Below are 56,711 nucleotides of genomic sequence, written 5' to 3'. Positions count from 1 at the left end.
TCTTCCGCATCTCTCCAGTTTTCACGATCCTTCTTAGAAAGACCCCAAGGATTTCCCTGGCGCTCGATATTCATAATCGCACGCTGGCCGTCTTGATCCATTTTTCCTTCTGTTAATACGAGATAGCGGCGCAGGTCGATAATTTTGTCCACGTGTTCATTCATAACCGGGCAGGCGTCTTCACAGTTACGGCACGTTGTACATGCCCACAGTTCTTCTTCTGTGATGACATCGCCAATTAGATTCTTGTGCTGGACTTCATCCAAAGCTGCGGCTGCTTCCCCAGCGCCTTGAGCGCGCGTCATTTGAGCTAGTGTATTTCCTTGTGTTTCTGAAAAAGCATACGCTGGAACCCACGGTGCTTGACCCGTAACAGCAGCTCCTTTTTCCGTCAGGTGATCTCTCAATTTAATAATGAGATCCATCGGAGAGAGCATTTTTCCAGATCCTGAGGCCGGGCAGACATTCGTACATCGTCCACATTCTACACAGGCATAAAAATCGATCATCTGCAGCTGGTTGAAGTCTTCAATTTTTCCAACACCGAAGGAAACATCTTCTTCATCAGCATCTTCATCGATTTCAAAATCGATCTTTTTCAGCTTACCAGGCGGGTCCTGGCGGCTTAAGAATGTGTTTACTGGTGCAGCGATTAAGTGTGCGTGTTTCGACTGCGGTACGTAAACCAGGAATGTTAAAAGAATTAACAGGTGAATCCACCACATAATAAAGAATACGGTCGCGGCCGCTACAGGCGGCACCCAACCGAAAGCGCTTGCAAAAGTGGACGCAATCGGCTCTGTCCAAGTCCCTTCATGACCGTGCCAGATCATGCTCATGCCGTTACCGATAAGAACGGATGCCATCAGTCCGCCGATGAATAATAGAACTAAACCGGATTTAAACCCTCTTTTTAAGCGGACAAGTTTTTCAATATAGCGTCTGTGAAATGCCCACACAACAGCCACGATAATCATGAATGTCACTAACTCCTGAAAAAACGTAAATCCAGGATAAAATGGACCAAGCGGCAGGTGCGAATCAGGAGCGAGTCCCTTCCAAATAAAGTCAATGGCTCCAAACTGCACGAGAATAAACCCATAGAAAAACATAACGTGAATAATACCAGACTTCTTGTCCTTCAAAAGCTTCTTCTGGCCAAACACATTGACCCATACTCGTTTGAGGCGATCCTTGATTTCGCCGTCAAACTCAAATTTGCGTCCCATTTTGATGTAAGCTATTCGAGTACGCACGACACGTACGAATAAGTATAAACCGTAAATGGTGACCGCAAGGAATAAAATCCAATTGGCGATTAACAACGGACTCATCTGTTCTCCCCCTCTGATGTTCATTATCGAACTAATTTTCTGAATACTATAGCTTAATAATAAGTTATGAATGAGCATTCAGTCAACTGATTTCCGAAATTTTTCATGTACACAAAGTGCTTTTATTGGGAACACTACCCATAACAGCTCAACAAGGAGGCCCAGCCTGTGATTCTTTCTTTTATCCTCATCGCCCTTATAGTTATCATCTTACTATTATTTCTAGATTTTAAGATGGGCAGAAAAGACCATTTAGCAAGACAGCGCGCTTTTTGCTTTGAAAAAACACCAGGTGATTACCTATTTTATATAAATGGCGCCCCTTTCTTTGAAGCGCTCATGCAGGATATTCAGGATGCAAAGGAATATGTAGATATCCTCTTTTTTATCGTTTCAGCCGATGAAACCGGCTATCATTTTTTGGACCTGTTGAAAAAGAAAGCACGGGAAGGTGTTCGCGTGCGTCTGCTCGTCGATCGAATCGGCAGTATGAAAATCAATAAAAAAATACGCCGGGAACTTCAGGTAGCCGGCGTTCAGTTTAAGTTTGCAGAAGTCCCCCGCTTCCCTTATTTCTTTTATAAAGTAAACCGGCGCAACCACCGGAAAATCACCATTATTGATCACAAAATCGCCTACATTGGCAGCTACAATATCGGGAATGTGTATTTAGGCGGCAACGCAGACTTCTATGACTGGCGAGACTATCATTTCCGCATGGTGGGTCCTGTTGTGGCCAACCTTCAGAAAGTATTTTCCGACGATTGGGGAGAAACTGCTTCAAATGAAGAGATTCCCTCCTGTTGGGAAAACGCTAAACACGAAATAAAAGTTACCGCGACAGATGGCAATCAGCTTGAGCGGCACCTGCTTGACATCATTGGGCTGGCGAAAAAAGAACTCCTAATCGGCAGTCCTTATTTTGTACCGACAAAAAAAGTAATGGACGCCTTAAAGGCAGCCATTGACCGAGGGGTTCATCTGCATATCATGATCCCGTTCAAACCTGACCATCCGCTCGTCCGGGAAGCCGGACTGCCCTTTTTATATAAACTTTACCGCCTCGGCGCCACCGTCAGCTTATTTGATGCCGGCTTTTACCACGCGAAAATCATTGTTGTCGACCGAGCCTTTGCCGATGTCGGTACTGCCAACTTCGATCAGCGCAGCATGTTTTTAAACAAAGAAGTCAACGTATATTTCTATGACAAGCCATTTATTGAAGAACTAAGCGCAGCATTTATGATTGATGCTGCAGATTCTCTTACGATGGATGAAAAATGGATTAGGAAAAAGGCTTTTACAATCCGGCTCAAAGAGCAGATCGCCAAACCCTTCCTCCCGCTTTTTTAACGGATGACCGACGAAATCATCGGCCCTACCCATAAGAAGAACCTAAAACCTAAATATACTCCAACGATCCCGGCCACCCCTGCGAGCGCAGGCGGGGCTGGGATCGGTAATTTAATCGCAGCAAATAGAAAACCAACTATAAAGCCTGCCAGTAAAGCTAATATTACTTCTTTCATGACCTATACCTCCTTCTAAACTTACTATACCCATTCCCTCAGTTTCTTTTAACTTTCACATTTGTTTCTTATAAAGTGAGGGGAAATCGACTCGCTTTTTCGCGGACGAGAACGCCCGAGTCTCCTCGCAAAAACCGCGCTCCAGGTTATCGGATCGCCCGTTTTTCCACAGTAGTCTCGCCAATTCCTCTCTCACTGCTGATTAACTGAAACTATTCCAGAAGATTTCCAACAGTAAAAAAAAGCCGTCCCAACGATTATATGTTGAGACGGCTTTATTTCATTCTGTTTTACATTTGTTCCGGCGCGGAAACCCCAATTAATAACAGAGCATTCTGCAATGTCGTACGGACGGCTTTCATCAGTGCAATCCGTGCAGACGTCCGTTCTGGATGATCGGCCTCCAGTACTTTTTCTGCGTTGTAGAAGCTGTGCAGATTTGATGCAAGATCAAACGCATACTGCGTCACGCGGTGAGGCGTGCGCTTCTCAGCTGCATCAGCCACTACTTGCGGGAACTCTCCTAAGCGCTTCAGGAGATCTTCTTCTTTTTCTGAAGTGAGGTGGCTTCCGTCAAACTCACCGGCAGCCAGTCCTTTTTCAATAGCCTGACTAAGCATTGTACATATACGGGCGTGAGCATACTGCACGTAGTACACTGGGTTTTCATTTGATTCAGAACGAGCCAGGTCCATATCAAAATCAAGATGAGAATCACAGGAACGCATGGAGAAGAAATAACGCATCGCGTCGATTCCGACCTCTTCCATCAGTTCACGAAGCGTGACAGCTTTACCAGTACGCTTACTCATTTTCACCTTTTCCCCGTCCTGGAACAAGTTCACCATCTGGATGATTTCAACTTCAAGTGTATCTTCATTGTAGCCAAGCGCCTGAATCGCCGCTTTCATCCGAGGAATATAGCCGTGGTGATCTGCTCCCCAGATGTTGATCAGTGTATCAAACCCGCGGTCCAGCTTGTTCTTATGGTAAGCGATATCGGGCGTCAAATACGTGTACGTACCATCATTCTTAATCAGCACGCGGTCTTTGTCATCTCCGAATTTCGTCGTTTCAAACCATGTCGCATCATCTTTTTCGTACACATAGTTTTTCTCTTCAAGAACTTTGAGCGCATCTTTGATTTGGTCACCTTTATAAAGAGAAGTTTCAGAGAACCACTCATCAAACGGAACACGGAATTCTTCCAGGTCATACTTAATGCGGTCAAGCAAAAATTTCAAACCGTAAGCAAGGAAAAATTCAATACGTTCCTCTTCCGGAGTGTCGGCCCACTTGTCTCCATCCTCATCAACGAGCTTTTGTCCAAGGTCAATAATGTCCTGTCCCTGGTAACCGTCTTCCGGCATGTTCCAGTCTTTGCCAAGCGCCTGCATATAGCGTGCCTGAACGGAAAGCGCCAGATTGTTCATCTGGTTTCCAGCATCATTGATATAATACTCACGAGACACGTTGTATCCAGCCGCGTCCAGCACGTTACACAAGGAATCACCAACCGCTGCTCCCCGCGCGTGGCCTAAGTGAAGCGTACCAGTCGGGTTGGCTGACACAAACTCAACCTGGATTTTATGGCCTTGTCCGGTATCGGTACGGCCATAATTTTCTCCTGCTTCAAGAATCGCAGGCACGAGATCCGTTAAGTATTGGTTGTTCATTTTAAAATTAATAAAACCAGGACCAGCGATTTCGATTTTTTCAATCGATGCCTTCGAGCGGTCAAACGCCTCAATAAGCTCAGCAGCAATCTGACGCGGATTTTTCTTCGCTACACGAGCCAGCTGCATCGCCATATTTGTTGCATAGTCTCCGTGCGCTTTATCCTTTGGCTGCTCCAGCACAACATCCGGCATCTCTTCATCTGTCGCCAAGCCGGCCTGTTTCACGGCCCGGACGATTTCACCTTTTAGCTTCTGTTCCGTCTGCTCGACAATATTCATTCGCTTTCCTCCTCAAAAAGTAACGTCAACCGATGACGCTGTGTCACCTCATGGTTCAGCGTCATTTGATAACTAATAAACAGCCGTCCCCGATTCGCTTCATTCAGTGATCGGTACTCAATCTGGTCTGTGAACGTCCGCATATGAAAATCACCATACGTATGGTGGTATAAATTCTCAGTCTCCAGCTGTTTTTGAAACACCTGGCGCATGTCAACTCCGCCCGTCCGTTTAATACTCACGTGACCCGGCTTCACCGTCACCATCGTCTGGATCGGCTCGCCCTCATCTGGATGCTCCGTAAATTTAAGAACCTCCGTATCCCCGCGCGAGAAATACTGCCCGGACTCAGACATCGTCATCTCTTCTTTGCGATCCGCCTCGCGAATTTCCGTCACGAGCTTTACCCGTATATCTTTACCACTCATTTCATCACACCTCACGTACATCCTTAACCTTTACATTATAAGAACTCATCTACAAAAACTCAAGGTTTATTCTAATAAGCTTGACGCATATTGATGAACCGCGTCCAATTCTGTCAAATAAGCCGGCAGCGAAATGGCCAAATATGCAATGATCACAGCCGCACTTAAGCCCACAAACCATTTATAAGGAAGAACCTCTTTAAATGGGCGATACTCCTTAAATACAGAAAACAAAATCAGCGGGAAAAACAGTGCTAAGACGAGCAGATCCTGCTTCCAGTGGGAATGCACATTACTTACAGCGACCTGAAACAGCAAAGCATCCGCCATGTTCTCAGTGAAATCAACGGTCGTCTGCTCAGATCCTGTCAGTCCCTGCTTAATCGTCATTTCCGGATGGTTCAGTTCATAGCTGTAGCCGGAAGGATTCCAGCTGTAGTTAAACGTTAATACGAGCAGTATAGCCATAATGATGGCATAACCTGCCGTAAACGCGATAATTTTTTTATTCATATAGAAAGCGACTCCTTTAATTCTGTTTGATCGTGTCGTGGAACGGCGGGGGCACTCACTGGCAAGTTTTTCTAAAATACACGCCATTCAACCGGTATCTCCATCGATTTCAAATTTGCACGCCGCAGCCATAAAAAGAATCCGCTGCATTTTTTCAACAACGGATTCATTCTATCATTTATTTAACAAACCCCAAAAGCATTTCACGTACAAATTTACTTGCTGCGATGGCTGTCTGCTCAGTCGGGTCATAGGCCGGCGCTACTTCAACAAGGTCACAGCCGACCACATTCACTTCTGATCGGGCGATTTCGTGGATCGCGCCGAGCAGCTCCTTGGAAGAAATTCCGCCTGCTTCTGCGGTTCCGGTCCCCGGTGCATAAGCCGGGTCGAGCACATCGATATCGATGGTGACGTAGACATTTTCACCCGTAAGTCCTGGCAGCACTTTCTTCAGCGGTTCCAGTACTTCGTAGCGGTACATGTGCATACCGCTTTCTTTTGCGTATTGAAATTCTTCGCGCATGCCGGAGCGGATGCCGAATGAGTAGACATTCTCTGGACCCAGCAGCCCGCACGCTTTGCGGATTGGAGTCGAGTGGGAAAGGACTTCTCCCTCGTACTCCTCCCTTAAGTCGGCATGGGCATCGATATGGATAATCTTCAGATTCGGCAGCGTTTCGTGAACCGCCCTAATGACCGGCCAGCTGACGAGGTGCTCTCCGCCGAGCCCGATCGGAAACTTTCCTTTTTTCAAAAGTTCTTTCATATAGTCTTCGATAATATCCAGGCTTTTCCCCGCGTTTCCAAACGGAAACATGAGATCGCCGGCGTCATGGTAAGCGACTTCTTCAAGATGCCTGTCTAAGTAAGGGCTGTATTCTTCAATGCCTATTGAAGCTTCGCGGATACGGTTTGGGCCGAACCGGGAGCCCGGGCGGAAACTGACCGTGTAGTCCATTGGCATCCCGTAGATGACAGCCTGCGCCTCTTCTTCTGTGGATCGGCTCATGATGAAGACCTTGCCGGAATACGACTCATCGAAATAGTGGGACATTGGGTTGCCCTCCTTTTCTTTAAGGTACCAGGTACCGATTATTCTTTATTGGTTACAGAACGCTTTTTAGTCTAATCAGTATACCCATTTGCTCGGTTATTCTGTCAGATCCCGTACAAACTTCGGCAAAGCAAACGCTGCCTGATGGATTTCGCTCGTATAGTATTTCGTATCCATTTCCGTAAAGCGCTCAGCGGGCACTTGTTTTGGATCATAGATTTTGCTTCCCATCGTAAACGTCCAAAGGCCGCTCGGATACGTTGGAATGTTCGCTGTATACACTTTTGTGATCGGGAAGGTTTCTTTAATGTCGCTGTACGCCTGGCGAATCAAATCAGCTTTAAACCAAGGGTTGTCCGTCTGCGCAACGAAAATCCCGTCTTCTTTCAAGGCCTTCGAAATTCCTTCATAAAATCCTTTTGTAAAAAGGTTCACGGCTGGTCCGACAGGCTCTGTGGAGTCGACCATAATGACATCATACTCGCGTTCGCTTTTCGCAATGTGCATAAAGCCGTCATCCACCTGTACGTCAACACGCGGATCATCCAGTGTTCCCGCAATGGAAGGAAGATACTGCTTGGAGTATTCGATAACTTTACCATCAATTTCAACAAGCACAGCTTTTTCAACGCTTTCGTGCTTAAGGACTTCGCGGATAACACCGCCGTCTCCCCCGCCGACTACGAGCACTTTCTTTGGACTGGGATGGGTATTTAACGGGACATGCGCGATCATTTCATGGTAAACGAATTCATCTTTTTCGGTCGTCATGACCATATCATCAAGGACAAGCATGTTGCCCCATTCTTCTGTTTCCAGCATTTCTAATTCTTGAAAATCTGTTCTCTCTTTATGCAAAGACCGATTAACTTTCGCTGTAATGCCGAAATTTTCGGTTTGTTTTTCAGTAAACCATGTAGCCATAGGGTGACTCTCCTTTCTCTTTTCACCAAACAAACAAATTATAGTGGAATTTGCGGAAAAAGCAAGACAATGTTTATTTTACCTATGATTTTCCCATAATAATAGCAATTATAACAGTCAGGAGAATAGGAGAATGCTATTATTTATTCGTTTTACGTGGAAATGGCTGAGTCGAAGCTTTAAAGCGGCGTTCGCCTGTGCTGTGCTTGGTGTGATTGGCCTACTAGCGGTGCTGGTATACGCGATTATGCTCGGGCCTCCGTCACTGAACAATGCACAGAATACAACTTTTTATAAAGCTGATGGTGAAGTTATGGAGGATTCCCGCGCCGGTGAGGACCGTTACTGGATAAGCCTTGAGGAGATGCCGGATAAGGTGGTTGATGCGACTCTGGCGATTGAAGATCATCGGTTTTACAATCATTTTGGCTTCGATTTAAAACGGATGGCCTCCGCTGCCTTGACCGACCTTAAAGCGATGAGCATGGTCGAAGGGGCTAGCACAATTACGCAGCAGTATGCCCGCAACCTTTATTTATCACATGAAAAGACGTGGACCCGGAAAATTAAAGAAGCAATGTATGCATTGCGGCTTGAGCTTTTTTATGAAAAAGATGAAATACTCGAAGGCTACTTAAACACGATTTATTATGGCCATGGAGCGTATGGGATCGAGTCGGCGAGCCGTTATTATTTCAATAAAAATGCCGATGACCTGACGCTGGCGGAAGCGACCATGCTTGCAGGGATTCCTAAGGGTCCGACTTATTATTCACCGCTTTCGAATGAAGAAAACGCAGAAACCCGACAGGAACGGATTTTAACGAGAATGGATGATTTGCAGTTCATCACAAGCGAAGAAAAACAGGAAGCCGTCACAGCTTCACTGAGTTACTATGACCACTCAAAAAGTGATGACAAGTCGATCGCTCCTTATTTCCAGGAGGAAGTGATCCGCGAAGCCGCCCGCTTACTGGATTTGAAAAAAGAAGAAGTGGAATCAGGCGGTTTTCACATTTATACAACATTAGTCGAGAACCATCAGGAAGCTTTGGAAAATGCGGTTGAAGAAGAAATGCAGCAAAACGAAGAAATCCAGACAGCCGCTGTAGTCATGGACAGCTCGACAGGTGCCGTCACTGCGATGGTCGGTGGAAGAGATTACACAGCAGGCACATACAACCGCGCCACTCACGCAAAACGGATGGTCGGATCGACAATTAAGCCATTTTTATACTACGCCGCTTTGAAAAATGATTACACACCTCTGACGATGCAGGAAAGCAAGCCGACATCGTTTAAACTGGACAATGGCGATGTATATTCTCCTAGTAATTACAACAATTATTATGCCGATGATAAAATTACAATGGCGCAGGCGCTCGCTTTGTCCGACAATATTTACGCCGTGAAAACAAACATGGAACTTGGCCCTGAAAAGCTTGTCAAGACACTCCGGGATTTTGGCATTAAAGGAGATCTGCCGGAAGTACCGTCGCTCGCTTTAGGGACAGCTTCCATTCCGCTTTACGATATGGTTGACAGTTATGCACGGCTCGTGAGCGGTTCGGCGAAGGTGAAGAAGCATACGATTACAAAAATCACCGATCAGCATGATAATGTTGTCTACGAATTAAAAGACAAGAAGAAGAAAAAGAAAGATAAGAAAATCGATAGAAATACAGCTTTTACGGTGACTCACATGATGACCGGAATGTTCGATCCGTCTCTCAATGGATACATGAGCGTTACCGGTGCAAGCATTGCTGATCAGCTGACACGCACGTATGGAGGAAAGTCAGGAACAACAGAGAATGACAGCTGGATGATCGGCTTCAGCCCGCAGTATGTGATGGGCGTATGGAGCGGATATGATGACAACCGGAAAATGACAAAAGCACGTGATCATCAGTATTCAAAAGAGATTTGGGCCAGCTCGATGGAAGGGATTCATGAAGAGGTGCCGGTTACGGCCTTCACCCCTCCTTCTTCCGACTTAAAAGGAGTGTACATCAATCCGGAATCAGGGAAACTCTCAAGCCCTGCCTGTCCAGAGGAACGTCTCGTCTATATGGATAAAGACGAGGTACCTGAGGAAACGTGTGAAGGAACAGAACCGGAAGATTCCGATATTAAAGAAATTGAAAAAGAACTCCAGAACGATCCATGGTACAAAGATGTGGTGGACTGGTTCTCATAAGCGGTACCAGGTACACAGAGAAAAAAGAAAAAAAGACAGAGAAAACGACCGGTAAATACCGGTCGTTTTCTCTGTCCTAGCATACATGTATAACCCATGTGTTCCTTAATATTATTATTCGAGCTGCTTCTTCGTCAAGGTACCGCTTCCCGAAAGTTCGTGAACATTTTGTGAACATCTTGTGAAGAGTTATACAATCGTGATGTCAGACACCTCATCCAAGCGAAAAATTCGTTCTTCTTTTGAGTCAAAAAGAACTGTCTCTACTTTTCGCTCCCGTTTGTTTACATCGGTAATTTTCAGACGCCAGACGTCATAGTCAAATCCGTTATGGACGCGAAGATCGACAGTCAGACGGTCGTGCAGGGCACGCTGCAGGACGAAATCAATCTCGGCTGCTTTTTGCTCGTCAAGTATCCCTTTTTCAACGCGCTCATCCTCTTTCCAAACTTTTTTAATCATTTCGACATGCTCAGGCAGCATGAGCGATGTCCACTTAATGGTTCCTCTGTCTCGGCTTTGCATAACCAACCCCCTACTACGAACGTTTGTTCTTATTATAGCACGTACGTTCGCCGTTTACACGAGTTATTTAATGGAAAACAAGGAAAAACGTCTCCTCTAAAATAAAGAAGAGACGTCCTGGTTTACTGCAAACTGTCTTTTAACGATTGGTCCGTGTTTTCCCATAATTCCGCTTTGAACTCTTGTAAATATTCACCGAGAATTTTTTTCGATTTTTCATCCATATGATCGACGACAAATTTTCCTTTTAACGACTTATCCATATGGTTTACGTGTTCTGGGAGCAGCTTATAGCCGCGGCGGATTTCACGGTCGACGACAATCTCACTTCCGGCCACGCCATAGTAGCAAGGTTTGCTGTCACGATAATCAACAGTTACCCAGACAATCCAGTACAGCTTTCCATTAGGTACTTCCGAACGGTCTGTTAAAAAGCGGATCCTTTTCTCAACAGCGCTTCTTGCGTGCAGGGCGCCCATGTCGACAAAAGCTTTTTCCTCATTAGGATCGACAATAACAGGAGTCATATTTTCAAGACTGATTGAACCGACACCATATCCCCCATGTCCATCGGTAGAGTCATCTTTTATAATCGTAAACTGATTTTTCTTTTTATCCTGTTTTTGATCTTTATCTTTAAACTGGTCAAATTCTTTCATAAGGTAAATGTCCTCCTTGTAATGAAACTGTTGCCATCATTTTAACATAGGAAAAGCGATGTGTTCAGACTGGCGGTTTCTCTCGATCTCGAAATTTTTTCGCGAAAAAAGCAGGAATTTCAATGAAAATATCGAACCCCTTTAGGTGTAGAGAGATCTATTTATAGGTATAAAGGGGAGAACGTGATGCCGATCATAACGGTACAAATGCTGGAAGGGCGCACCGATGAACAGAAAAAAGCGTTAGTTGAGCGAGTGACAAACGCTGTAACAGAAACGACGTGCGCTCGACGGGAAGCGGTAACTGTAGTGATTGAAGAAATGAAAAAACAAAACTACGGAGTTGCCGGAAAACGCCTCATAGATTAGGGCAGGGCTCTTAAGCGGAATTTACCGCTTAAGAGTTTTTTCATTATCCTTGCACAAATCCAAGCTCATTCCCATCCGGATCGCAAATCGTAAACTTCCTGCTCCCATAAGGCGTGTCCATAATTTCTTCAATGACTTCCACTTTCCCTTTCAGACGTTCCCACAGACTCTCTACATCAGGGAGGTAAAAGTTAAATCTCCCAGGAGTTGAGGCTTCTCCTTCCATCAGCCCAAATATCGCTCCTCCCTCGCTTTCAAAATGAACGTAATTTGGGTTCTCCGGCGGCCATCTGGCTTCAATCGTAAACCCGAGATTCTCCTCGTACCATTTCACAGCTTGCGTTAAATCCGTGACATTTATACGAACGTGCTCCAGCCTTGTTTTCATACCATTTCCCCCTTAATCAAACGTTTGTTTAACCCTTTCGTTTTACAGCTTTCCCTATAAAAGTAAACTCTTCTCGTTCAGGTATGTCATGCGTTGAAGAACTTTCTATCTGAAAGCTCTGCTTTTGAAACCAAACTTCCTTGCCCTTTGTTTCACCGGCACCCCTACCCTCCTGAGCTGTACTTCTTTAATACCCTGGATCATCCACTGCATAGCAATAATTAGAATCATAAATGCAGCCAGCGGCGGGATAATGTACCACCAGCGGCCAGTCATCAAGGCATCTTTAGAAGCGCCGATCAGGCCGGACCATTCATATGTCGTTGACTGAGGCGGATATAAAGTCCATTAACAGAATTTCTGTTTGTTTAAAAAACCAAACGAAAACAGCTGTAGACAGAAAGCCAGCAGCAAGTCAGGAAAGGCCTCTAATAAGCCAAGAACCTTTTTGAGCGGGCGCTTTATCATAACAAGCAGCAAGAAAGTTCCAAATGCCAGCAGTAAAGCTGCGATAACCGCTATAGCCATTGCCCCGACAAAGATCGTCATCGAATATAGGTAAAGATCCCATAAATAAGGAATTAATGGCTCTGTCTGACGGAGTGTTTCATACACCCACTGTGAGGGATCTGCCAGACTCTCGATTAGGAGTTTTCCCTCGCTGATAAAAGCTTTCAGATTAAAAAAAGCCCCTCCGCTAAACAATGCCGGAGCAAGACTGATAATAAAAATGCCCGCCGCCCCTAATATGTAATACACGAAAAACCTGACTATTTTCATAGGACGCCCCCTCGGCTCACACGAATCAAAAAAAGATACACTGAATCGTCAGTGTATCTTTCTTACTTTTTATATTAATGAAAGCTGCGAAGGTTTTCGATAAATTTCCATGCCATTTCAATGTCTTCTTCCGTGTAGTTTTGTTTGCTTTTAACGGAAAAGACTTTCTCCGCCACTTCGTCTTTTGGCAGATGTTCGAAAAACAGCATTGTTGAAACAAGCTCGAGAAACCGGGAGCTTTCTCCGTTCATCGCATCTATATGTTTGGTAAGCGGCGGCAGAGAGGTTTCATAATGCTCCATAAACTTGCGCCCGGAATCTGTTATCTCATAGCGGTACTGATAGTAACTCTTTTTTTCTTCCTTAGTTTCCTGGATAAACCCTAGATTACACATTTCCTCAATACGAAGCGTTAATTCTTCTGAATACGGTCCATAAAAATGGAATTGATAACGTTCTTCAAAGGGAACTTCACACTTTTTCAGTATGTAAATCATTTTCTGTAATCTTTTTCTTCCAACAATCGGTTCAGAGCTAGAGAAGAACTGCATAAGTTTTGCATGATTCTCCAACATCATTCCCCACTCCCCTGTCCATACAATATTTCCATAATCCTTTTCTTCGTCTTACTGCGGCTGGATATCGCTTCCAGCATATCCTGGGGCACATACAGCTTATGATCGGTTCGTTTTTTTCCAGAGATGGATTCAACGATTTCCGATAAACGGGACAATTCCTTCAGTTCGTCATTCGGCTTAAGAAGATGAATCGGCAGCCGTTCCTCTTCTTCACCGGGGCGATAGAAATCATAAGGCAAATCCGAGCTCGAATCAACCACTAAATAATAATCCGGGTTAATCCCTGCTTTATTGAAAAGCTTATAAAGCTCCATCCATTCGGCCATCTGCTGATTTGGATTAAACTCAATATATTTAAATAGACGGCGGTTCACAAAGCGATCGCACAAGTCGGATAGAATTTCGTCCTCTTCTTCCATCCACATTTGGAAATAATAAAGCGCAATCGACTCATCAAGCGCTAAATACTCCTTTAGTGACGGAGCACCTTTAAAGAACGATAAGAAATGGGTCGGCACAAGTTTAAACTCGTACCCATCGTCATATAGCTCTTTGGCGCGGTGAAGAATTTTGGACAAAATAACTTCTGCACTTCGGGTAACCGGGTGAAAATAAACCTGCCAGTACATTTGATACCGGCTCATAATATAATCCTCGACCGCGTGCATGCCACTTTCCTTCACGACGACCTGGTCTTCCATCGGACGCATAACGCGTAAGATACGCTCCATATCAAAATGGCCGTAGCTTACCCCGGTAAAATACGCATCACGCTGCAGATAATCCATCCGATCCGCATCAATCTGGCTGGAAATCAAACTGACGACCAGTTTGTTGTTGTACGTCTTATTAATAACATCCGCTACTTTTTTCGGGAAATCCTTGCTGACTCTGCTCAATACTTCATTGATCTTCGTATCGCCAAGTAAAATCGACTGGGTAAAATCTTCATGATCTAACTTATACACCTTCTCAAACGAATGAGAAAACGGCCCATGTCCCAGATCATGCAGAAGCGCTGCAGATAAGCAAAGCAGGCGCTCATCCGGATCCCAATTCGGCCGGTCTTCAAAATTCCTGATGATTCGGCGCACGATTTCATACACACCTAAAGAATGATTGAAACGGCTGTGCTCCGCACCGTGGAACGTTAAGTAGCTCGTCCCAAGCTGCCGAATCCGGCGAAGGCGCTGAAATTCCGGCGTCCCAATCAAATCCCAAATCACACGGTCTCGCACATGAATGTAGCGGTGAACCGGATCCTTAAATACTTTTTCTTCACTTAGTTGTTCATCACGATAAGCCATCTTCTGACCCTTTCCTCACGACATTTTCCCTTATTATATACCTTATTGCATGGTAAGAAAACATTTCCTTTGGTACCTGGTACCAGGTACCCAGAGAAAAAAGAAAAAAACTTTTCGGTACCAGGTACTGCATTCTCCCCCGCCGGTACCTGGTACCACCTCTGATACTTCTGTTATAATGGTTCTGGCTATTATAAAGGAGAACGATTTTTTATGGAGAATATTCATTATTTACTGCACCCATCAATCTACCGTTTCATCGACCAAAGCAGCATGGGGCCTACGTTTTCAGCGCTCCAGTCATTTGCCGTTGATGACGCGTTAGCTATATCCGTCGGCGAACAGGATTCCCCGACCGCGGCCCGGCTTTGGGTGCATCACGATACAATCGTGCTTGGAATCCCGGACGCACGTCTCCCTCACATTTCAGAAGCCATCGATTATTTAAAACAGGAAGGATACCAGGTTGTCGTCCGTAATTCAGGCGGGCTCGCCGTTGTTTTAGATGAAGGCGTGCTCAACCTATCTCTTATTTTTCCCGACTCTAAAAAGGTTAACATCCATGAAGGCTATGAAGCTATGGTTGATTTTATCCAGCACCTGTTCAGTGACCTGACTGACGAGATTGAAGCTTACGAAATTACCCGTTCTTACTGCCCGGGCACCTATGATTTAAGCATTGGTGGTAAAAAGTTTGCCGGAATCTCACAGCGACGAGTTAAAAATGGGTCGGCGGTTCAAATATATTTAGACGTGACAGGAAGCGGAGCCACGCGTGCTAATCTGCTTAAGAACTTTTACAAGATCGGCATCAATGGAGAGTCGACCCGCTTTCAATACCCGGACATAGACCCAGGAGTGATGGATTCTCTGAATGAATTATTAGGAGCTGATTTAACGGTCGAAGATGTACGAAACCGTATCCTTTTCCAGCTGAATGACTGGTGCGATAAGATTGTTACCGATTCGTTACAAGGGGAAGAGATCGAAAATTTCACTAAACGATTTGAACAGATGATCGTCCGCAATAAAAAAGCACTGGAGCAGATAGAAGAATGAGCTCCGGTGCTTTTCTTTTAGTTTTTGGTCGGTTTCCATGCAGACAGGTCTTTAAACTTAACACCATCAAATGCAAAAGGTAAATCAAGCGGCATTTTTTTCTCAACAGAGACTGTTTCTATTGTTTCGAGATCCTCTGACATGCGATTATCTGAAATAGCGCCTATGTTGTGCTTAATCGCATGCAGGGAAACATGAGCAGGAATTGGTGCGATGATTTCTTTAACAGGCGGATGCCACCCCGCAATCAGAGCCTTATGATAGGATTCCCCATCCATTTCATTTTCAATAACAAACTTAGAATAGGAAATCGTCTGAGTTACTCGCTCCCCGCCTTAGGACCAATCCTTGTCGACCGCCCGATATAGCCACTCTTCATATCCTCACATAGAATCATATCTTCCTCTTCCTTGTTTTTAGTCGGCCATTCGATATGTTCATAGAGGTCTCGCTCTTCGAATCTTTGAATGTAACGGACTGGAGTTTAGTTCTTCCCGGATCTCACGATAAATAAGAGCATGACCCCCATGATCAGGCTGATTACACCATGAAACGACTTCACCTCGGGTTCGCCGGCCACAAAAGCCCATAGCATGACACCGATAACCAGGCCGGTAACCGCGGCTAATACGTAGTTCAGCCCTTTCAGGGTGTTGAGGTGACTTAAATGTTAGTGGTTCTTCTTCCATAAACTGCGCTCCTGTTACTCAAGATTAACTGACACTTTTGTTCATATCGGCTGTCATTTTCTTTAGATAACGTCCGATAAAAAACCAAAAAATAAAATAGACGGCTATAAATATCGCTGTGCCGATTAGAAGAGCTCCCCATGTAAACGGCACCCAGCCTGTAAAAGCAGCAATCGTATAAAACACGGCAACGGACAATATAAAGTGGAGTGCCGTTTGTTTGAGCAGGCTCCAGTCTTCTTTTTCAAAGATTAAGGAAGCGATACTGAAATAAACGCCCATTAGTATACTGCCAAGCATATTCTTCCAAATTAGGGCCACACCAGACTGGACATCATTGACCAGCATGATCGTTAATGCGGCAAATGTAAAAATAGCAGCAAACCCACACCCAATCAATATTCTTTCTACGATATGAAAACTCATTTAGTTTCCTCCTCCGGTTAATTGTTCTTTTAAACTTCGAACATATCGGCGAGAGACATATTCTTTGTTTCCAGAAGTAAAGTAAACGCACAGGTTTCCATTAAACGATAACTCAAACTTCTGAATATGATTGATGCTTCCAATCACAGACTTTGAAAACCGCCCAAATTGATAAGACTTTAAATACTCTTCTACTTCATACAGCTTCATCTTAAGCTCTACACTTCGTTTCCCCATCACGGCAAAAACTTTTCCACTTTCTGAATATACATACTCAATGTCTTCAGGATGGAGTAACACAGACTGCGCGCCTTCCATGCCAATCAAACGTTTACGCTGAGATCCATTGATCATTTGTACAAGCTGCTCAAGCTCCTCACTCCACTCTTTAGCATGAATGGTAACTGATGTCTGATCATAATTCCCATCTAAGTCAATTTTTACATTCACCACTATCACCTCGCTTACTTTACCCTAATTCCATTGTAAGCAATATTTTCCTTCTTTTATCTGAAATTCTATCAGCGGCTTATTCTGGCTGATAAGCGGTTAAATATGTACAGTGAAATTCCGGTTCGTAGAAAATCTCAAAAAAATCCGGCCAAATCTATTCAGCTCCCTGCACAAAAAACCCGGAGGCCAACACCTCCGGGTTTCATCTGCAAATACTTTTTATAAAGATTGTACTGCTGTAATAATCGCCAGCTTGTAAACATCATCAGCGTTACAGCCGCGTGATAAGTCGTTGACCGGCTGGTTTAAGCCTTGCAGGATCGGGCCGACAGCGTCAAAGTTGCCTAAACGCTGGGCAATTTTATAGCCGATGTTTCCAGCTTCAAGGCTAGGGAAAATAAACGTATTGGCTTCGCCTTTAAGTGGAGAATCTGGTGCTTTCTTCTCAGCTACGGATGGAACAAACGCAGCGTCAAACTGGAATTCTCCGTCGATCAATAGATCAGAGTTTTGCTGCTTCGCAAGTTCAACGGCTTCGTTTACTTTTTCCGTTTCAGGAGATTTAGCAGACCCTTTTGTGGAAAAGCTTAACATCGCTACTTTCGGATCGATGTCAAACAGTGCTGCCGTATCGGCACTGGCTAGCGCGATCTCCGCTAAGTCCTGGCTGTCTGGTGAAATATTGATCGCACAGTCAGCAAAAACGTACTTTTCTTCATCGCGGACCATGATAAATACGCCGGATGTTTTCTTAATCCCAGGCTTTGTCTTAATAATCTGCAGCGCCGGGCGCACCGTATCAGCTGTGGAGTGCGCAGCTCCGCTGACAAGACCATCCGCTTTGTTCATATACACGAGCATTGTTCCGAAGTAGTTGCCGTCCTGAAGAATTTCGCGGGCCTGCTCTTCCGTCGCTTTTCCTTTACGGCGTTCTACGAAGCTTGCTACCATTTCGGCGAAAGCTTCATAATTTGCCGGATCAAGAATTTCAGAAGTGGACACATCGACACCAACTTCTGCAGCCTTCTGTGTTATTTCTTCTTTGTTTCCGACTAGTACAGGGCTCACAAAACCTTCTGCACCCAGCTTACTGACAGCTGTTAGAATCCGTTCGTCCATTGCCTCTGGGAATACAATTTTCTTACTATTCCCACTCATTTTATCTTTTAGAGTATCAAATAGGTTACTCATTAATGAACCCTCCATTTCTGTTCTGTACTATATAATAAGACGTTTTGTGTTTAATGAAAAGTGTTTCGATAGGAAAATTTCGGGGGAAGCGATTACATCTTCACTTTACCCTATTTTTTCGTTCACAATACTTTCAAATTAGCAGAAATGATTAATAAACGTCAGTTATGTTATATTAAAAAAGGATGAAATTATACTAGAACATTTATTATAAAGGAGCGATCACACCATGCCAGAAGCGGTAGTAACAATGGATGGATGGTATTGCCTGCACGATTTCCGTTCCATCGACTGGACAGCGTGGAAGCGCGCGAGCAGTGAAGAGCGCGACCAGGCGATCAGTGAATTTCAGCAGCTTATCGGAAAATGGGAAGATACTGAGAGAAGCAAGCAAGGAAGCCATGCATTATACACAATTGTCGGGCAGAAAGCAGATTTTCTGTTGATGATTTTACGTCCGACAATGGAAGAATTAAATGAAATCGAAACAGCTTTCAATAAATCCAAACTGGCCGAATTCTCTTCAAAAGACTATTCCTACGTTTCCGTCGTAGAGCTTTCCAACTACATGGGCAGCGCGGACGAGAATGATCCAGAAATCCAAGGACGTCTCAAGCCGATTCTGCCTAAATGGAATCACATCTGCTTCTATCCGATGGACAAGCGCCGTCAGGGGAATGACAACTGGTACGTGCTTGAGAAAGATGAACGTGCCAAGCTTATGTACGAACACGGCATGACCGGCCGCCAGTATGCCGGTAAAATCCGCCAGATCATCACAGGCTCTATCGGCTTTGATGACTGGGAATGGGGTGTGACGCTGTTTGCTCATGACGTTCTTCAATTCAAAAAGCTCGTTTACGAAATGCGTTTTGATACAGTCACTTCCCGCTATGGCGACTTTGGATCTTTCTATGTCGGCAACATCTTAAAAACGGATGAAGTACCAAAATTCTTACACGTTTAATATCGAAAAAAAGCTGGCGAGACTATATCTCGCCAGCTTTTTTATACATTCCCCTGCCCTCTCATTATCAAATACCTCTTCACTTTTCAATGATTACCGGAAGCTTTTCCCTCAACGAAAGGTGGCTGGGAACCACCGAATCCTCCCAGCACCTTCTTCTGAGCAGGGCGAAAAGGCCGAAGAGGATCGGCGTCCACCCATGAAAAGCGAGCTGTTCCCTCCGCTCCTTTCTCCAGTCTCCGCATACCGAAACTCACTTTTTCAACACAATACCTTTAACAAGCCAATTATTTAAACGGCTTTCTTTTGAATACTCAGGCTTCCACCTATATAAAAGAGGATGAAACCTACTCCTACCGCAACGAGCAGTGACTCAACCGGAACTGAGAAAAAGCCTTCTTCCTCCGCCTGCATCATCACAAACGGCTGGACCCATGGATACCATGGACGGAAGGTATCTGAGTTAGCAACAAGCATATTCGGCAGTGTTAAGATAACGTTTAATGTAAAAGGGGCAGCAAAACTCGACCACATCGCTGAAAACCACAGCGTAAGAGCAATCAGCGGCATTGCCGCGATAAGTCCTCCTAGTAAACATTTAAGAAGAATCTCTGTTGGCACACTGCCTCCCACACCTTGGAAATAACCAGCAGCTATATATACAATCGAAAACATCAGCTGATTGAGGGCTACCAGCCCAAAGACGATGATAAACTTAGCCAGGTAAATCTCCTGTCTCGCAACCGGCATACTGAACAAGCGTCTCCATCCCCCGCTCTGATGTTCATAGCGGCAGACAAATCCTGAGAAAACACTGATCATTAAAGGAAGAATTAACAGGGAATGTGCTGCACTCATCATCGCTAGAAGAAGAGCCCACCCTGCTTGACCTTCGACAGGAATCTCTACGAAATAACCAACAATTGCCGCCATAATTGGGCTAATGAAAAGCAGGCTAAATACTTTCGTTTTTCTTATCTTTAGTATTTCAGAAGCTAGTAACGAACGCAGCATCACGCAATATCCCTCCTTTTAAAATCGATGACACCGGCTGCGAGAATAACCAGTCCCACGAGTAAACCTAGACCTACATACGGCAGAGGATCTTTTTCTGGAAAAAGCAGCGGCCACTTCCAGAACAGCCAGTCAGGAGCATTGTAGGAATATGTGGAAAACACCGCCCCGAAAATCCCGATCGCTAAAGGACCCGCTTGGTTTTTCTGCACAATTGATATCCATAGCTGCAGGGCTAATACTGGCAGTCCCGCAAAAAACGGATAAAAACTGTTTTTTAATACGGCACCGACTTCAAATTCCCAGCCAAATCCAAGGCCGACCCCTAGAGCAATCGTTCCGATAAACAGAAGAATGGAAGACACAGAAATCATTCCGCTTGTGATAATAAATTTGGATACAAAGACATCCCGTCTTTTTACAGGAAGGGCAAGGAGCTGCTTCCACGCGGTTTCTTTATGTTCAATTGAAGCGATCTGTGAGGCTAAAATTGTCATCCCAAGCAGCAGGGCCGGGGCGACGAACATATTCACACTTTGAATAAGTGTAGCCCAGTGATCAGAGCTTTGCGATGTAATCCATTCATAGCGAAGGCCGTAGTTGACGACCTGAAGACCAATCACTCCAAACGGTCCTAGAAAAACTAGAAACCAGAACCATTTTCTTTTTACTTTTAATAAATCAGCTTGCAGAAGATGAACCATAAGTCTCCTCCTCTTCTGCTTTCGTTAAGTCTAAGAAAATATCTTCAAGCGACTGGCGCTGTTCCTCCACCCGGTAAACCGGAAACTTTTCTTTAACAAGAGCAGCGACCAAGCTGGAAACTTCCTCATCACTGCCTGCGTCTGCAAAGATATAGTCCTCTTCAAAATCGACCACATATCCATAGGAAAAAAGCTTTCTTTTGGCAGCTTCTCCATTGCCGACTCTTAAGCGGACCAGCGGTTTGGCTTTATTTTTAAGACGTATAATTGAATCCTGATAAATCAGCTGCCCCTTTGAAATTATCCCTACCTGTGTCGCCATCTGCTCCACTTCGCTTAATAAGTGGCTTGAAATCATGATCGTCATGCCATATTTTTCAGGCAGTGATTTAATCAGCTCCCTGATTTCATGAATGCCGGATGGATCAAGCCCGTTCGTCGGTTCGTCCAAAATGAGAAGTTCCGGCTCTCCAAGCAGCGCAGACGCTATGCCAAGACGCTGTTTCATCCCCAGAGAGTATTCTTTTACCGGCCGTTTTGCATCTTTTGTTAAACGGACAATGGCTAGTACTTGATCAATCCGTGGTTTAGGAACCTGCAGGATCTTTCGTAAAGCTTCTAAATTCTCTCTTCCGCTTAAATGCTCATAATAGGAAGGCGACTCTACAAGCGAGCCTATTTTTTTAAGAATTTCAATTTTATTGGTTTTTAAATCTTTCCCGAAGATTGAAATACTCCCGGCACTTGGCTTCATTAATCCGAGGAGCATGCGGATCGTCGTTGTTTTCCCGGCTCCGTTAGGACCTAAAAAACCGTAAATGTCTCCCTTTTTTATCGTAAGCTCCACCCTGTCGACTACGTTTGTTTTTTTAAAAGTTTTTACTAATCCGTTCGTTTGAATGATTGTTTCACTCATGATTATCACCTCACTTTTCATAGTAGCCGCCGCAATTTAAATATCGGGAAAGGTTTTGTTTAAATTTTGTTTAAATTTGGCAAAAAAAGATGCCTAGTTTTAAACTCTAGACATCCTGTCGTGAAATCGTAATACGGGTTCCTTTTTCACTTGAGTTAATTTTTAATTGAAGATTCATTTCTTTAACCATTAATTCGACGATCGAAAGGCCGATCCCGGCCCCTTCTTCCACTTTCTCCCCTTTCATCCCCGGTCCGCGATCTTCAAGAAACAGCTCATTCTCTTTAACTGTAATCCGGACGTATTTCCCTTCAGAAGCATAGCGGATAAGGTTCTGCATTAAATTATCAAAAATCCGCTCCATCCAATTAGGATCAATATGCCAATAAACCGTGCCGTCCGTTACGAATTCAATGTCTATCCCTCTCTGCTCCAATGTCGGATACCAGTGAGCGGCGATTTCCTTCATCATTCTGTTCATTTCCACATGGCTCGGATGATAAGGATACTTTTTACCAGTTAAAAGTGTTAAGGAAAGCAGGTTATCAATTAAATGACTGAGGTAATCGATTTTTTGATAAACAGATGTGAGTTTTTCCTGAGCTTCCCTGCTCGAAACTTCTCCGCTTATATCAGACAGTGAGGCTCGGATTGTCGTTAACGGTGTCCGTAAGTCATGAGAAAGGTTGGCAATTAAGTCACGGCGAATGTTTTCTTCCTGCTGCTCTCGCTTCTTTCCTTCTTCCAGCTGCTTAATCATCCGGTTAAAGCTGGTTTCCAGCTGGCCAATTTCATCATCATTTGAAATTTTTACAGGTAATGGAATGCCACTTTCACCCTGATCCTCCATGGCATCCTTCAGCTTCAATAAGCGTTTATGGACTTTTCTAAAGAAGAGCCACGATAATGTAAAAAATCCGATCATAATAATAGAGATAGCTATAAAAAAAGCAATGCTGTACCAGTTATCCAGCCGCTGCACAGGCGGACCGATGTAGAGACGATCAATTTGTGTGACCATAAATCCCTGATCATTCTCACCTTCTCCGATAAAAGCAACTACCGTAAAAGGGTCTGAGTCAAAATTATATTTCATAAACTCAATGGTATATGAAGAGCTCCACTGGTCAGGAAGATCCCCCTCATAACGAATGATATCTTCCGTTTTGCCCTCACTGTTAACCCAGAACATGCCGGACTCCGGAAATTCTTCGGACAGCTTCTCGATTCTCTGGCTTATTTCTTCAGAATCGGCATCTTCGAGACTGCGCGCTTCCTCATGCCACCTTTCTTCATACTGTTCGGCATTACCATAGGGCAGATCTTCTTCTAATAATATCCCAGGGAAATAGACAACCAGTGAGGTGAGCGGCAAGGCAATCGGCAGTGCCAGCACGGCGAGTAAAACGATAAATAAATACTTAACCTGAAGCGACTGTAACCACTTTTTCATCCCTTCACCCGATAGCCTATCCCACGGATGGTTTCGATAATTTTTGGGCAGGATGGATCTTTTTCAATCTTTTCACGCAAATGCCGGATGTGAACCATGAGGGATTTATCCCCTTCCCGGTACGGCTCCCCCCACACGCCTTCGTATATTTGTTCCTTCGTTAAAATCTGGTTTAAATGTCTGAGGAAAAATTTAAAGATATGAAACTGTTTTCCCGTCAGTAATATTTCTTCATCAATTTCGTTATTTTTAATAACCTGCTGATCGAGGTACACGGTTAAATGCCCGATCGAAAGTGTCTGATCAATGGTCCTTTCAAATTTCCGCAGCTGTATTTCAATCCGTTTGATCAGTTCTTCGGGATGAAACGGCTTCGTCATATAATCATCTGCAAATTCTAATCCCTCTAGTTTGTCATCAATCGCTGTTCTTGCTGACAGCATAATGACAGGCAGCTGCGGATTATTTCTTTTTAAACGGCGTCCTAAAGAAAAGCCGTCCAATCCCGGAAGCATTACGTCTAAAATGGCCACATCGTATGCATTTAATTCTTCCGGCAGCTCAAGCCCGGTTTGGAACCAGTCGACATCAAAAGAATGCTCCTTCAGTTTTCTTTCGACCCAATCTCCGATCTCAAGGTCATCCTCTATGTATAAGACTCTCATATTCTAAAGGCCTCCTTAGGTACTTTACTAGTATCTTACAACAACCCTCCTAAACACGTCTCACCTTTCTCGCTTTTTTATACATATCCTCCCCAGACCCGTACATATAGTGTTAGAGAGTCAGTTTACCGGGAAGCGAGGTGACAGCGTGGCTGTCGTTCCCTACAACCAGCAAGATGTAAATCTGCTTGCCAGATTAATAAGAGCTGAAGCCGAAGGAGATGGGAAGCTGGGAATGTTGATGGTGGGGAACACCGGAATTAACCGTGTTCGCGCAGAATGCCTGGATTTTAAAGATATCCGCAGCATTCAAAGGATGGTGTTCCAAAGTCCAGGGGGATTTGAAGCCACCCAAAAAGGCTACTTCTATCAGAGAGCCAGGGAGAAGGATAAGCAGCTGGCCAGGAGAGTCATTAACGGAGAAAGGTTCCACCCCGCAACAAATACCTTGTGGTTCTTTATGCCGCAAGGAGCCTGTCCAGCAACCTGGTACGGCCAGAGTAACGTCGGCCGGTATAAATCACACTGTTTCTTTGCTCCTACACGAGCAGACTGTCCAACCATTTACTAATTACGTTAAGGAGTGATCAGATTGGCAAATAATCAGCAGCAGGGATCCCAAAGTGCGCAAGGATCAAATGGCATGAACGGAACGAACGGCATGCAGGGAATGCCAGGGATGCAGGGAATGAACGGCATGAACGGCATGCAGGGAATGCCCTATTACCCTGGCACCTACAGCGGCGGGGCGCAGGGATTGCAGGGGATGAACGGAGGAAACGGAACGAGCATGCAAGGAGTCCAGGGCATGCAGGTTCCTTATATGTCCAACGGCGGCGGGATGAACGGCGGAATGCTTCCTACCGAACAATCCTATATCGAAAATATCTTAAGGCTTAACCGCGGCAAAGAAGGAACGGTCTATATGACTTTTGAAAATAATGACGAGTGGAATGCTAAAGTATTTCGCGGGATCATTGAAGCTGCAGGCCGCGACCATATCATCTTAAGCGATCCGCAAAACGGCAAAAGATATATCCTTCTTATGATTTACCTTGACTACATTACGTTCGATGAGGAAATCAATTACAGTTATCCGTTCAATGGCAGTCCCATGGCCCAGTATCCTCCACGACGCTAAATTTATGAACTATAGGAAAGGGGTGAGCGAATGCGACATCCCTATGCACCTTTCATCCAATTACAGCTGGCCGCTATACTCGTCGCCGTCATACTCGCGTTTGTCGCGTTATTTCACTTGGAGCATGAGTGGATCATACTCCTTATGTTTTACGTACTTACCATCAGTCTGCTTATAGAAAGCTTTGTTGAATATAAAAAAGAGCAGCTGACTTCGAGTATCAGTCAGCTGCTGCGCGCGATTATCTTATTTATTTTTACAACAATCCTCTATTTTTAAATGTATCGAACGACTGCAATGCCAAGCAAAATCCAGCCGATCAAGAAAAATAAGCCTCCTACAGGCGTAATCATAGCAAATGTCTTAATTCCTGTCGGCGCATAGATATACAGACTTCCGGAAAATAAAATAATTCCAACTAAGAAGAACCATCCCGCTCCTGTCATTAGGCCGGTCTGGATTTTGCTCATTAATAAGCCTGTTACAAACAGAGCCATCGTGTGGAACATTTGATAGTCGACCGCTTTTTCCCACTGGCTCAATCCTTTAGCCGAAACTTTCCCTTCTAACCCATGAGCGCCAAACGCTCCTAAAGCCACAGATAAAAAACCATTAAGCACACTTAACAGCAAAAATACTTTCATCATGTCTATTCCCCCCTTAAAAGTCAAAAATGGACGAGCCGTTCGCTCCATCATGCCCTTTCGGTTTCTCCTCTTGAGCGGAAGGTTTTTGAACCGGGGCATCACTCCCCATCATTCGCCGGATCTCTTCCACCGTCGGCTCCTGAACCGAGCTCTCTTTTAATGTTGAAGCTGATGGTCCAGACGGCGAAGTCTCCTGTTCCAGCACCAGGTCCGCCAATAATCGAACCGCACGCACATGCTCCCTGAACTTATGATCATCTCCATGGTTCAGCATTGCTTCCTGTATCTCACTAGACATCTTTTTTAGAATCGTTTGATTTGATATTGCCATAAGCTAATGACTCCTTTTGTAATGTTATCAAACATCCGCATCTATCATAACATGCGCCAGCTACCGGTGTCTTTTGCCATTATCAATAAGAAAGCCTTTATTTTAGACATCCTTATCTAAAATAAAGGCTTTCTTCTATCATTAATCACTGCCTGGAATAAGCAAATCATCTTGCAAAATGGTCAGTAAAGATTTAGGCGTTACTTCTTGCCCAGGCTGCATGTCTACTTGCTTAATGGTGCCGCTCACGCCAATAGAAACCTCGACCACTTCCTTATCTGCTGTTTCAATCAGAAACAATGGTTCCCATTCATAAACATAGGCATCCTCACCAACCAAAACATCTTTAATGGAGCCATAGCAAGGACTGTACACCTCTTCAAGCACTTCTTTCATGGTTTCTCTCCTTTTCCTTTAACTAAGCAATAATTAAATGTCCTTCCCCGACATTTAATCTACTCTATTCAATAAATGCCCAAGCCATGCATTTAAAAAGTATGACTTTAGGAGATTTTTTCATTCGCGATTCTAATACGAAACGACATTAAAAATCAAGAGTAAATAAACACCAATTCCGAAAAGGGGAGCCTGCTCGTTTTTTCTCAGAAGTCGCGCAGTTTCTCTTACTTTTTTCTGGTAATATGAGGCTGTTTATGTATAGAAAAAAACCGAATGTCAACCGAGGCCACTGAAAAAGTCCTTTCTAATCTTAAAGTTTGTTGTTCCGAACCGCTTGTCGGTGGATGCTTGCCGCGGGCACGGCCTCAGCTAACTTGGTCAAGAAGATCACTTGACCAAGTTAGCTGAGGCTCGCGCTGTTCCCGCAGGCGTCACCACCGATCGCTCATCGTGAAATCAACAGAGGTCACTCTTTTTTCTTGTTGTCTAGGAAATTTCCAAGCTGTGGATGTATATGTTTAAAAGTGCGACATCCAGCTCCAGCGCCCAGACACTCGCGTCATAAGCCATCCGCCCTGCGGAAGGGAAGGCCACCTTCCTCCGGCCGTTTTGCTTATGCGTTTCGTGTCTACCAGGGCGCTTTAAGCCTTTGTTCTACAATGAAAGTAATACATAAAAGTGAGGGATTCGATGTTAGACCGTCAACATTCAAGGTGCGATGGCGATTTTCAAAGCTAATGTGAAACGAATCGTTAAACTTATGAAGGATTATAGGCCACAAATCTCTTAAAATTAGAAGAAAAGCGGTCTGTGTGGAAATTAAATTCCACACAGACCGCTTTTTAATATTCTACCTTTCATAGATCTTCAGTTTTTCAGTGGTCTCATGTCAATCATTCGGGTTTTTAAAGAATATCTTAGATAATGCCAAGCGAGTTTAAGCAGACAAGAATAATACCGATTGGTGCAAAATATCTCACAATGAAATACCATACGTTTCCAACAGCAGAACCAGTAAAGTCTGTTGCTTCAAGCGCCTGCTGTTTTGTAAAGTACCAGCCTACAAATAAAATCATCGCCAGACCGCCAAGCGGCAGGAAGATATAGGAGGCTACATAGTCCATCGAATCAAGGATATTTCTTTCCCCGATTGGCGTGACGCCTGCCCAGATACCAAACCCTAACGATACCACAATTCCAAGCACAAACATGATGGATCCCATCAGAATAGTTGTAAAGCGGCGAGACCAGTTAAAGACACGCATAAAGTAAGCCGTCGGAACTTCTAAAATGGATACAGAAGAAGATAGAGCGGCTAAGATCAGCGCGAAGAAGAAGACCACTCCAACGATGCCGCCAAGCGGAATTTGTTCAAAGATCGTCGGCAATGTGATAAATACCAACGGCGGCCCAGAAGCAGGATCTATTCCAAAAGCAAACACGGCCGGGAAAATAACGAGCCCTGACACTACAGCAAAAAAGGTATCCATGATGCCGATACCAAGTGTGGCACCAGGAAGCTTGTGCTCCTTAGACAGGTAGCTTCCATACGTTAACATGGCTCCCATTCCGATACTTAATGAGAAAAAGGCCTGCCCTAAAGCTGCGATATAAATGGATGGATCACTGAAAGCTGACCAGTCTGGCGAGAATAAGAATCTCAGTCCCTCGGCTGCTCCATCAAAAGATATACTATAGAAAGCTAAAACAATTAATATAATGGCTAGTAATGGCATAAAGATTTTATTAGCAGATTCTATACCTTTTTTAACACCGCTGACTACGATAAAGATCGTAAGTCCCATAAATAGTGCGGTCCAAAATAATGGGTACCAGGAATTTGATATGAATTCTCCAAATGCTCCTCCATAGCCTGCTTCTGGCTGTGCAGCAAAGCTTCCAGTTACGTACTGAATGAAATAGTAGATGGCCCATCCGGCCACTACGCTATAGAAGCCGAGGATTAAAAACGCACTTAATACTCCGAAGAATCCGGTCAAGAACCATGGCGTCCCTGGTGCTAATTTTTTAAAGGATCCTACGACATCGCTCTGCGCTTTTCGGCCGATACTTACTTCAGAAAGTAACAGCGGGATACCAATCAGCAGAACACAAAGTAAATATAGAATTAAAAAAGCGCCTCCTCCATTGTTTCCAGCTACAAAAGAGAAACGCCATATGTTGCCCAGCCCGACAGCTGATCCCATGGCTGCAAGCATAAACCCTAACCTGGATCCCCAGTTCTCTCTACTCATTAATTAGTCATCTCCCCTCACTCTATTCTAAATATTTCTCAGCATACCATACTTTATTCATAGAGACGATACGAAATTCTGCATTTCATCTATTTTACAGCTTCATATCCAAGTTAGAGGAAGAATCCGCTGGTTTTCGCCTGATTACAGACTTTTTCGACTGATATTGCAGACAACCTGTTCCTGTTGCAGAAGCGACAACAGGAGACGGCATTTAATCCCGTAAGCCCGGCAACCTCTTTGAAAATTTGGATTCCATGTTGTAACGAAGTGTTTGCACGTAAAGTAATTCACTTTTGGCATAGGCGATTCCTCCTACGTCTAGTATGATAGAATCATAGCACAGGAAAATCTGTAACTCTAGGATGTGGAAAACATGAAACAATGGTTAGGAGCTTACAGCGCTCATCCATTTGAAACGTTTGGTTACAGCCACCTGGTCATGCTCGTTATGTTTGCCTTAGGCACCGTATTTTTACTTCATTATTCTAAATATCTTAAGCGCGGCACCCGCACTCATACGATTATAAAATGGCTGCTTTTCAATCTGTTGTTTATCTGCGAGCTGAGTTACCAGGCCTGGGCATTGGCTCACGGATTTTTCTTCAGCGCTCTCTATTTACCGCTTCACTTATGCGGCATTGCTTCGATTATCGGCATGATCGGCTTACTGACATATCACCCAAAACTGATTCAAGTAAACTTTTTCATCGGTATCGTACCCGCTGCATTAGCCTTAATCACGCCTGATCTTCCTTATGATTATGAACATTTTCGTTTCTGGAAATTTTTTATTCAGCATATGGCAATTGTTTGGACGAGTCTCTTCCTTCTTCTCTCGATAAAAGTTCCAATCAGTCTAAAAGTGACATTGGAAGCTTACATTTATCTCGTTGGCTATGCCGTTCTTATGGGCTTTTTTAATAACTGGATGGGCACGAATTATTTATATCTCTCCTATCCTCCGATAGAAGGCACATTATTAAACTATTTAGGTTCCGGGTTTGCCTACCTCTTTAATTTAGGGTTGACCGCCCTTAGCTTTTTCTTTCTATTATTAGTATTCTATAAAGGTATCTACTTGTTGAAAAGGAAGTGACCAGATGGAGATTCGAAGAACAACCGACTTTCGCGGGTTTACAGAAATCCTAAGCCGCTGCTATCCGGTGATGGGTTTAACCACAGAAGAAGATAAACAAAATGCAGCAGAACACAGGGAAAAGATGGAGAAATACGAGAACGTTTCCCATTACGGGGTTTACGAAAACGAACAGCTTCTCGGGGGCTTTATTCATTATGCTTTTCCAATGAATGTGTATGGGCAGACGATCCCTTCATCAGGTATCGGCACTTTAGCTGTCGACCTTCCATATAAGAAACGAGGCATCGCTAAACATATAATCACCCACGTGATTAAAGAAGCGAACGAACAAGGATTCCCCCTTGTCCAGCTTTATCCGTTCCGGCCTGACTTTTACCGGAAAATGGGGTTCGGTTCAGGGCCCCAGCTGCACGTGTATCGTTTTTCACCAGAACAGGCGCCTTACCAGGAAGGCATTGACTCAGTCGTTCCACTGAATTCTTCTCATGTCGAGGAGATTAAGAAAGTCTATCATGACTGGGCGCAGGACACCCACGGAGCCAGTGACAAGCAGGATTACGAGTTTCGATACATTTCAGCAGAGCATACCCATACCATTGGCTACCGAGAAAACGGTCATTTAAAAGGATACCTCGTCTATGAAATGAAACACGAGACAGATTTTCACCAAGAGCTGAAAGTGATCGACTGGTTTACGTTAACAAACGAGGCCTTCCATGCTTTTATGAACTTTTTTCACCTGCAGAAAGATCAAGTCGATGTCGTCACCTTTCCTTCCTTTGATGAGGACTTCGGATTCTTTTTAAAAGACCCGCGCTATCAGTCTGACAGAATGATCCACCGCCTCTATCATAAGACTCAGGAAAGCGGCACGGGGCTTATGTACCGGATCAGCGACCTGCGCTTATTTATGAACTATATCTATGATCATTCGTTTGGCCAGGCGAAGGTCCCCATCCACTTTAAAGTAAACGATTCTCTTTTAAATGAGCAGCAGTCTTACTGGTATTCCTTTAGAAATGGACAAGCTTCCGAAACGGCCAGCGATACGGCGGGTGCGGTCACTTTATCTATTGATATCGCCGAGCTGTCTTCCCTTCTGATGGGATGTATTTCTCTTGAGAAGCTTCTTGATTATAAAAAGGCAGAGTTAACCGGACATGAGCAAGGGATAAAGCAGGCGATTAAGTTATTTACCTCCCCTGAAAAACCAGCCAGCTGGTCCTTTTTCTAACCCGCTGCTTGAAAATAGGAACGCAGGTCCGCTCACTCATTGTCTTCACGACAGCTACTACCTCGCAGGGAAAATCGAGGTGCGGTCCAATGAGACTCTTAACCGGTGGCACCCGGAAGTTTATATTTTGATTCTGCCGGCTTTTGGGATATTTTCTGACGTCATTTTTATCTTCTCAAGGCAGCAACAGTTGCAGATTAAAAAAGATCACCCTTTACAGGTGATCTCCGTTGCTGCTCTGCTGGTTCTCAAGACGTTCCAGTCTCGCTTCAAGCCTCTCATATTCTTCGCGAGTCACAAACCCCAGATTCTTAAGCCGGGTCTGCATCCGGGACTGGGCCAGTTCGCTCCAGTCACTGTTTTTCTGCTCACCTTTTTCGACCCAAGTGTTCAGCATTTCTCTCGCTTCTGTTGGTGAAACCTCACCTTTACTCACCATTTCATTTAAGACTTTTTCAAACTTCTCTTTACCCCTGATTGCTGCTCCCAGTCCTAAATAAAATCCTTTTCGTAATATACTGCTCATTTACATTTCCTCCTTTGTTATCTTCTAATTTTTTTAATCATCGTATAATGGCGGATGCCGATCATTAACAGGGTGCCAAATCCAATAACCGCTATTGTCCAGGCAAAAGGCAGATAATCCGACCATCCGGTTATGTTGAGATAAAGAATCCCTCCTGTACCAGCTACAATCATCATAAAGGAGATCAGGGAATAGAAAAGATAAAACTGGTGAAAGAGTGTCTGCTGATGGGTTTCCGTTTTCCATTCTCTTTCTTTATCACCGTCGACTAAATACTCAATTAGTGCCCGCGGGAGAGACATTAATGGTTTCACTGTATCCTTTGCTACCTGTTTGTAAAGGGAGAAGTTTGACGCTTCGCCTGTCATCCATTTTTTAATCACAGGCCGTCCCCACTCTACTAAATCCACTTGCGGATAAACAGACGTTAGAACACCGACGATAATTGAAGTCGCTCTTCCTAAAAAAGCGTAGTCCGCCGGCAGCTGAATTGGCTGTTCTTTCACGAACTGCTGCACATCACTTAAGATGTCATTCATGAGATGGGCATCCAGCTTATCGAAATCCCCATCCAAATACATATCCGTCGTCTGTTTAATCAGCTTTTTCACTTGCTCTGTATCGGCGTTTGGAAGGAGAAAATCCATCTCCCAAAGGGCATCGATGACGCGGTCATAATCGTCCAAAATAAAACCCTGGACCATGAGGCGAATAGAGTTGGCATCGCGCTGTTTTATTTCTCCCACCATCCCGAAATCGAGGAGAACAACGGTTCCATCCGCTTTCAGCATAAGGTTTCCGGGGTGCGGATCTGAGTGAAACATCCCGGCAAACAGAAACTGCTCCACACACAAATCAAACAGCAGCTTGGCTACCGCTCTGCGATCAATCTGATGGCGTTTTATAAAGGTAAGATCCGTAATCTTCGCCCCTTCAATCCATTCCATCACCAATATCCGCTTCGTTGACCATTCGCTATAGTATTCCGGGATATACACTTTCTCAAAGTCCCTGAATCTTCTTCTGAAATGATTGCCATTCTCCAGCTCCATGGTAAAATCCAGCTCGTTTGTAATAACTGCAACTACTTCACGATAAAGGGCTGGTAAATCCGCCTTCTTACCATATCTAGTAAACTTCGATAAAATAAAGAACACAATTCTCAGTGCCTTAAAGTCCATTTGAAAGATTTCCCGCACGCGGTGCCGCTGGACTTTTACAGCAACCGAAGTCCCATCAAGCAGCTCCGCCCGGTACACTTCTCCTATAGACGCTGACGCTACCGGTTTTTCGTCAATATGGCGGAACACTTCCTCAAGAGACGTATTCCAGTCCTCTTCCATCGTCCGTTTTGAATATTTAAAAGGGACGGGCTCGACCCGGTCAACCAGCCCTTCCAGCTCAAGAATAAACGCCCGGGGAAGCAAATCGCCCCGAGAGCTTAAAAACTGCCCGAATTTAATCAGCAGCCCGCCAAGCTTAATAGCTTTCCTGCGGTATTCTTCTGCCTGCTTAACCAGCAGCCTTTCCCATTTTCGCTTCGTTTCCTGGTCCCAGATCCTGTGCGTATTTTTAAACCAGAAGATTTGGATGAGAAATTTCAGGGACATCCAGACGATCACTGTTACTCGATAAATGGATATGTATTTCGCCCGCTGATTCATCTCTCTCCCCCTCTCTATTGGCTTACATTTTTTATACAATTTCCTTAACCCTTCTCCCTTAAACCTTTTCAGCGGAACCCCTGAAATTTTGTCGAATTTTCTGGTAAAAACAGTTATTTACACCTATTAAAGGTACAAAAGTATGACGAACTAAAGGACCTTTTCAGTGAAAAATCCTTCCATTTTACTATTCAAAATATTTTGAATATTTAGCCTGTACACATTATAATAGATATTGCGGGTCTCGAAATAATTTCCACTAGGAGGGTTTCATGCACATGAAGAAAAAGATGACAGCATTGCTTTCAGTCAGTGCATTAACATTGTCTCTGTTTGCTCCTTCAGCAGCTACAAACGTTAGTGCAGAATCTGAATATAAAAATTGGAACACCGAACGTTATGGCGACCGTATCGATATTGATGGTCTGCTTAAAAAACAATCTGAGCAGCCTGGGTTTAAGCAAGAGGCTAACCAAAAGGTAAAAGAGAATGCTGCGGAAACTGATTTTAATGAGGATGCAGCGGGAGACGATTCAAGCAGCTCCGACAGTAATTTTACATATGATGGAGGAACAAAATCATTCCTCGACCGTGATCTTGCTTTTAAAGAATTTACGCTTCGCAGTGTTGGTGAACACGTTGAGGTTTGGGTTGCGAACGACCTCGCTTTCCCTGAAGATGATGAACGCCCTGCTCACAAGATTACTCAGGAACAAGTCGATAAAATGGCTGCTGAGTTTGACAGCAATATGTACCCTGTCGCTACAGACTTCTTCGGCACTCCTGACAGTCTGGATGGCAGTAACTCGCTATTAGAAGAGCTTGGCTATGTGCCTGAAGGTTATTATGAAGGTGAGGGCGATAAAGTCCTTCTTATGGTAGATAACGTCAAAGACGATAACTACTATGATCCGGAATATCCATTCTTCGTTGCCGGTTTCTTCTGGCAGACTCTTGAAAATTATACTGACCGTAACATGATTACCATCGATTCCAGAGATTGGGATACACGCTTAGAAAGCACCTTCTTTGGAACAACCATTCATGAATTACAGCACTTAATCCACTCTGATAATGACAGTGATGAAACTTCCTGGCTGAACGAAGGAATGTCTACATTCTCTGAGTTCCTAGGCGGTTATGGCCTGGACAGCGGATCGATCAACTTCCTGCTTGACCACCCGGAAAACTCTTTGACAAGCTGGGATGAGCACCAGGGTGCCGAAACAGGTCCTGAAACGATTGCTGATTACGGTTTAGTTCAGCTGTTCACTCTTTATAACTACGAAAGATTTGGACCAGAATTTATCCGTTCTGTAGCCTTAAGTGAACTAAACAGTATTGAAAGCTTTGAAAAAGCCTACGAAGAATTTGGTCTTGATGTTACTTTTAACGAAGTCTATCAGGATTTCAGCTCTGCTTTAGTGTTAGATGATGAAGAATACAAAGGCGGAATCCACGGTTTTGAGAATATTGACCTTCGCGACCTGCCTGTAAACGGTCAAGATGAGCCACGCGGTATGACAGTAAACTTTGAGGAAGCAAAACAGTATGAAAAAGATGGTGTCCCTGCCTGGGGTACGGACTTTAAAGAATTCAATATTGAACCCGGCCAAAAAGTAACAGACTTCAGCTTTAATGGTATTGACTTCATGCCGATCCAGTGGGAAACAACTGAAGATCCTTTAGGAAGCGGCGAAGAAGTCCTATGGGGAGGCAAAAGTGATGAGGCTGATAACAAGCTGATTTTTGAAGCCGATCTTACAAGTGCAGATAACCCTACTCTTCAATTTGAACACTATTTAGATATTGAAGAGCAGTGGGACTTTGGAGTTGTACAGGTTTCTACTGATAATGGCGAAACGTGGACTTCTCTTGAAAACGAAAACACTCGTTCCGATGTAGTGGATCAAGGATATCCGAAAATCAAAGAAAATGTCCCTGGATTTACGGGTCATACTGATGAATATGTAGATGAAACGTTTGACCTTAGCGAATATGCAGGAGAAGAAGTTCTTGTTTCTTTCCGCTACCTGACTGACTGGGGTTATACTGATTCTGGCTGGTTCATTAAAGATATCTCTATTCCGGAAGCAGGCATCTCTTACGATGGCAGCAATGACATCCAGGAAGATTTCGTCAACGAAAATGAACTAAAAGAAAACTACGTGAACTATGGTGTGACTTTCATTAAAGAAAATGAAGATGGGGATCACCAGGTGATCGAAGTGGATCCATTCAATATTACCGAAGAGGATGCTCTTGATATTCAAAAAGCATTCCGCCCAGGTAAGACGTATATGACGACTTACTATGCGGCTCCACAGGATGAACTAAATCCTGTACCATTTGAGTACGAAATTGAGTACAAAGAAAAAGGGCCCAATAAAGAATAAATAAGCTAAATAATTACCCATAAGCCAACCAGCTTCCCGCACTGGTTGGCTTTTCTAATGATTTCCTTTACTCCCCTCCCTGCTTATGGCATGCTTTTAGCAAAAGGAAGAAAGGTGAGATTGTAATGATGCAAATTCAAGAGCTTGAGGTCAAACAGCTCCATACGATCGCTGAATGGTTACATAAAATGAACGAACAGGATCACCATTACGTTGCCTGGCTGGCTTCAGATCCTAATGAGATCTTCGAACAGATATGGACACTCACCCAGTTCCATGAGGCTTTAGCTTATGTCGCTTGGGAAGGAGAAGAAGTCATCGGGTTTCTCGGCATTCTCCCTTTTTTCGAGCAAAAGCTGTGCCGGCTGCTTGGACCTTTTTCTACGAGAAATGGAGATGAAGTGATTGAGCGCTTATGGGATAAAGCTTCCCTTACGATGCAGCTCCATTTTGAAGTCGTTAAAGTTGCCTGCTTTGAAGCCAATAAAGAGCTTCTTGCTTTTACAAAACGACATGATTTTGAGAAGTACAATACAGAAAAAACACTGGCTCTCCATTCCGCCAATTATTCTCCCTCTCAGGAAAAGAATACGAGCATCGATGAAATACAGGAATATGACTACTCTAACCTCAGCCAGCTCCATCCATCAGCAGCTTACTATACAATGAACGAAATGATCGAACTGTCTCAAAAAGAAAGAAATAAGCTGTGGGGATATAAAGAGGAAGGTTCTTTAGCCGGGTATCTGTACTTTGAAAGCGTAACACCAGAGGAAGGGGAAATCTGTTTCGTTAACGTTGACCCTTCGGCGCGCAGCAAAGGAGTCGGCACTTCCCTTCTTGAACACGCCCTGCAGTATGCGTTTTACGTTTTCAACTTAAAGGTTGTAACAATTTCGGTGCGCGTCAATAACGAACGTGCTGAACACCTTTACCGCCAGCTGGGCTTTGAAGAAATTCATACAGTGCATGCCTTCCAAAAAGAGCTGAATACCAAACCCGGATTATTTCATTAAATAAGCAGAGCTCATGAAATAAAAAGGAGGCTGTAAATGAAAAAAGATATCGAGCGAGTCGTACAAGCATTAGGTGATTCATCCGCTGTTAAAAATGTTCATCAGGTCAGCGGCGGAGATATTAACCAGGCCTTTTATGTAAAAACAGAAGAACAGGAATATTTTATAAAAGGAAATCAAAATGTCCCTTCTCACTTTTTTAAAGCAGAAGCGGAAGGACTGAAGTTAATTAAAGAAACCAGAACTGCCGCCGTTCCCGAAGTTTATTACTATGATGAGCCGAAGCAAGGGGAAGCAGCAATGCTTGCTATGAAATGGGTGGAAGGCGAAGACCGTCCACATACCGCCGAAGTTCTTGGAAGAAAATTAGCTGAAATGCATAACCATAAAGCGGACCGCTACGGTTTTGGACTCCCTACTTTTGTGGGGACAATGGATCAGCCAAATGAATGGAGAAACACCTGGCTTGAATATTATCGGGACTGCCGGTTAAAAGAACAGCTGGAGATCGGATTAGATAAAGGAAACCTGCCTCTTTCCCGGCAGAAAAATTTAGAATGGCTGATAGAGCATTTAGACGTCTGGATACCAGCATCACCTTCCCCCTCTCTTCTTCATGGAGATTTATGGGGCGGAAATTTCATTGCCGGACCTAAAGGGGAGCCGTATCTTATAGATCCGTCTGTTTTATATGGAGACCCTTGCTTTGAGCTTGCCTTCACAGAGCTGTTCGGTGGTTTTTCTCAAGATTTTTATACAGCTTATAAAGAGGTTTCTCCCCTTCCATCGGATTACGAAGATATCCGTCCGTTATATCAGCTTTTTTATTTGTTGGTCCATTTGAACATGTTTGGAGAAAGTTATGGTCCATCTGTAGATCAAATTTTGAAAAGGTTTACAAAATGATAGAGGATTTTCTAAACTCTTAGCGAATAATGCAAAAGGCAATATTTTCTATTGGCATTTCACCTAAATCGTATTAAAATAAAAAACGCTGTATATTTATTCTTTACATTATTAAGACGGGAGAGCACTATTATGAAAGCAAGTGATTTTAAAGCTTCTTCACATTTGAAGTTTATTATACCTTCTTTAATCGGGATCCTTCTTTTTATGGTCCCTTTCTATAATCCAAGTTCTGAAAGTGTCACGATTTTAATCGCAATATTAGCGACATGGGTCCAGGATACTTTGGTTAATTACTTGTCACTGATTATGATGCTGATTATTTCGCTTACAGCTATCATTACGGTAATTGTCAAAATAATCGGCCCTGAAAAACTAAATAAGACACCCTTCTTTAAGTCTTTATTTAACGTACCGATGATTTGGGTCATTACCCGGGTCTTAGGAATGATTTTTGCCATCATGGTTTATTTCCAGATCGGACCGGAAGCGGTCATCTCAGAGAACACAGGCGGTCTGCTGTTAGACAGCCTTCTGCACGTCCTTTTTGCTGTATTCTTATTTGCTGGATTATTCCTGCCGCTTCTGCTGAACTTCGGTTTACTGGAAATGTTTGGCGTGCTGTTAACGAAAGTCATGCGTCCTTTATTTAAGCTTCCAGGCCGTTCTTCTATCGATGCATTAGCTTCATGGCTTGGTGATGGAACCATTGGTGTTCTGCTAACGAGTAAACAGTACGAAGAGGGATATTACACAAAACGTGAAGCGGCAGTTATTGGGACAACCTTCTCAATTGTTTCCATTACGTTTAGTTTAGTCGTTATTTCTGAGGTCGGCCTTGCGCATATGTTTATTCCATTTTATATTACTGTTGCTATCGCCGGGTTTGTGGCTGCCCTTATCATGCCGCGGATTCCGCCGCTTTCAAGAAAAGCTGATACGTATGTAACCGAAGAAGCCGATGATATTGAAGAAACAATTCCTCAAGAACATAACGCTTTTTCTTACGCATATGCACAAGCCGTAGAAAGAGGAAGTAAAGCCAGCGGGCCTAAGAAGTTCTTCAAAGAAGGCGGTCAGAACATTCTAGATATGTGGATGGGTGTGGCACCGATCGTTATGGCACTTGGTACGATAGCTCTTGTGATTGCCGAGTATACGCCGGTGTTCAGCTGGCTGGGCTATCCTTTTATTCCTATCCTGGAGCTGCTTCAGATTCCTCACGCCCAGGCAGCTTCGGAAACAATTTTAGTTGGTTTCGCGGACATGTTCCTGCCGGCGATTATCGGATCTGGTATTGAAAGTGAAATGACGCGATTTGTGATTGCCAGCTTATCGGTTACCCAGTTAATTTACATGTCAGAGGTCGGTGGACTGCTGCTTGGTTCTAAGGTGCCTGTCAGTATGAAAGATCTCTTTATTATCTTCCTGCTGCGTACCATTATCACGCTGCCTATCATTGCGCTGATTGCCCATATTATTTTCTAAGGTTATCCATGATTAGCGGTCTAAGCTTGTAGAGAAACCATGAGTTTTTCTACAAGCTTTTTTGTGTCAACTTCGAAAGAGAAGACCTTAACTTTAGGGGTCTCGGCGCAGGCGTCCCAGGTATTCTCTACCTCCGCCTTAGGAAAACTACTATCTCGCCCTATACTTTGGAAAACACAAAAAAGGCTGTCAGAACTTAATCGACAGCCTGGCATTTCTTAATTAAAGGCTCTATTATGCTTTTTCTAGATGTTCTTTAAAGACCTGGGCAATTTCATAGGTGGAGCGGTGATTTTGACCGGTAATAAATTGGCCGTCTACGACCACATAACTCTCTTCCGGTCCTTTCGCTTGAAAGTGTGCGCCCGATTCCTTCAGTTCATTTTCTAGCAGAAACGGTACAGCTTCCTCCATTTCAACGGCTTTTTCTTCTTTATTAGAAAAACCTGTCATTTTAACACCGTTAATGAAAGTTTGGCCGTCTTCTCCTTTAGTGCCGACAAATGCAGCAGGTCCGTGGCAAATCGAACCAATCAGCTTTTTGTTTTTCGAGAAATGAGCAATTAATGATTCGATTTCTTTATTGTTTGGAAAGTCAACGACTGCTCCATGTCCTCCGCAAAAGAAGATCGCATCATAATATTCAGGATTAACTTCAGAAAGCTTTTTCGTATCGTTTATCGGCTCCATCACTCCGTCCCAGACGCGAGGAAGTTCATTGGTATAGCTATTTGGGTCAATCGGAATTTTTCCGCCTTTTATGCTCGCTGCTGTAATTTCAAAACCGGAGTCTCTCCATTCAGTAGAAGGCTCGACAAACTCTGAAAGCCATAGACCTGTTTCACGGTCGTTCAATTTTTCTGCATTGGTAACCACCATAAGTATTTTTTTCATAAAAAATACCTCCCTTCTTTTTGGTATTTTTCCACAAGAGAAAATTTTTAACCGTGAAGGGAGGCTGGTTTGTCCGAATTATTCATTTTTTAGTTCATTCTGTATGAATCGTTGTTGATCTGAGCCCACTGTTTTCTTAACAGCTGTGCCCTTCCTTCGATGAAAGGCTGGGTGAGGGTTCGAATCGTACTCGTTGATAACAGGTAAACGATAACACCTGACAGCACGAGGTAAAGGGCTATATCAATAACGTTATTGACTTGTACCCATTCCATCTGTCTAAACAGCTGAACGATAAATCCGTGCAACAGATAGACATATAGCGTCTGACCCCCCAATGCGGTAAAGCTGTAATGCTTGTTTGGAACCCAGGAAAGCAGGCTCATACTCATGAGGGCAGCTATTACATAAACTCCAAATCGATATACACCGCCGATTTCCGGGGCGCCCAGTGTTTCATATGATTTAGATCCAAGCAGCCAGCCTGAATCAAATTCCGGAGCAAGCGCGATAAACACCGCAACTGCTGCCATGATTCCCACACTCGCTGTACGTACAGCAGGTCTTCTCCAGCTTTTCACTTGTTCTTTCGTCAGCCAGTAGCCGATTAAAAAGAACGGGAAGAAGACAAAAGTCCTGGATAAGCTGAAGTCATGCCCAATATCGGTCACATACCCTACAGACACACCGATCACTATAGACAGCGTAATTCCAACCATTGGAGGAATTCTCTTAAATACGGCTAACAGGATATGCCAGCAGAATAGACTGAATAAGAACCATAGAGACCAGTGCGGCGTAAATGGTGCGTTCAGCCATTCATTTTTTCCGATAAACAGGAAGAAGACTGTATAGATCGTCTGAAAGATAAGATAAGGCAGAATAAGTTTCTTCGCCAGTTTAAATATATAATTTTTATTGCCTGAACCTTTCGCAAAGAAACCGGCTAGAAAGATAAACGCAGGCATATGAAAGGTATAAATCCACGTATATAAGGTGTACATTCCGCTGGATTCGTTGGTAGTCGGCTGAATCATATGGCCGAAGACCACGAGAAAAATCAGCAATATTTTCGCATTATCAAAGATAGCATCACGCTTCATTAGTTTTCACCCTCTAATTTTCTATACTACATATTTACACAGTTCTATCTAGTTTAAAACCTATTCTATACCATTTTAACACAAATGAAACGGTTAGAGACTACTTTTTATAGTGTTTTAATCAAACCGTAACGAATCTGTTAAACTGTAACATAAAAGTCTTGATTAACAGGAATTTACGATCAGGACTCCTTTCACAAAAAAACAAGCGGGCCTGCCCGCCCGCTTGTCGTAAAAGCTCATTCAAAATCGACAGCCCACGTTCCTTTTCTAAAAATCGGTTCGAACTGGCCGTCTTTTGTTTCACCATCAATATCAAGTTCAGCGGACCCCATCATGAAGTCTTCGTGGACGATACTGTCATTGACCCCATGCTGATCCATCTGTTCCTTGCTCATCCTTGAGCCGCCTTTTACATTGGTTGGATAAGCCTTTCCTAATGCTAAGTGGCAGGAGGCATTTTCATCATACAGCGTGTTGAAAAAAATGTTCCCAGACGCAGATACGGGAGATTCATTAGGCACGAGTGCAACCTCTCCTAAACGTTTCGCTCCATCATCGGATTCCAGCAAGTGTTTCAGCGTTTCCTCACCGGATTCTGCTGAGTAGTCGACAACTTTACCATTTTCGAATGTCAGTGAAAAGTTCTCGATTAAATTGCCTCCGTAGCTCAGCGGTTTCGTGCTGCTTACGGTTCCCTGAACTCCGTATTTATGCGGCATTGTAAATACTTCTTCTGTCGGCATATTCGGATTAAACTCTATACCATTCTCTGAAGTGGTCGATCCTCCATGCCAAATATGGTCTTCTACCAGGCTTATTGTTAATTCAGTACCCGGACCTGTATAATGCAGGCGCTTATATTGCTTAAGATTTAAAAACTCTCTGGCTTTTCTCAAGGTTTCGTTATGTTTTTCCCACGCTTTCACCGGATCATCCTGATCTACTCTAGTAATATGGAAGATCTGCTCCCAAAGTTTATTTTGAGCATTCTCTGCGGAATCATCCGGGAAAACTTTCTTCGCCCAGGACTCTTGAGGATAAGCGACAATCGACCATGTCACCTTATCATTCATAATATATTCGCGGTAGTTGGTCAAGGCTTCTCCGCTTGCTTTATTCGCTTTGGAGATGCGCTCTGGCTTCACCCCTTTTAATAAATCCGGGTTAGGTCCGTATACCGTAAGCAAAGAGTATCCGTCTTTGACCATGCCCTCCAGCGCATCTACCTTCCATTTAGGAAAATTCTCAAGCACACTTAAAGGAGCATTTTTCATTTTCATATAGCTGACGATTTCATCGCTCCACTCTACGTGGACGTTTTTCGCTCCCATTCCATAGGCTTTTGCTGTAAGAATCCGCACTAAATCTGCTGCTTCTACAGGAGCGTTAATGAGCAGACCTTGATCTCTTTGTAAATTTACTCCTTTTTTAAGTGCCAGTGCTGCATACTTTTCTAATTGATTTTGGTGTGTTGTCATTTTATATTCCTCCTGTTCAATCTATTATTTTTTCAAAGCGTTCAATCGCTTTCTTTCTCATCGTTTTATGGTCTACTATTGGTTCTGGGTAATCCTGACCTATGATGCAGTTGGCTTTCTGCTGAGCTTCACCTGGCATGAGATGAGGCTCATGGATGTACTTCTTTTCAACATCCTTTAACTCAGCAACCCATTCTTTAATAAAACGGCCATGCGGATCAAAGCGTTCCGACTGCCTCGTTGGATTAAAGACGCGGAAATAAGGGACAGGGTCTGTGCCTGTTGAAGCTGCCCACTGCCAGCCCCCAATATTGGAGGCCGGCTCGTAATCGACAAGGCGTTCTTTAAAATATCTCTCACCGATCCGCCAATCCATAAGCAAATCCTTCGTTAGGAAGGAAGCTGCAGCCATGCGCAGCCGATTGTGCATCCATTCCGTTTCATTAAGCTGGCGCATTGCCGCATCAATCAATGGGTAACCCGTCTGCCCCTTTTTCCATCGTTCTAAGTACTCTTCATCCATATTCCAGGAGATTCCCCGGTATTTCCCTACCATTTCTTCATCTTCTGCCTGCGGATAAAAATGATAATTCATATTATAAAAATCACGCCAGGCCAGCTCTTTTATATAAGTTTCTATACCTTTCTGTCCTTTTCTTCCATCCGTTTCTTCCAGAAGCTTTTGATAAATCGTACGTGCAGAAATGGACCCTGTTCTTAAGTAGCGTGACATTAAACTGGTTCCGTCAACTGCTGGAAAATCCCGATCCTTATCATAATCATATATGGCTCCGTCCAAGAAGAGATCGAGCCTCTTGAGAGCCGAACGCTCACCTATATCTTTCCCGTTATAGCGAAATTTTTTCTGAAGCGACTGCCACTCTGCTTCTCCTTTATTAAAAAAACTTCTGTAATCAACAGCATATTCTTTTAGCTTCTGCTTCTTCACTTCGGCAGGTTTTGGTTTAGTCAGCTGCTGCCACTTTTTAAAATAAGGAGAGAAAACTTTATAGAAGCCGCCATCCTTTTTCTGTATTTCGCGGGCGGAATGGATATGGTGGTCCGTGAAGCTATGTACAGCGATTTCCTGTCTGTGCAGCCATTCTGTAATGTGATGATCCCGGTCTTTGCCAAAACCCGTTTCATCAAAATTAAAATAAACAGCTTCAATATTGGGCAGGTTTTGAAGCAGTTCCGCAAAAGCCTCTTCTATTTCTCCATAAAGAAAATGAACGGGAGCCTTCAGCTTCTCACACTCTTTTGTTAGAGCTTTAAGTGTCTGAAAGAAATAGTCATGCCTGATTGTAAATTCTTCAATCAGCTTAGGATGGATATGGAATAATAATAACAGCTCGTCCTGCTCTTGTAGATTTTCAAGTGCGTGAACTAATGCTGTATGGTCATTTAGCCGTAAATCCCTTCGAAACCAGACGACTTTCGTTCCCATGTTTTCATTCCTTCTGCGTAATTGTTCTATCCTATTCACATTACCCTATTTGACAGTATTTTAATCAATTGTCGCTATTAAAAATCCTCTAAGACAACTTAGAGGATTTTAGCTATAAAACTAGTTTGTGTTTGGCTTCAGAAGAGAAAACCATCTCGCTTTTCGCGGACAAGCGCCCGAGCATCCTCGAAAAAACGCTCTGCGGAGCTCGGCTCATTCGTTTTTCCGAAGAAGCCTTCATAGTTTTCTCTCCCGCCGCTCTGCGTGATAGGGAAAAAGAATGTCTTGCTTTTTAAAACCAACTAACTTGGTACAGAGTCAAACTTCAAATAAACGGTTTAAGTTTGCCATCTCAATCGCTGCTGTCGCTGCTTCCCAGCCTTTGTTTCCGGCTTTCGTACCCGCACGCTCAATGGCCTGTTCAATGGTATCAGTCGTGATTACACCAAAGATAACAGGTACACCGCTTTGAATAGAGGCTTGAGAAATGCCCTTAGCCGCTTCTCCACAAACATAATCGAAGTGTGGAGTCGATCCACGTATAACCGCTCCTAAAGTAATAACTGCATCGTATTTACCCGAGTTGGCCATTTTTCCAGCGACCATTGGGATCTCATAAGCACCTGGTACATAGGCTGCCTCAACATCGTCCAAATCAACACCATGGCGTTTTAAGGCATCCACAGCCCCTTCATAGAGACGTCCTGTAATGAAATCGTTAAAACGTCCAACAACAATACCTACTTTTAATCCGCTTCCTACTAAGTTACCTTCAAGTTTCTTTACCATAAATCAATCGCTCCTTTTTATTTTCAATCAATTGTCCGCAACATAAGCAATCTACCTACATCGGGAAAAATCACCCGATTGCGGCATCTTGCTTATGCGTGTCGTGTCTATCAGGCCGATTCCGCTTTTCTTTTAATAATGAAACAGGTGTCCCATTTTGGATTGTTTTGTTTTTAGGTAGAGTTCGTTTTCTTTTCTTGATGGCATTTCGATGGGTACACGCTCGACGACTTCGAGGCCGTAGCCGCTTAAGCCGGAGATTTTTTTTGGATTGTTGGTCAGCAGTTTGATTTTTGAAATGCCAAGCTCTCTTAAAATCTGTGCACCAACTCCGTAATCGCGAAGGTCTGGTCCGAAGCCTAGTTTTTCGTTGGCTTCTACTGTATCTAACCCTTCCTCCTGCAGCTTGTAGGCAAACATCTTATTTAAAAGGCCGATTCCTCTGCCTTCCTGGCGCATATAAAGGAGGACACCGCTTCCGTTCTCGGAAATTTGTCTTAACGCGTTATGAAGCTGCGGTCCGCAGTCACATCGGAAAGATCCAAACACATCCCCTGTCAGGCATTCCGAGTGAACTCGAACGAGAGTCGGTTCGTCTGGTTTTACTTCTCCTTTGATCAACGCAATATGATCTTTATTATCGATATCGTTACTGTAAGCAACCGCGCGAAAGTCTCCGTATTCGGTAGGCAGCTTAATTTCAACCTCACGTTTCACATGATCTTCGTGACGGTGGCGGTGCTGAATTAAATCAGCGATGGTAATCATCGGGATATCAAATTCATCCGCCATTTTCCTTAAATCAGGAACACGGGCCATCGTGCCGTCATCTTTAATTATTTCACAAATAACTCCGGCCGGCTTAGCTCCTGCCAGTACAGCAAGATCGACGGCTGCTTCTGTATGGCCGGCTCGGCGCAGCACGCCGCCATCTTTTGCGATCAGCGGGAAAATGTGTCCTGGTTTCTGGAAATCCTCGGCGCTGGCTTCAGGATTCAGCAGCTCTTTAATGGTTAATGCCCGCTCATCTGCTGAAATACCCGTAGTGGAAGATTTATGGTCAATGCTCACTGTAAAAGCCGTACGGTGTGGATCTGTGCTGTTATTTACCATCGGCATCAGCTCCAGCTTTTCCGCTAATTCACCAGTAATCGGCGCACAAACCAGTCCTCGGCCGCGTGTAATCATAAAATTAATCATTTCAGGGGTAACATGCTCGGCGAGACCAATTAGATCTCCTTCGTTTTCACGGTCTTCATCATCACAGACGATAACCAGCTTGCCTTGTTTCAGACGCTCTATTGCTAATTCTATTGAATCGAACATTTCGAGGCTCCTTCCATTTATGCAAATCCGTTCTCTTTTAGAAAATCTTTGGACATTGTTGACTGTTTCGTCTCTTTGTCCTGTCCGAGAAAATGAGCGACGTATTTCCCAATCATATCGCACTCTATATTGACCCGGTCGCCCGGCTCCTTGTTTCCTAAAACAGTATGGTCCATCGTGTGAGGGATGAGCGAGATAGTTACTCGAGTTTCATTCACCCCAAAAACTGTCAGGCTTGTTCCATCGACAGCAATTGACCCTTTATATACGAAGTAATGAATAAGTTCATCAGGTAATTCTATTTCATAATAGACGGCGTTGGATTCAGGCTTTTTACTTACGATCTGTCCCGTGCCATCAATGTGGCCAGATACGAGATGACCGCCAAAGCGTCCGCCTGCTGCCATTGCACGTTCGAGATTAACCTTGCTGCCTTGGTTTAATTCGTGTAGATTTGTCGCCCTGTAGGTCTCAGGCATAATATCAAACTCGGCACTCTGATCGGTATAGCTTGTTACGGTTAAGCAGACTCCGTTAATCGAAATGCTGTCCCCTAAGTTGATGTCATTTAAAATATCTTTAGCCTGGATGCTAAGCTGCATAGCTTCGGTTTTTGTTTTTATTCCTTTTACGGTGCCGATTTCTTCTACTATTCCGGTAAACAATTTCTACCCCTCCCTTTTTACGGCTGTAATTTTTATATCTTTTCCGATCATTTCTGATGAGATAAACTCAAATTCTTCTACGTTTTTCAGGTTGCTTATCCCTTTTCCGGCAACCGACGTCAACGCCTCTTTACCGCCGATCAACTTAGGTGCCATATAGATGACCATCTCATTAACGACCCCCGCGCGAACAAAGGCATCGGCAATCGTTGCTCCTCCTTCTACTAATAAGGAAGTAATATTTCTTTCTCCCAGTACAGAGAGAACATCGTCTATTTCGATTTGTTCCGTCTCAAGCTGAATCACTTTTACATGTGAGGAAGACTGAAAGGAAGCAATCTTTTCCTCTGCAACTTGTGAACCTGTAAAAACCCAAGTAGGTGCTGTATCATCCGCTATTAACTGGGCTGCCGGAGGTGTACGGAGGTGAGTGTCGAGGATAATTCGGACAGGCTGCTTTCCACCGCCTTCAAGACGAACCGTTAACTTAGGATTGTCCATTAAAACCGTGTTCACTCCTACTAAGATAGCAGCCGATTGATGACGATATTGATGACCGTCTTTTCTTGCTTCTTCTCCAGTTATCCACTGACTTTCCCCAGTAGAAGTAGCAATTTTCCCGTCCATACTGATCGCTGACTTCAGCCTGACATATGGGCGTTTCGACTGGATGTAGTGAAAAAATGCGCGATTGAGCTGGTCTGCTTCTTCCTTAAGGACGCTTGTTTTCACCTCAACGCCGGACTCCTTCATCATCTCAATACCTCTTCCGCTCACTTGAGGGTTCGGGTCACCTGAAGCAATAACCGCCCTCTTAATCCCTGCGTCTGCGACAGCCTGCGCACACGGCGGAGTTTTTCCGTAATGGCTGCACGGCTCCAGCGTAACAAAGATTTCTGCCCCTTCTGCCTTTTCACCGGCCATCTTTAAAGCATGCACTTCTGCATGTGGTTCTCCCGCTTTAACGTGGACTCCAAGTCCGACCACCTGATTATCACAGACGACAACGGCTGCGACCGAAGGGTTAGGCGTCGTCTGGCCGACCGTGACTTTTGCCATTTCAATGGCCATCTGCATATATTTCTCATCGCGATCCATTTCCTCACCTCCGCGTATAAAAATTAAAAACCCTGAAGAAGATACACTTCCCCAGGGTTTTGAATTATTATAGTCAATAAAATAATAAGGTACGCCGAATAAAGGGCACAAATCCAGAAAATTCGTACCACAGACGTTCTGCTTCCTTCTCCCATCCAGACTTTCACTGTCGGCTTTGGAATATTCACCAAATCAGGGGGAGACGCATAGCTGCTGCCTCCCCGTCGCGGGCTCGGAACTCTAGGTTCATTACCGCCGGCTGGGACTTTCACCCGACCCCGAAGGAAAATATATGCGATTGTATTACTAATATAAACGAAAAAGAAGTTAACCGCAACGCATTAGGCTTCCTTCCTATTGAATGAAAAGTTATTTTTTTTAAAAACAGCAGGGTAAAAAAGCTGTTATATACAAATAAAAGCCTTTCATCTATATCTATAAAATGAGAGGCTTTTACAGCAGTAAATATTGGTTGTACTCCTATCCTAACATTTAACTTTTCAGTAAAGGGGTAAGTTTATCCAGGGAAACTTGAAGCTTTTGAGCATTCTTTTCGTATATTTTTTTGGCATCCTTATCCCTGGCAGCCAGCGCAAATAACTCAAAGTCGGCCTGGCACTTTTTCAGACTCGCAAGCAAAAGAGGCTTCTCTTGTGGAGATGGAATTTGTATCTTATCATCGTAAACATCTACAGCAAACTGCCCATGAGAGTCAATTTGGCAAAGAAATATGTTATCAACGGGCATCCCTAATTGATTTAGCTCTCCTTCCACCCATGCACGGGTCTTCCCAGCTGCAGCGAGTTGTTGGTCTTGAAATTCTCCATCCATGATTACAGTAAAAGTTTCTTTCTCATTGGATTGGTTAAGTCCAAGGTCCTTCCCTGTGACAGGACGATTCTCCTTTTTCAGTAAAACACTGAGTTTACCGTCTGCTTCAAGTGTGGCGTATTCTACCTCATTGATATTGAAAACATCTTTTTCCCTAAGCAGCTGGAGAAGCTCATCTATCGTATATTTTTCCTTCTTTAACTTTTTTTCTAAAATCTTTCCTTCTTTAATAATTACTGTTCCTTTGCCCTCAACAAAATCTCTTATTTTTTTACTGTGTAATGAAAGGATTTCAAAAAGAAAAGGAATAAAAGCAAACACAGCTATTCCTAACAATCCGTGCCATATGTTATTTTCCAGTCCCATGATGACTTCCGCAGCGATACTTCCAATAGTGATCCCTGATACATATTCGAAAAATGAGAGCTCGGATAATTGTTTCTTTCCTAAAAGCTTCGTTACTAGCAGTAAGGCTACTAAGAACAAGACCCCTCGCAGGAGGACGGACAACCAATCCACCATTTATATCACCCTTTCATTAAAACCCCTTATACTGGCCTTCCCCTCTTCCTGATCCGTTCCATCAATTCTTCTTTGACTTCAGCCATTCTCAGCATCTCTTCATGAAAAACCCTTTTTTCTGTTTCATCAAGTGTCTTCAAGGCAAGCGTTGATAAACCCGCTTCAAGATTCTTGATGGTGGCTAATAATTGTTTTACATCTGAACCAGCGGTCATGAATGATTCCCCTTATCCTTTAGTTGATCAGCAGAGGTCTGTTCACCATCATTCGGCCAATAAATTAGAATAACAGACACTTTTTATTGTTGTTTGTACTGAGGTTCCTCTTGCTCAATTTGTGCTATTCTCGGTGTCAGGCTATCGATAATCGACTGTGTTTGCTGAACTGCATTTTCATACTCCTTTACTTTTAAAATAGCTAGCTTATCCTTCTTTTTATGTTTTCCTTATTTTTCAATTAAATTCGTTCCTTATTGATCTCATAAAAACTAGTCTGCAAGTGAAACTTTATGCACTAATTTTTAAAGAATAATTAAGATAAATTTGATTTAAGGAGTTGGGATCTATGATCGTCTGTCGTACCTGTACTTAGAAAAACACGAATATCTGCCAGACCGTTCCCTTTTGGCTGAGGGAATTTCGCAGAGGATATAGTCAAATGCCTTTCCCATTTATTTTTGATCACATAAAGTATCGTATCGAGTAAAAAAGGTGGTGAGGTTATGAGTTACGGATATGGTGGATTCGGCGGTTACGGCGGCTGCTACGGCGGTTACAGAAAAGGAAGCAGCTTCGCGCTAATCGTTGTTCTATTTATTCTTTTGATCATCGTTGGTGCTTCTTTCTACAAATAAGGAAAGTCTATTTATTCAGTGAAGATTATCCTTTAACACACCTCGGCCTACGTACATGGGCACCTTGTAAACCAGAGCGCATGCTGCTCTGGTTTTATTGATTTTACGCATAATGACCGCCGATTTTTTTGCTTCGATCAGGGGTAATTCCCGCATCGGTAAAGCTGCTTGCTCTTAAAATAGCCATCGATCCATACTTGTCGCGAATCTGATCCATCACTTTTCCGATGTCCTTTTGTTTTGGACGGTCGTCAAAAAGAGTGAGCTGGGTCGCAACATCTTCTTCAAGATTCGTCAGGGTGACACTCGTACGCCGAATCTGGCTCTCTCCATCGTAGAATGTGCGGAACAGGCGCATACAAATATGGTACATATCCATCGTAATATTCGTGGGCTGATCAATGGAAATCGACCGGCTGAAGCCGCCGCCAAATTCGCTTGCATAAGCTACAGAAAGGTGGACGGTCCTTCCCGCCTGGCTGTCTCTCCTCGCCCGGCGGCAGGCTTCCTCACATAAATCAAGAAGAACCGTCGGCAGTTCCTCTCCCGTATAATCGCGAAGCAGCGTGATCCCGTGACCGTACCCTTTTTGCTCTGTTTTTGTGAAATTCCCGACCACAGGACTTAAGTCCACGCCCCACGCATGCCAATGAAGCTGTTCCCCCATAATGCCGTAATGTTTCTTCATATACTTTAACGGATACTCTGCCAGCTGGCCGAGCGTTACGATTCCTAATCGGTTTAGGTTCCGCATCATGCGGGAGCCAATTCCCCAAATGTCTTCAATCGGCGTCGGCCACAGCAGACGTTTCACATCCTCATACCGGCACTCGGCAATCCCGTCTTCCGCCTTTTTCGCGTGAATATCCATTACGACCTTTGCTAGAAATTTATTGTCGCCAATTCCAATGACACACTCAATTCCGAATTGATCACGAATATTATCCTGAATCATACGGGCGATGTCATAAGGAGATCCATATAATTTTTCCAGTCCATCAATCGTCACCCACAGTTCATCCACGGAATAGACGTGAATCGCTTCAGCCGGCACATAATTCATCATCATTTTTGTAATCTCCACGGATACTTCCAAGTAATCTCCCATATGTGCCTGGGCAACCACAAGCTGAGGATCATCCGGCAATTCAAAAAAACGGCTGACATTGCTGATGCCGTGCTTTTTCTTTAATGCCGGAGATGCGGCCAGCACAATGCTGCCGCTTCGATTCGGGTCGCCTACCACAGCGAGCAATGCTGTTGTTGGATCAAGGCCCCGCCTCGTACACTCTACACTGGCATAAAAGGAGCGCATATCAATGCACAGTACATCATGACGAGGGTAAACTGAATAATCCATTTTCCTTCACTCTCCACATTTGCGAACGTTTGTTCCTATTATAACCAGTGAGGGGAATTCTGAACAGAGGAGATTTTATCCAATGAGGGCATGTTTTGTTGAAACCTTTTTGAGGAGTGCTGCCTTCTATTGACGGTTCGGCTGTTCTTTTCAGCGTTCGGCACCGGTTTTTTTGGCGCTTACGCCCACTTTCCCGGCTTTCGCCTCCCCCTCCTGACCTGTTATAAAATTCAGCCAAATCTATTGTAAAAGGCCGCAAAATCGATTAATATATGAAACAACCAGCGAAAACGTTTGCGCAATAAATAATAGTGGTATACAAAGAAAAATAATAGGTTTTCTACAAAGTGAGGTTTTTTAGAATGGAAAAAGTTTGGTGGAAAGAAGCCATTGGATATCAGGTTTATCCCCGCAGCTTTCAGGATTCAAACGGTGATGGAGTCGGCGATATTCAGGGAATGATTGAGCGCCTCGATTATTTACAGGATCTTGGTATTGATTTTATATGGGTATGTCCGATGTATAAGTCGCCGAAAGACGATAATGGATACGATATTTCCGACTATCAGGATATTCTTGGGGAGTTTGGCAGCATGTATGATTTTGACAAGCTGCTTAAGGAGGTTCATAAACGCGGCATGAAATTAATCATTGATCTTGTGCTTAACCATACGAGTGATGAGCATCCGTGGTTTATTGAGTCTCGCTCCTCAAAAGATAACCCTAAAAGGGACTGGTACATCTGGCGTGACGGCAAAGACGGCAAGGAACCGAATAACTGGGAGAGCATTTTTGAAGGGTCCGCCTGGGAGTACGATGAGAAAACGGATCAGTACTATCTTCACCTTTTTTCGAAAAAACAGCCGGATTTAAACTGGGAAAATGAAGAGGTTCGCGATATTTTATTCGACACGGTCAACTGGTGGCTTGATAAAGGCATTGATGGATTTAGAATCGATGCGATCAGTCATATTAAAAAACGGGAAGGTTTCCCGGACCTGCCGAACCCTGAAGGCAAGCCTTATGTGTCTTCCTTTGATATGCACATGAACCAGGAGGGCATTCATGAGTTTTTACAAGAATTCAAAGACAAGACATATGGAAAGAAAAATGCATTAACCGTCGGTGAGGCCAATGGGGTTAGTGCTGAAGAAGCTCACCAGTGGGTCGGTGAAGAAGGTAAAATGGATATGGTCTTTCAATTTGAGCATTTGGATTTGTGGGACCAGGATGCCGAGCAGCAGCTTGATGTCGTCGGCCTGAAGCATGCCCTTACCCGCTGGCAAAAAGCCTTAGAGAATAACGGCTGGAACGCTCTGTTTATTGAAAACCATGATAAAGCCCGTGTCGTATCGACGTGGGGTAACGATGAAGACTACTGGTACGAAAGTGCAACAGCGATGGCGACGATGTACTTCCTCATGCAGGGAACGCCGTTTATTTATCAGGGACAGGAAATCGGCATGACCAACGTTGCTTACCCTTCCATCGATGATTACGATGACGTGGCCGCGAAAAATCTCTATGATAATAAAAAAGCGGAAGGGCTGACGGATGAAGAGATCCTCCCGATTCTATGGAGTACTTCCAGGGATAACAGCCGCACACCTATGCAGTGGAGCGATGAACCGCAGGCCGGCTTTACGACAGGGCAGCCTTGGATTAAAGTAAACCCGAATTACAAAGAAATCAATGTAGCAAAACAGCTGAAAGATGACGATTCGATCCTATCTTACTACAAGCAATTAATCAGCCTTAAGAAAAAGCATGAGCTGTTCACTTATGGAACATATGATCTTCTCGATCCTGAGCACCCACAAGTGTATGCGTACACCCGCTCAATGGAGGATCAAACCGCCCTTATCCTTACAAACTTAACAGCTGAACAGGCGATTTTTGAAAGTGAAGATCTCCTTACAGCGGAAAATCTTCTGCTTTCCAACGTTAAAGTGAAAGACGAAGAAACAACCTCCGTAGAATTAGCTCCATATGAAGCGAGAGTTTACTTATTCTAAACAAAAACCCACGCGTATCGCGTGGGTTTTCTTATTTAATGCCTGTCTCAGCCTGCAGCTCAAGCTCTACATTTCCTGCAATAGCCTTAGAAATCATGCAGCTGGTTTCTGCTTTTTCGACAAGCAGGTTTAGTTTCTTTAATTCCTTCTTCCCTGCTTCGTTCGTCAAATAAACCTTCGGCCGGTGGATGATTTTTTTATAAGTGAAAATTCCATCCGTCACATCCACAATACCTTCAGAGTCCATGTTCATTTCAGCTAAAGGAAGCCCCGCTCTCTCAATCATTGCTCCGAGGCTGATGATATAGCAGGTGGCTGCCGCTCCTAGCAGCATTTCATCGGGATTGGTTCCTATATCCGGTCCATCCATTTCTTTAGGGATCGATATTTTGGTCTTAAGTTTGTCTGATTCAATATAGCCGACTTCATTGCGTCCTCCCGGCCAATCTGCTTTTAAATGAAAATGATGCAATGCCATAATCTTCTCACTCCTCCTGCCAATCTTTTTTAAACCGTGTCATCTTCGTGTGAAGCTGTTCAAGCATTTCAAGAACACGGTTGTAATCATCCATATCTATTTGTTCAGGATCCATTGTCGATACCACCTGATTGAGCATATGGATCCGATTCTTCACATAAATAAACTGGTCGGCCGGATGATTCGCAGCTTTTCCCATCCAACACCTCTCCTTTAGTTCTTTTTCCTAACTATATCAGAATATAAGAATTAAAGTGGAATGTCAGCTCACAAAACAGAACAGCAACCCTGGTGAGCTAAAATAACCACGCTGCGTGATCTCGGATCGCTCGTTTTTCCGCAGGAGGCTCGCGGGTTTTTGCTTCCTGTGAAGTAAAAAAGTCATCTCCATCTAGATGATCTCGGGAGTGAAGAAACCTGGCAAACGAAGTAATTAACTTTTAAAAATCTAAAGAGAAAAAAAGCTGTCGAGATTCTCTCGACAGCAACCTAACCTATGCTTCTGTTTTCTTTTTCCCTGATAAGAACCAGCCGGCTGCAGCGATTCCAACAAGGACCGTATAGAAAATAATCTTCCATGCTGTTGAGTGAGCAAAGTGTTCATCCAATACTTGAATGTTAGGGTGAGCTAATGTAGCAATTACCAGCTTAACCCCTACCCATCCTACAATGACAAAGGCCGCAATTTCCAGACCAGGCCGGGAATGAAGTAAGTTAACAAATACATTTGCTGCGAAACGCATGATAATGATGCCGATCATACCACCCGTTAAAATAACCGCAAACTGTCCTCCATCAAGACTTCCTACATCAGGAAGCGGCGTCTCTGGAAGTACAATGGCTAATGCTACTGCTGCTAAAATAGAGTCGACAGCAAAAGCTAAGTCAGCCAATTCTACTTTTAAAACAGTCATCCAGAAGCCTGAACCTTCCTTTTTATCTTCCACGTCTTCGGCGGGTTCATCCTGCGCAAGGTTCTTCGTGCGCCATTTATCATATAAGTGCTTCCCGGAAATAAATAATAAGTACGCGGCACCGAGCGCTTGCACCTGCCATACGTCCACAAGAAATGAGATAACAAATAAGGAGGCAAATCGAAGAATAAACGCCCCTACCAGTCCATAAAATAAGGCTTTCTTACGCTTATCTTCCGGCAGGTGTTTAACCATAATAGCTAAAACAAGAGCATTATCAGCAGCAAGTATGCCTTCTAAACCGACGAGTACGATTAATACCCATCCATACTCGATCAATAATTGAGCATCCATTTTTTTTCTCTCCTTTTCAAAAAAAATGATCCCTACCACAAAGGTAAAGATCAAAAAAACAGACCTTTACCCCAGCGTGGGTAAAGGTCTCGCTAACAACGTCCGTTGCCAATAAAGCCGGGGATTTCTCCCGTAATGACGACTTTACTGTCAAAAGCTACTCCCCTTTAGGAATCGCAATATTCTTTACTTATAATAGCACGGTACCGTTATTTGTCAATTAATTTTTTATAAACCTTTCCCTTCCTTCATTATGCGAAAGCAAAGACGTATCTATTCACTTCGATGAGTTTCCTGCAGCTAGCAGCCGGATGATTTCCACTATTACACGCACAGCCTTTTCCATATTGTTTAAAGAAATATATTCGTATTTACCGTGAAAATTTTCTCCACCTGTAAAAATGTTAGGAGTCGGCAGTCCCATATAAGATAGCTGAGATCCATCGGTTCCTCCGCGGATCGGCTCAATGATCGATTCAATTCCAAGGTTCTCCATCGCCTGGCGGGCCGTGTCGACAATCTCTTTTACTGGTTCAATTTTGTCTCTCATGTTGTAATACTGGTCTTCAAGCTCAAGCTCCACAGCTCTTTCGCCGTATTTAGCTTTTACATGCCGGGCAATTGATTCAAGGACTGTTTTCTTATCTTCAAACTTCTTTTTATCGTGATCTCTAATTAAGTAGTAAAGCTGGGCTTTTTCAACATCACCCTCGAAAGAAACGAGATGATAAAACCCTTCATAATCACTCGTATGCTCCGGCGCTGATTCTTCAGGAAGCTGATTAATAAATTCAACGGCCATCTTAGAGGCATTGAGCATTTTTCCTTTAGCAGTACCCGGATGAACACTGTTTCCATGAAACGTAATTTTAGCAGCAGCCGCGTTGAAGCTTTCATATTGCAGTTCCCCTAGAGGTCCCCCATCGATAGTGTAAGCAAAGTCCGCTCCAAACCGCTCCACATCAAACTTATGAGGGCCTTTTCCGATTTCTTCATCCGGAGTGAAGGCGACACGTATTTTCCCATGCTTAATTTCCGGGTGCTGAATAAGGTAATGCATAGCTGTCATGATTTCTGTCACCCCTGCTTTATTGTCCGCCCCAAGCAGTGTCGTTCCATCTGTTGTAATCAGCGTATGTCCTTTATATGTAGAAAGCTCTTTAAAATCTTCAGGAGACAGTACCACATTTTCATTCAATTGAATATCGCTGCCATCATAATCTTCTATGACCTGCGGCTTCACATTTTTTCCGGTAAAGTCAGTAGCAGTATCGATATGGGCTAAAAAGCCGGCAACCGGAACATTTTCATCTGTAGTCGCAGGAAGTGTCGCCATAACGTAAGCATTCTCGTCAATCGTTACTTCCACCATTCCGATTTCTTTTAATTC

Annotated in this window: 60 protein-coding genes, 1 pseudogene and 1 riboswitch (2 of these 62 cut by a window edge); of the genes and pseudogenes, 16 read left to right on the top strand and 45 right to left on the bottom strand. The window is 43.8% G+C overall.

All coding sequences use genetic code 11. From position 1 onward, the window contains the following. On the bottom strand, positions 1-1,334 hold the 5' portion of the coding sequence (locus tag HUS26_RS18695) for a (Fe-S)-binding protein (protein WP_173918543.1). 805 nt of this gene lie to the left of the window's left edge; 1,334 of the gene's 2,139 nt are visible here — the first part of the coding sequence; it begins with the start codon at positions 1,332-1,334; the stop codon falls past the left edge of the window. Positions 1,335-1,502: 168 nt separating this feature from the next. Here HUS26_RS18695 and cls point away from each other — a divergent pair, with 168 nt between their 5' ends. Then, positions 1,503-2,687, top strand: a complete 1,185-nt coding sequence (cls, locus tag HUS26_RS18690) for a cardiolipin synthase (protein ID WP_173918542.1) — start codon at positions 1,503-1,505, stop codon at positions 2,685-2,687. On the opposite strand, the gene HUS26_RS18685 is transcribed toward cls, so the two are convergent. The 6 genes from HUS26_RS18685 to speE all read right to left on the bottom strand — a co-directional run bounded on the left by HUS26_RS18685 (position 2,684) and on the right by speE (position 7,743). Beyond that, positions 2,684-2,863, bottom strand: coding sequence for a XapX domain-containing protein (locus tag HUS26_RS18685; protein ID WP_173918541.1), 180 nt, complete (start codon positions 2,861-2,863; stop codon positions 2,684-2,686). The two genes, cls and HUS26_RS18685, sit on opposite strands and share 4 nt — an antisense overlap. Positions 2,864-3,153: 290 nt before the next feature. Beyond that, a complete protein-coding gene (gene argS / locus HUS26_RS18680; protein ID WP_173918540.1) occupies positions 3,154-4,821 on the bottom strand; it encodes an arginine--tRNA ligase in 1,668 nt (555 codons plus the stop codon). Continuing rightward, positions 4,818-5,249, bottom strand: a complete 432-nt coding sequence (locus tag HUS26_RS18675; protein ID WP_173918539.1) for a DUF1934 domain-containing protein — start codon at positions 5,247-5,249, stop codon at positions 4,818-4,820. The genes argS and HUS26_RS18675 overlap by 4 nt, the downstream gene beginning before the upstream one ends. 66 nt (positions 5,250-5,315) lie before the next feature. Beyond that, positions 5,316-5,762 carry a hypothetical protein gene (locus tag HUS26_RS18670; protein ID WP_173918538.1) on the bottom strand — a complete coding sequence of 149 codons (447 nt, stop codon included), beginning with the start codon at positions 5,760-5,762 and terminating at the stop codon, positions 5,316-5,318. 178 nt (positions 5,763-5,940) lie between these two features. Beyond that, a complete protein-coding gene (gene speB / locus HUS26_RS18665) occupies positions 5,941-6,819 on the bottom strand; it encodes an agmatinase (RefSeq protein WP_173918537.1) in 879 nt (292 codons plus the stop codon). A gap of 96 nt (positions 6,820-6,915) precedes the next feature. Beyond that, positions 6,916-7,743: a spermidine synthase gene (speE, locus tag HUS26_RS18660; RefSeq protein WP_173918536.1), complete on the bottom strand. Its 828-nt coding sequence runs from the start codon at positions 7,741-7,743 to the stop codon at positions 6,916-6,918. A gap of 133 nt (positions 7,744-7,876) precedes the next feature. Here speE and HUS26_RS18655 point away from each other — a divergent pair, with 133 nt between their 5' ends. After that, entirely contained in the window at positions 7,877-9,943 is a 2,067-nt protein-coding gene (locus HUS26_RS18655; protein WP_173918535.1) for a transglycosylase domain-containing protein, read from the top strand. A 189-nt stretch (positions 9,944-10,132) separates the two neighbouring features. Here the strand turns inward: HUS26_RS18655 and HUS26_RS18650 are convergent, their stop codons facing one another. Together HUS26_RS18650 and HUS26_RS18645 are read right to left on the bottom strand one after the other, a co-directional pair. Beyond that, on the bottom strand, positions 10,133-10,468 hold the full coding sequence (locus HUS26_RS18650) for a YolD-like family protein (RefSeq protein ID WP_254434246.1): 336 nt from the start codon (positions 10,466-10,468) through the stop codon (positions 10,133-10,135). 122 nt (positions 10,469-10,590) lie between these two features. Next, a complete protein-coding gene (locus tag HUS26_RS18645) occupies positions 10,591-11,127 on the bottom strand; it encodes a YwhD family protein (protein ID WP_173918533.1) in 537 nt (178 codons plus the stop codon). Positions 11,128-11,313: 186 nt separating this feature from the next. On the opposite strand from HUS26_RS18645, the gene HUS26_RS18640 reads away from it, so the two are divergent. After that, positions 11,314-11,496 (top strand): 2-hydroxymuconate tautomerase, encoded by a 183-nt coding sequence (locus tag HUS26_RS18640; protein ID WP_173918532.1) that lies wholly within the window; start codon positions 11,314-11,316, stop codon positions 11,494-11,496. A gap of 43 nt (positions 11,497-11,539) precedes the next feature. Here the strand turns inward: HUS26_RS18640 and HUS26_RS18635 are convergent, their stop codons facing one another. The 5 genes from HUS26_RS18635 to HUS26_RS18615 all read right to left on the bottom strand — a co-directional run bounded on the left by HUS26_RS18635 (position 11,540) and on the right by HUS26_RS18615 (position 14,549). Next, positions 11,540-11,884, bottom strand: coding sequence for a VOC family protein (locus HUS26_RS18635; RefSeq protein ID WP_173918531.1), 345 nt, complete (start codon positions 11,882-11,884; stop codon positions 11,540-11,542). Between the two features lie 105 nt (positions 11,885-11,989). Then, entirely contained in the window at positions 11,990-12,160 is a 171-nt protein-coding gene (locus HUS26_RS18630; protein ID WP_173918530.1) for a hypothetical protein, read from the bottom strand. A gap of 72 nt (positions 12,161-12,232) precedes the next feature. Next, the gene (locus tag HUS26_RS18625; RefSeq protein ID WP_173918529.1) at positions 12,233-12,664 is read right to left on the bottom strand and encodes a hypothetical protein; all 432 of its coding nucleotides are present in this window, start codon (positions 12,662-12,664) and stop codon (positions 12,233-12,235) included. Between the two features lie 74 nt (positions 12,665-12,738). Further along, positions 12,739-13,239: a YwgA family protein gene (locus tag HUS26_RS18620; protein ID WP_173918911.1), complete on the bottom strand. Its 501-nt coding sequence runs from the start codon at positions 13,237-13,239 to the stop codon at positions 12,739-12,741. After that, positions 13,239-14,549 carry an HD domain-containing protein gene (locus HUS26_RS18615; protein WP_173918528.1) on the bottom strand — a complete coding sequence of 437 codons (1,311 nt, stop codon included), beginning with the start codon at positions 14,547-14,549 and terminating at the stop codon, positions 13,239-13,241. The genes HUS26_RS18620 and HUS26_RS18615 overlap by 1 nt, the downstream gene beginning before the upstream one ends. A gap of 213 nt (positions 14,550-14,762) precedes the next feature. On the opposite strand from HUS26_RS18615, the gene HUS26_RS18610 reads away from it, so the two are divergent. Then, positions 14,763-15,608: a lipoate--protein ligase family protein gene (locus HUS26_RS18610; protein WP_173918527.1), complete on the top strand. Its 846-nt coding sequence runs from the start codon at positions 14,763-14,765 to the stop codon at positions 15,606-15,608. Positions 15,609-15,625: 17 nt separating this feature from the next. Here the strand turns inward: HUS26_RS18610 and HUS26_RS18605 are convergent, their stop codons facing one another. From HUS26_RS18605 to pta, 4 genes are all read right to left on the bottom strand, one after another. Then, positions 15,626-15,886 carry a hypothetical protein gene (locus tag HUS26_RS18605; RefSeq protein WP_173918526.1) on the bottom strand — a complete coding sequence of 87 codons (261 nt, stop codon included), beginning with the start codon at positions 15,884-15,886 and terminating at the stop codon, positions 15,626-15,628. Between the two features lie 435 nt (positions 15,887-16,321). Continuing rightward, a complete protein-coding gene (locus HUS26_RS18600) occupies positions 16,322-16,723 on the bottom strand; it encodes a DUF3021 domain-containing protein (protein ID WP_173918525.1) in 402 nt (133 codons plus the stop codon). Further along, positions 16,724-17,173, bottom strand: coding sequence for a LytTR family DNA-binding domain-containing protein (locus HUS26_RS18595; RefSeq protein WP_173918524.1), 450 nt, complete (start codon positions 17,171-17,173; stop codon positions 16,724-16,726). Positions 17,174-17,395: 222 nt separating this feature from the next. Then, entirely contained in the window at positions 17,396-18,367 is a 972-nt protein-coding gene (gene pta / locus HUS26_RS18590; RefSeq protein WP_173918523.1) for a phosphate acetyltransferase, read from the bottom strand. Between the two features lie 229 nt (positions 18,368-18,596). Between pta and hemQ the strand changes: the two genes are divergently transcribed. Next, a complete protein-coding gene (hemQ, locus tag HUS26_RS18585; protein ID WP_173918522.1) occupies positions 18,597-19,334 on the top strand; it encodes a hydrogen peroxide-dependent heme synthase in 738 nt (245 codons plus the stop codon). 291 nt (positions 19,335-19,625) lie between these two features. Here hemQ and HUS26_RS18580 read toward each other — a convergent pair whose 3' ends face one another. The 5 genes from HUS26_RS18580 to HUS26_RS18560 all read right to left on the bottom strand — a co-directional run bounded on the left by HUS26_RS18580 (position 19,626) and on the right by HUS26_RS18560 (position 24,086). Beyond that, complete coding sequence (locus HUS26_RS18580; RefSeq protein ID WP_254434311.1) at positions 19,626-20,348, bottom strand: ABC transporter permease; 723 nt, start codon at positions 20,346-20,348, stop codon at positions 19,626-19,628. Further along, entirely contained in the window at positions 20,348-21,052 is a 705-nt protein-coding gene (locus HUS26_RS18575) for an ABC transporter permease (protein WP_173918520.1), read from the bottom strand. Before HUS26_RS18575 ends, HUS26_RS18580 begins: the two co-directional genes overlap by 1 nt. Continuing rightward, the gene (locus HUS26_RS18570) at positions 21,030-21,968 is read right to left on the bottom strand and encodes an ABC transporter ATP-binding protein (RefSeq protein WP_173918519.1); all 939 of its coding nucleotides are present in this window, start codon (positions 21,966-21,968) and stop codon (positions 21,030-21,032) included. Before HUS26_RS18570 ends, HUS26_RS18575 begins: the two co-directional genes overlap by 23 nt. A 106-nt stretch (positions 21,969-22,074) precedes the next feature. Further along, positions 22,075-23,421 (bottom strand): HAMP domain-containing sensor histidine kinase, encoded by a 1,347-nt coding sequence (locus tag HUS26_RS18565; RefSeq protein WP_173918518.1) that lies wholly within the window; start codon positions 23,419-23,421, stop codon positions 22,075-22,077. Further along, entirely contained in the window at positions 23,418-24,086 is a 669-nt protein-coding gene (locus HUS26_RS18560; protein WP_173918517.1) for a response regulator transcription factor, read from the bottom strand. The genes HUS26_RS18565 and HUS26_RS18560 overlap by 4 nt, the downstream gene beginning before the upstream one ends. 148 nt (positions 24,087-24,234) lie before the next feature. Here HUS26_RS18560 and HUS26_RS18555 point away from each other — a divergent pair, with 148 nt between their 5' ends. The 3 genes from HUS26_RS18555 to HUS26_RS18545 all read left to right on the top strand — a co-directional run bounded on the left by HUS26_RS18555 (position 24,235) and on the right by HUS26_RS18545 (position 25,506). After that, a complete protein-coding gene (locus HUS26_RS18555; protein ID WP_173918516.1) occupies positions 24,235-24,657 on the top strand; it encodes a cell wall hydrolase in 423 nt (140 codons plus the stop codon). A 72-nt stretch (positions 24,658-24,729) separates the two neighbouring features. Continuing rightward, entirely contained in the window at positions 24,730-25,227 is a 498-nt protein-coding gene (gene gerQ / locus HUS26_RS18550; protein WP_371809640.1) for a spore coat protein GerQ, read from the top strand. A 30-nt stretch (positions 25,228-25,257) separates the two neighbouring features. After that, on the top strand, positions 25,258-25,506 hold the full coding sequence (locus HUS26_RS18545; RefSeq protein WP_173918515.1) for a hypothetical protein: 249 nt from the start codon (positions 25,258-25,260) through the stop codon (positions 25,504-25,506). Here HUS26_RS18545 and HUS26_RS18540 read toward each other — a convergent pair. From HUS26_RS18540 to HUS26_RS18525, 4 genes are all read right to left on the bottom strand, one after another. Beyond that, positions 25,503-25,871, bottom strand: a complete 369-nt coding sequence (locus HUS26_RS18540) for a DUF423 domain-containing protein (RefSeq protein ID WP_173918909.1) — start codon at positions 25,869-25,871, stop codon at positions 25,503-25,505. The genes HUS26_RS18545 and HUS26_RS18540 overlap by 4 nt on opposite strands. Before the next feature lie 16 nt (positions 25,872-25,887). After that, positions 25,888-26,205 carry a YwdI family protein gene (locus HUS26_RS18535; RefSeq protein WP_173918514.1) on the bottom strand — a complete coding sequence of 106 codons (318 nt, stop codon included), beginning with the start codon at positions 26,203-26,205 and terminating at the stop codon, positions 25,888-25,890. Positions 26,206-26,346: 141 nt separating this feature from the next. Continuing rightward, positions 26,347-26,601: a hypothetical protein gene (locus HUS26_RS18530; protein ID WP_173918513.1), complete on the bottom strand. Its 255-nt coding sequence runs from the start codon at positions 26,599-26,601 to the stop codon at positions 26,347-26,349. Positions 26,602-27,521: 920 nt separating this feature from the next. Next, on the bottom strand, positions 27,522-28,859 hold the full coding sequence (locus tag HUS26_RS18525; protein WP_173918512.1) for a sodium-dependent transporter: 1,338 nt from the start codon (positions 28,857-28,859) through the stop codon (positions 27,522-27,524). A 376-nt stretch (positions 28,860-29,235) separates the two neighbouring features. Here HUS26_RS18525 and HUS26_RS18520 point away from each other — a divergent pair, with 376 nt between their 5' ends. Both HUS26_RS18520 and eis read left to right on the top strand, forming a co-directional pair. After that, on the top strand, positions 29,236-29,958 hold the full coding sequence (locus HUS26_RS18520) for a TIGR02206 family membrane protein (RefSeq protein WP_173918511.1): 723 nt from the start codon (positions 29,236-29,238) through the stop codon (positions 29,956-29,958). A 4-nt stretch (positions 29,959-29,962) separates the two neighbouring features. Then, complete coding sequence (gene eis, locus HUS26_RS18515) at positions 29,963-31,195, top strand: enhanced intracellular survival protein Eis (RefSeq protein WP_173918510.1); 1,233 nt, start codon at positions 29,963-29,965, stop codon at positions 31,193-31,195. A 214-nt stretch (positions 31,196-31,409) separates the two neighbouring features. On the opposite strand, the gene HUS26_RS18510 is transcribed toward eis, so the two are convergent. Both HUS26_RS18510 and HUS26_RS18505 read right to left on the bottom strand, forming a co-directional pair. Next, positions 31,410-31,721, bottom strand: a complete 312-nt coding sequence (locus tag HUS26_RS18510) for a phasin family protein (protein ID WP_173918509.1) — start codon at positions 31,719-31,721, stop codon at positions 31,410-31,412. A 17-nt stretch (positions 31,722-31,738) separates the two neighbouring features. Beyond that, entirely contained in the window at positions 31,739-33,385 is a 1,647-nt protein-coding gene (locus tag HUS26_RS18505; protein ID WP_173918508.1) for an AarF/ABC1/UbiB kinase family protein, read from the bottom strand. Between the two features lie 278 nt (positions 33,386-33,663). Between HUS26_RS18505 and HUS26_RS18500 the strand changes: the two genes are divergently transcribed. The 4 genes from HUS26_RS18500 to HUS26_RS18485 all read left to right on the top strand — a co-directional run bounded on the left by HUS26_RS18500 (position 33,664) and on the right by HUS26_RS18485 (position 39,191). Further along, positions 33,664-35,781 carry an immune inhibitor A domain-containing protein gene (locus HUS26_RS18500; protein ID WP_173918507.1) on the top strand — a complete coding sequence of 706 codons (2,118 nt, stop codon included), beginning with the start codon at positions 33,664-33,666 and terminating at the stop codon, positions 35,779-35,781. Positions 35,782-35,906: 125 nt separating this feature from the next. Further along, entirely contained in the window at positions 35,907-36,797 is an 891-nt protein-coding gene (locus HUS26_RS18495) for an N-acetyltransferase (RefSeq protein WP_254434244.1), read from the top strand. A gap of 36 nt (positions 36,798-36,833) precedes the next feature. Beyond that, positions 36,834-37,703: a fructosamine kinase family protein gene (locus HUS26_RS18490; protein WP_173918506.1), complete on the top strand. Its 870-nt coding sequence runs from the start codon at positions 36,834-36,836 to the stop codon at positions 37,701-37,703. Positions 37,704-37,835: 132 nt separating this feature from the next. Continuing rightward, on the top strand, positions 37,836-39,191 hold the full coding sequence (locus HUS26_RS18485) for a YjiH family protein (RefSeq protein ID WP_173918505.1): 1,356 nt from the start codon (positions 37,836-37,838) through the stop codon (positions 39,189-39,191). A 234-nt stretch (positions 39,192-39,425) separates the two neighbouring features. Here HUS26_RS18485 and HUS26_RS18480 read toward each other — a convergent pair whose 3' ends face one another. The 11 genes and pseudogenes from HUS26_RS18480 to HUS26_RS20095 all read right to left on the bottom strand — a co-directional run. After that, complete coding sequence (locus HUS26_RS18480) at positions 39,426-40,085, bottom strand: type 1 glutamine amidotransferase domain-containing protein (RefSeq protein WP_173918504.1); 660 nt, start codon at positions 40,083-40,085, stop codon at positions 39,426-39,428. Between the two features lie 89 nt (positions 40,086-40,174). After that, complete coding sequence (locus HUS26_RS18475) at positions 40,175-41,188, bottom strand: acyltransferase family protein (protein ID WP_173918503.1); 1,014 nt, start codon at positions 41,186-41,188, stop codon at positions 40,175-40,177. A gap of 239 nt (positions 41,189-41,427) precedes the next feature. Continuing rightward, positions 41,428-42,669, bottom strand: coding sequence for an aminopeptidase (locus HUS26_RS18470; RefSeq protein WP_173918502.1), 1,242 nt, complete (start codon positions 42,667-42,669; stop codon positions 41,428-41,430). Between the two features lie 16 nt (positions 42,670-42,685). Beyond that, positions 42,686-44,116, bottom strand: a complete 1,431-nt coding sequence (locus HUS26_RS18465; RefSeq protein ID WP_173918501.1) for a deoxyribodipyrimidine photo-lyase — start codon at positions 44,114-44,116, stop codon at positions 42,686-42,688. A gap of 318 nt (positions 44,117-44,434) precedes the next feature. Beyond that, complete coding sequence (gene ribE / locus HUS26_RS18460) at positions 44,435-44,905, bottom strand: 6,7-dimethyl-8-ribityllumazine synthase (protein ID WP_173918500.1); 471 nt, start codon at positions 44,903-44,905, stop codon at positions 44,435-44,437. Between the two features lie 132 nt (positions 44,906-45,037). After that, positions 45,038-46,231: a bifunctional 3,4-dihydroxy-2-butanone-4-phosphate synthase/GTP cyclohydrolase II gene (locus HUS26_RS18455; RefSeq protein ID WP_173918499.1), complete on the bottom strand. Its 1,194-nt coding sequence runs from the start codon at positions 46,229-46,231 to the stop codon at positions 45,038-45,040. Between the two features lie 17 nt (positions 46,232-46,248). Beyond that, the gene (ribE, locus tag HUS26_RS18450) at positions 46,249-46,896 is read right to left on the bottom strand and encodes a riboflavin synthase (RefSeq protein WP_173918498.1); all 648 of its coding nucleotides are present in this window, start codon (positions 46,894-46,896) and stop codon (positions 46,249-46,251) included. Positions 46,897-46,899: 3 nt separating this feature from the next. Further along, positions 46,900-47,994: a bifunctional diaminohydroxyphosphoribosylaminopyrimidine deaminase/5-amino-6-(5-phosphoribosylamino)uracil reductase RibD gene (gene ribD, locus HUS26_RS18445; protein ID WP_173918497.1), complete on the bottom strand. Its 1,095-nt coding sequence runs from the start codon at positions 47,992-47,994 to the stop codon at positions 46,900-46,902. A 139-nt stretch (positions 47,995-48,133) separates the two neighbouring features. Next, positions 48,134-48,284: riboswitch (FMN riboswitch) on the bottom strand. 202 nt (positions 48,285-48,486) lie between these two features. Then, positions 48,487-49,347 (bottom strand): DUF421 domain-containing protein, encoded by an 861-nt coding sequence (locus tag HUS26_RS18440; protein WP_173918496.1) that lies wholly within the window; start codon positions 49,345-49,347, stop codon positions 48,487-48,489. Positions 49,348-49,373: 26 nt separating this feature from the next. Then, positions 49,374-49,562, bottom strand: coding sequence for a DUF1657 domain-containing protein (locus HUS26_RS18435; RefSeq protein ID WP_254434243.1), 189 nt, complete (start codon positions 49,560-49,562; stop codon positions 49,374-49,376). A gap of 83 nt (positions 49,563-49,645) precedes the next feature. After that, positions 49,646-49,744: pseudogene (locus HUS26_RS20095) on the bottom strand (DUF1657 domain-containing protein); the annotation flags it as partial. Between the two features lie 324 nt (positions 49,745-50,068). On the opposite strand from HUS26_RS20095, the gene HUS26_RS18430 reads away from it, so the two are divergent. Beyond that, entirely contained in the window at positions 50,069-50,200 is a 132-nt protein-coding gene (locus HUS26_RS18430) for a YjcZ family sporulation protein (RefSeq protein WP_173918495.1), read from the top strand. A gap of 103 nt (positions 50,201-50,303) precedes the next feature. Here the strand turns inward: HUS26_RS18430 and HUS26_RS18425 are convergent, their stop codons facing one another. Further along, the gene (locus HUS26_RS18425; protein ID WP_173918494.1) at positions 50,304-51,560 is read right to left on the bottom strand and encodes a DNA polymerase IV; all 1,257 of its coding nucleotides are present in this window, start codon (positions 51,558-51,560) and stop codon (positions 50,304-50,306) included. A 362-nt stretch (positions 51,561-51,922) separates the two neighbouring features. Here HUS26_RS18425 and HUS26_RS18420 point away from each other — a divergent pair, with 362 nt between their 5' ends. Continuing rightward, positions 51,923-53,575: an alpha-glucosidase gene (locus HUS26_RS18420; RefSeq protein WP_173918493.1), complete on the top strand. Its 1,653-nt coding sequence runs from the start codon at positions 51,923-51,925 to the stop codon at positions 53,573-53,575. 31 nt (positions 53,576-53,606) lie between these two features. On the opposite strand, the gene HUS26_RS18415 is transcribed toward HUS26_RS18420, so the two are convergent. The 4 genes from HUS26_RS18415 to pepT all read right to left on the bottom strand — a co-directional run. Further along, entirely contained in the window at positions 53,607-54,053 is a 447-nt protein-coding gene (locus HUS26_RS18415) for an OsmC family protein (protein ID WP_173918492.1), read from the bottom strand. Positions 54,054-54,060: 7 nt separating this feature from the next. Further along, the gene (locus tag HUS26_RS18410) at positions 54,061-54,252 is read right to left on the bottom strand and encodes an SE1561 family protein (protein WP_173918491.1); all 192 of its coding nucleotides are present in this window, start codon (positions 54,250-54,252) and stop codon (positions 54,061-54,063) included. Between the two features lie 295 nt (positions 54,253-54,547). Continuing rightward, positions 54,548-55,321: a TerC family protein gene (locus HUS26_RS18405; protein ID WP_173918490.1), complete on the bottom strand. Its 774-nt coding sequence runs from the start codon at positions 55,319-55,321 to the stop codon at positions 54,548-54,550. A 277-nt stretch (positions 55,322-55,598) separates the two neighbouring features. Beyond that, a protein-coding gene (gene pepT, locus HUS26_RS18400) for a peptidase T (RefSeq protein ID WP_173918489.1) crosses the window boundary here: on the bottom strand, positions 55,599-56,711 show its 3' portion. 123 nt of this gene lie beyond the right edge of the window; only the last 1,113 of its 1,236 coding nucleotides appear in the window; its start codon lies beyond the right edge, outside the window — the gene reads right to left on this strand; it ends in the stop codon at positions 55,599-55,601.

The sequence above is a fragment of the Halobacillus sp. Marseille-Q1614 genome (assembly GCF_902809865.1).
In the GTDB taxonomy this organism is placed as follows: Bacteria; Bacillota; Bacilli; order Bacillales; family Halobacillaceae; genus Halobacillus_A.
This window is presented reverse-complemented; position numbering and strand designations above follow the sequence as displayed.

Excerpts from the sequence above, each read along its gene's own strand:
- HUS26_RS18635 (WP_173918531.1), bottom strand. The coding sequence starts at position 11,884 with ATGAAAACAAGGCTGGAGCACGTTCGTATAAATGTCACGGATTTAACG.
- HUS26_RS18600 (WP_173918525.1), bottom strand. The coding sequence starts at position 16,723 with ATGAGTTTTCATATCGTAGAAAGAATATTGATTGGGTGTGGGTTTGCT.
- HUS26_RS18570 (WP_173918519.1), bottom strand. The coding sequence starts at position 21,968 with ATGAGTGAAACAATCATTCAAACGAACGGATTAGTAAAAACTTTTAAA.
- HUS26_RS18465 (WP_173918501.1), bottom strand. The coding sequence starts at position 44,116 with ATGGGAACGAAAGTCGTCTGGTTTCGAAGGGATTTACGGCTAAATGAC.
- HUS26_RS18605 (WP_173918526.1), bottom strand. The coding sequence starts at position 15,886 with ATGGATGGGGAATCCTATCATAAGGCTCTGATTGCGGGGTGGCATCCG.
- speB (WP_173918537.1), bottom strand. The coding sequence starts at position 6,819 with ATGTCCCACTATTTCGATGAGTCGTATTCCGGCAAGGTCTTCATCATG.
- HUS26_RS18495 (WP_254434244.1), top strand. The coding sequence starts at position 35,907 with ATGATGCAAATTCAAGAGCTTGAGGTCAAACAGCTCCATACGATCGCT.
- HUS26_RS18415 (WP_173918492.1), bottom strand. The coding sequence starts at position 54,053 with ATGGCATTGCATCATTTTCATTTAAAAGCAGATTGGCCGGGAGGACGC.
- HUS26_RS18405 (WP_173918490.1), bottom strand. The coding sequence starts at position 55,321 with ATGGATGCTCAATTATTGATCGAGTATGGATGGGTATTAATCGTACTC.
- eis (WP_173918510.1), top strand. The coding sequence starts at position 29,963 with ATGGAGATTCGAAGAACAACCGACTTTCGCGGGTTTACAGAAATCCTA.
- HUS26_RS18520 (WP_173918511.1), top strand. The coding sequence starts at position 29,236 with ATGAAACAATGGTTAGGAGCTTACAGCGCTCATCCATTTGAAACGTTT.
- gerQ (WP_371809640.1), top strand. The coding sequence starts at position 24,730 with ATGAACGGAACGAACGGCATGCAGGGAATGCCAGGGATGCAGGGAATG.
- HUS26_RS18525 (WP_173918512.1), bottom strand. The coding sequence starts at position 28,859 with ATGAGTAGAGAGAACTGGGGATCCAGGTTAGGGTTTATGCTTGCAGCC.
- HUS26_RS18655 (WP_173918535.1), top strand. The coding sequence starts at position 7,877 with ATGCTATTATTTATTCGTTTTACGTGGAAATGGCTGAGTCGAAGCTTT.
- HUS26_RS18565 (WP_173918518.1), bottom strand. The coding sequence starts at position 23,421 with ATGAAAAAGTGGTTACAGTCGCTTCAGGTTAAGTATTTATTTATCGTT.
- HUS26_RS18505 (WP_173918508.1), bottom strand. The coding sequence starts at position 33,385 with ATGAATCAGCGGGCGAAATACATATCCATTTATCGAGTAACAGTGATC.
- HUS26_RS18630 (WP_173918530.1), bottom strand. The coding sequence starts at position 12,160 with ATGACTGGCCGCTGGTGGTACATTATCCCGCCGCTGGCTGCATTTATG.
- HUS26_RS18410 (WP_173918491.1), bottom strand. The coding sequence starts at position 54,252 with ATGGGAAAAGCTGCGAATCATCCGGCCGACCAGTTTATTTATGTGAAG.
- HUS26_RS18675 (WP_173918539.1), bottom strand. The coding sequence starts at position 5,249 with ATGAGTGGTAAAGATATACGGGTAAAGCTCGTGACGGAAATTCGCGAG.
- HUS26_RS18640 (WP_173918532.1), top strand. The coding sequence starts at position 11,314 with ATGCCGATCATAACGGTACAAATGCTGGAAGGGCGCACCGATGAACAG.
- ribE (WP_173918500.1), bottom strand. The coding sequence starts at position 44,905 with ATGGTAAAGAAACTTGAAGGTAACTTAGTAGGAAGCGGATTAAAAGTA.
- HUS26_RS18645 (WP_173918533.1), bottom strand. The coding sequence starts at position 11,127 with ATGAAAGAATTTGACCAGTTTAAAGATAAAGATCAAAAACAGGATAAA.
- speE (WP_173918536.1), bottom strand. The coding sequence starts at position 7,743 with ATGGCTACATGGTTTACTGAAAAACAAACCGAAAATTTCGGCATTACA.
- HUS26_RS18685 (WP_173918541.1), bottom strand. The coding sequence starts at position 2,863 with ATGAAAGAAGTAATATTAGCTTTACTGGCAGGCTTTATAGTTGGTTTT.
- HUS26_RS18430 (WP_173918495.1), top strand. The coding sequence starts at position 50,069 with ATGAGTTACGGATATGGTGGATTCGGCGGTTACGGCGGCTGCTACGGC.
- HUS26_RS18440 (WP_173918496.1), bottom strand. The coding sequence starts at position 49,347 with ATGGTGGATTGGTTGTCCGTCCTCCTGCGAGGGGTCTTGTTCTTAGTA.
- HUS26_RS18620 (WP_173918911.1), bottom strand. The coding sequence starts at position 13,239 with ATGTTGGAGAATCATGCAAAACTTATGCAGTTCTTCTCTAGCTCTGAA.
- argS (WP_173918540.1), bottom strand. The coding sequence starts at position 4,821 with ATGAATATTGTCGAGCAGACGGAACAGAAGCTAAAAGGTGAAATCGTC.
- HUS26_RS18490 (WP_173918506.1), top strand. The coding sequence starts at position 36,834 with ATGAAAAAAGATATCGAGCGAGTCGTACAAGCATTAGGTGATTCATCC.
- pta (WP_173918523.1), bottom strand. The coding sequence starts at position 18,367 with ATGAGTAACCTATTTGATACTCTAAAAGATAAAATGAGTGGGAATAGT.
- HUS26_RS18425 (WP_173918494.1), bottom strand. The coding sequence starts at position 51,560 with ATGGATTATTCAGTTTACCCTCGTCATGATGTACTGTGCATTGATATG.
- HUS26_RS18435 (WP_254434243.1), bottom strand. The coding sequence starts at position 49,562 with ATGACCGCTGGTTCAGATGTAAAACAATTATTAGCCACCATCAAGAAT.
- HUS26_RS18455 (WP_173918499.1), bottom strand. The coding sequence starts at position 46,231 with ATGTTCGATTCAATAGAATTAGCAATAGAGCGTCTGAAACAAGGCAAG.
- HUS26_RS18510 (WP_173918509.1), bottom strand. The coding sequence starts at position 31,721 with ATGAGCAGTATATTACGAAAAGGATTTTATTTAGGACTGGGAGCAGCA.
- HUS26_RS18470 (WP_173918502.1), bottom strand. The coding sequence starts at position 42,669 with ATGACAACACACCAAAATCAATTAGAAAAGTATGCAGCACTGGCACTT.
- HUS26_RS18500 (WP_173918507.1), top strand. The coding sequence starts at position 33,664 with ATGAAGAAAAAGATGACAGCATTGCTTTCAGTCAGTGCATTAACATTG.
- HUS26_RS18580 (WP_254434311.1), bottom strand. The coding sequence starts at position 20,348 with ATGCTGCGTTCGTTACTAGCTTCTGAAATACTAAAGATAAGAAAAACG.
- HUS26_RS18560 (WP_173918517.1), bottom strand. The coding sequence starts at position 24,086 with ATGAGAGTCTTATACATAGAGGATGACCTTGAGATCGGAGATTGGGTC.
- HUS26_RS18650 (WP_254434246.1), bottom strand. The coding sequence starts at position 10,468 with ATGCAAAGCCGAGACAGAGGAACCATTAAGTGGACATCGCTCATGCTG.
- HUS26_RS18480 (WP_173918504.1), bottom strand. The coding sequence starts at position 40,085 with ATGAAAAAAATACTTATGGTGGTTACCAATGCAGAAAAATTGAACGAC.
- ribD (WP_173918497.1), bottom strand. The coding sequence starts at position 47,994 with ATGGATCGCGATGAGAAATATATGCAGATGGCCATTGAAATGGCAAAA.
- HUS26_RS18575 (WP_173918520.1), bottom strand. The coding sequence starts at position 21,052 with ATGGTTCATCTTCTGCAAGCTGATTTATTAAAAGTAAAAAGAAAATGG.
- HUS26_RS18535 (WP_173918514.1), bottom strand. The coding sequence starts at position 26,205 with ATGGCAATATCAAATCAAACGATTCTAAAAAAGATGTCTAGTGAGATA.
- HUS26_RS18545 (WP_173918515.1), top strand. The coding sequence starts at position 25,258 with ATGCGACATCCCTATGCACCTTTCATCCAATTACAGCTGGCCGCTATA.
- HUS26_RS18540 (WP_173918909.1), bottom strand. The coding sequence starts at position 25,871 with ATGAAAGTATTTTTGCTGTTAAGTGTGCTTAATGGTTTTTTATCTGTG.
- HUS26_RS18625 (WP_173918529.1), bottom strand. The coding sequence starts at position 12,664 with ATGAAAATAGTCAGGTTTTTCGTGTATTACATATTAGGGGCGGCGGGC.
- HUS26_RS18530 (WP_173918513.1), bottom strand. The coding sequence starts at position 26,601 with ATGAAAGAAGTGCTTGAAGAGGTGTACAGTCCTTGCTATGGCTCCATT.
- HUS26_RS18610 (WP_173918527.1), top strand. The coding sequence starts at position 14,763 with ATGGAGAATATTCATTATTTACTGCACCCATCAATCTACCGTTTCATC.
- hemQ (WP_173918522.1), top strand. The coding sequence starts at position 18,597 with ATGCCAGAAGCGGTAGTAACAATGGATGGATGGTATTGCCTGCACGAT.
- HUS26_RS18615 (WP_173918528.1), bottom strand. The coding sequence starts at position 14,549 with ATGGCTTATCGTGATGAACAACTAAGTGAAGAAAAAGTATTTAAGGAT.
- HUS26_RS18670 (WP_173918538.1), bottom strand. The coding sequence starts at position 5,762 with ATGAATAAAAAAATTATCGCGTTTACGGCAGGTTATGCCATCATTATG.
- HUS26_RS18420 (WP_173918493.1), top strand. The coding sequence starts at position 51,923 with ATGGAAAAAGTTTGGTGGAAAGAAGCCATTGGATATCAGGTTTATCCC.
- HUS26_RS18485 (WP_173918505.1), top strand. The coding sequence starts at position 37,836 with ATGAAAGCAAGTGATTTTAAAGCTTCTTCACATTTGAAGTTTATTATA.
- HUS26_RS18475 (WP_173918503.1), bottom strand. The coding sequence starts at position 41,188 with ATGAAGCGTGATGCTATCTTTGATAATGCGAAAATATTGCTGATTTTT.